At 66.2% G+C, this 57671-nt stretch carries 47 protein-coding genes, 4 tRNA genes and 1 pseudogene (1 of these 52 running past the window's edge); 26 read left to right on the top strand and 26 right to left on the bottom strand.

The features are described 5' to 3' along the window. Positions 1-410: the start of a P-loop ATPase, Sll1717 family gene (locus tag ACT535_RS20245; RefSeq protein ID WP_476365795.1), read on the bottom strand. It extends 1162 nt beyond the left edge of the window; 410 of the gene's 1572 nt are visible here — the first part of the coding sequence; the start codon lies at positions 408-410; its stop codon lies off the left edge, out of view. 188 nt (positions 411-598) lie between these two features. Continuing rightward, complete coding sequence (locus ACT535_RS20240; RefSeq protein WP_476365794.1) at positions 599-808, bottom strand: helix-turn-helix domain-containing protein; 210 nt, start codon at positions 806-808, stop codon at positions 599-601. A gap of 324 nt (positions 809-1132) precedes the next feature. Here ACT535_RS20240 and ACT535_RS20235 point away from each other — a divergent pair, with 324 nt between their 5' ends. Together ACT535_RS20235 and ACT535_RS20230 are read left to right on the top strand one after the other, a co-directional pair. Continuing rightward, positions 1133-1330, top strand: coding sequence for a hypothetical protein (locus ACT535_RS20235; protein ID WP_476365793.1), 198 nt, complete (start codon positions 1133-1135; stop codon positions 1328-1330). A 91-nt stretch (positions 1331-1421) separates the two neighbouring features. Continuing rightward, on the top strand, positions 1422-2720 hold the full coding sequence (locus ACT535_RS20230; protein ID WP_476365792.1) for a tyrosine-type recombinase/integrase: 1299 nt from the start codon (positions 1422-1424) through the stop codon (positions 2718-2720). A gap of 450 nt (positions 2721-3170) precedes the next feature. On the opposite strand, the gene ACT535_RS20225 is transcribed toward ACT535_RS20230, so the two are convergent. Then, positions 3171-3629, bottom strand: coding sequence for a BRO-N domain-containing protein (locus tag ACT535_RS20225; RefSeq protein ID WP_476365791.1), 459 nt, complete (start codon positions 3627-3629; stop codon positions 3171-3173). Positions 3630-3833: 204 nt separating this feature from the next. Here ACT535_RS20225 and ACT535_RS20220 point away from each other — a divergent pair, with 204 nt between their 5' ends. Beyond that, positions 3834-4580, top strand: a complete 747-nt coding sequence (locus ACT535_RS20220; RefSeq protein ID WP_476365790.1) for a DUF3102 domain-containing protein — start codon at positions 3834-3836, stop codon at positions 4578-4580. Between the two features lie 181 nt (positions 4581-4761). On the opposite strand, the gene ACT535_RS20215 is transcribed toward ACT535_RS20220, so the two are convergent. Genes ACT535_RS20215 through ACT535_RS20205 form a run of 3 tightly spaced genes read right to left on the bottom strand, consistent with a single transcriptional unit; the run spans position 4762 to position 5827 of the window. After that, complete coding sequence (locus tag ACT535_RS20215; RefSeq protein ID WP_476365789.1) at positions 4762-4884, bottom strand: hypothetical protein; 123 nt, start codon at positions 4882-4884, stop codon at positions 4762-4764. Next, positions 4884-5582: a Rha family transcriptional regulator gene (locus ACT535_RS20210; protein ID WP_476365788.1), complete on the bottom strand. Its 699-nt coding sequence runs from the start codon at positions 5580-5582 to the stop codon at positions 4884-4886. The genes ACT535_RS20215 and ACT535_RS20210 overlap by 1 nt, the downstream gene beginning before the upstream one ends. A 38-nt stretch (positions 5583-5620) precedes the next feature. Beyond that, positions 5621-5827 carry a hypothetical protein gene (locus ACT535_RS20205; protein ID WP_476365787.1) on the bottom strand — a complete coding sequence of 69 codons (207 nt, stop codon included), beginning with the start codon at positions 5825-5827 and terminating at the stop codon, positions 5621-5623. Between the two features lie 306 nt (positions 5828-6133). Between ACT535_RS20205 and rnhA the strand changes: the two genes are divergently transcribed. The 7 genes from rnhA (at position 6134) to rnk (ending at position 15892) form a co-directional block, all read left to right on the top strand. Further along, a complete protein-coding gene (gene rnhA / locus ACT535_RS20200; protein ID WP_476365786.1) occupies positions 6134-6655 on the top strand; it encodes a ribonuclease HI in 522 nt (173 codons plus the stop codon). Between the two features lie 25 nt (positions 6656-6680). Then, a complete protein-coding gene (locus ACT535_RS20195; protein WP_476365785.1) occupies positions 6681-7235 on the top strand; it encodes a hypothetical protein in 555 nt (184 codons plus the stop codon). Positions 7236-7408: 173 nt separating this feature from the next. Next, complete coding sequence (locus tag ACT535_RS20190; RefSeq protein ID WP_476365784.1) at positions 7409-11485, top strand: hypothetical protein; 4077 nt, start codon at positions 7409-7411, stop codon at positions 11483-11485. 476 nt (positions 11486-11961) lie between these two features. Continuing rightward, entirely contained in the window at positions 11962-12591 is a 630-nt protein-coding gene (locus ACT535_RS20185; protein ID WP_476365783.1) for a hypothetical protein, read from the top strand. A gap of 176 nt (positions 12592-12767) precedes the next feature. Next, positions 12768-13367: a recombinase family protein gene (locus ACT535_RS20180; RefSeq protein WP_476365782.1), complete on the top strand. Its 600-nt coding sequence runs from the start codon at positions 12768-12770 to the stop codon at positions 13365-13367. Between the two features lie 911 nt (positions 13368-14278). After that, complete coding sequence (locus ACT535_RS20175; RefSeq protein WP_476365781.1) at positions 14279-15022, top strand: hypothetical protein; 744 nt, start codon at positions 14279-14281, stop codon at positions 15020-15022. Between the two features lie 465 nt (positions 15023-15487). Beyond that, the gene (rnk, locus tag ACT535_RS20170) at positions 15488-15892 is read left to right on the top strand and encodes a nucleoside diphosphate kinase regulator (RefSeq protein WP_476365780.1); all 405 of its coding nucleotides are present in this window, start codon (positions 15488-15490) and stop codon (positions 15890-15892) included. Between the two features lie 78 nt (positions 15893-15970). Here the strand turns inward: rnk and ACT535_RS20165 are convergent, their stop codons facing one another. After that, positions 15971-16384 (bottom strand): hypothetical protein, encoded by a 414-nt coding sequence (locus ACT535_RS20165; protein ID WP_168456337.1) that lies wholly within the window; start codon positions 16382-16384, stop codon positions 15971-15973. Between the two features lie 267 nt (positions 16385-16651). Here ACT535_RS20165 and ACT535_RS20160 point away from each other — a divergent pair, with 267 nt between their 5' ends. Beyond that, on the top strand, positions 16652-18475 hold the full coding sequence (locus ACT535_RS20160; protein ID WP_476365779.1) for an amidohydrolase: 1824 nt from the start codon (positions 16652-16654) through the stop codon (positions 18473-18475). A gap of 42 nt (positions 18476-18517) precedes the next feature. Further along, positions 18518-18844 carry a hypothetical protein gene (locus ACT535_RS20155; RefSeq protein WP_476365778.1) on the top strand — a complete coding sequence of 109 codons (327 nt, stop codon included), beginning with the start codon at positions 18518-18520 and terminating at the stop codon, positions 18842-18844. A 42-nt stretch (positions 18845-18886) separates the two neighbouring features. Here ACT535_RS20155 and ACT535_RS20150 read toward each other — a convergent pair whose 3' ends face one another. Continuing rightward, positions 18887-19909, bottom strand: a complete 1023-nt coding sequence (locus tag ACT535_RS20150) for an LLM class flavin-dependent oxidoreductase (protein WP_476365777.1) — start codon at positions 19907-19909, stop codon at positions 18887-18889. Positions 19910-20168: 259 nt separating this feature from the next. On the opposite strand from ACT535_RS20150, the gene ACT535_RS20145 reads away from it, so the two are divergent. Continuing rightward, positions 20169-22118 (top strand): YgiQ family radical SAM protein, encoded by a 1950-nt coding sequence (locus tag ACT535_RS20145; protein WP_476365776.1) that lies wholly within the window; start codon positions 20169-20171, stop codon positions 22116-22118. A gap of 6 nt (positions 22119-22124) precedes the next feature. On the opposite strand, the gene ACT535_RS20140 is transcribed toward ACT535_RS20145, so the two are convergent. The 15 genes from ACT535_RS20140 to ACT535_RS20070 form a co-directional block, all read right to left on the bottom strand. Beyond that, entirely contained in the window at positions 22125-23450 is a 1326-nt protein-coding gene (locus ACT535_RS20140; RefSeq protein WP_476365775.1) for an RsmB/NOP family class I SAM-dependent RNA methyltransferase, read from the bottom strand. A 74-nt stretch (positions 23451-23524) separates the two neighbouring features. After that, entirely contained in the window at positions 23525-24013 is a 489-nt protein-coding gene (locus ACT535_RS20135; RefSeq protein WP_476365774.1) for a J domain-containing protein, read from the bottom strand. A 144-nt stretch (positions 24014-24157) separates the two neighbouring features. Next, the gene (locus tag ACT535_RS20130; protein ID WP_476365773.1) at positions 24158-25504 is read right to left on the bottom strand and encodes an APC family permease; all 1347 of its coding nucleotides are present in this window, start codon (positions 25502-25504) and stop codon (positions 24158-24160) included. A gap of 172 nt (positions 25505-25676) precedes the next feature. After that, positions 25677-29861, bottom strand: a complete 4185-nt coding sequence (gene rpoC, locus ACT535_RS20125) for a DNA-directed RNA polymerase subunit beta' (protein ID WP_168456329.1) — start codon at positions 29859-29861, stop codon at positions 25677-25679. 103 nt (positions 29862-29964) lie between these two features. Next, the gene (rpoB, locus tag ACT535_RS20120; protein ID WP_168456328.1) at positions 29965-34041 is read right to left on the bottom strand and encodes a DNA-directed RNA polymerase subunit beta; all 4077 of its coding nucleotides are present in this window, start codon (positions 34039-34041) and stop codon (positions 29965-29967) included. A gap of 274 nt (positions 34042-34315) precedes the next feature. Then, positions 34316-34690 (bottom strand): 50S ribosomal protein L7/L12, encoded by a 375-nt coding sequence (gene rplL, locus ACT535_RS20115; RefSeq protein WP_168456327.1) that lies wholly within the window; start codon positions 34688-34690, stop codon positions 34316-34318. 81 nt (positions 34691-34771) lie between these two features. Further along, the gene (rplJ, locus tag ACT535_RS20110; protein ID WP_168456326.1) at positions 34772-35290 is read right to left on the bottom strand and encodes a 50S ribosomal protein L10; all 519 of its coding nucleotides are present in this window, start codon (positions 35288-35290) and stop codon (positions 34772-34774) included. 735 nt (positions 35291-36025) lie between these two features. Continuing rightward, a complete protein-coding gene (gene rplA / locus ACT535_RS20105; protein ID WP_024279834.1) occupies positions 36026-36724 on the bottom strand; it encodes a 50S ribosomal protein L1 in 699 nt (232 codons plus the stop codon). 5 nt (positions 36725-36729) lie between these two features. Next, positions 36730-37179 (bottom strand): 50S ribosomal protein L11, encoded by a 450-nt coding sequence (rplK, locus tag ACT535_RS20100; protein ID WP_168456325.1) that lies wholly within the window; start codon positions 37177-37179, stop codon positions 36730-36732. A 179-nt stretch (positions 37180-37358) separates the two neighbouring features. Beyond that, positions 37359-37889, bottom strand: coding sequence for a transcription termination/antitermination protein NusG (nusG, locus tag ACT535_RS20095; RefSeq protein WP_029557789.1), 531 nt, complete (start codon positions 37887-37889; stop codon positions 37359-37361). 14 nt (positions 37890-37903) lie between these two features. Then, complete coding sequence (gene secE / locus ACT535_RS20090) at positions 37904-38101, bottom strand: preprotein translocase subunit SecE (RefSeq protein WP_168456324.1); 198 nt, start codon at positions 38099-38101, stop codon at positions 37904-37906. Between the two features lie 276 nt (positions 38102-38377). Continuing rightward, positions 38378-38454, bottom strand: a tRNA-Trp gene (locus ACT535_RS20085). A gap of 178 nt (positions 38455-38632) precedes the next feature. Beyond that, positions 38633-39175, bottom strand: a complete 543-nt coding sequence (locus ACT535_RS20080; protein ID WP_476365772.1) for an AAA family ATPase — start codon at positions 39173-39175, stop codon at positions 38633-38635. A 319-nt stretch (positions 39176-39494) separates the two neighbouring features. Then, positions 39495-40685 (bottom strand): elongation factor Tu, encoded by a 1191-nt coding sequence (gene tuf, locus ACT535_RS20075; RefSeq protein WP_229645841.1) that lies wholly within the window; start codon positions 40683-40685, stop codon positions 39495-39497. A gap of 171 nt (positions 40686-40856) precedes the next feature. Then, positions 40857-41633, bottom strand: a complete 777-nt coding sequence (locus tag ACT535_RS20070; RefSeq protein WP_476365771.1) for a substrate-binding periplasmic protein — start codon at positions 41631-41633, stop codon at positions 40857-40859. 257 nt (positions 41634-41890) lie between these two features. Between ACT535_RS20070 and ACT535_RS20065 the strand changes: the two genes are divergently transcribed. The 6 genes from ACT535_RS20065 (at position 41891) to ACT535_RS20040 (ending at position 49126) form a co-directional block, all read left to right on the top strand. Further along, positions 41891-42727: a helix-turn-helix transcriptional regulator gene (locus tag ACT535_RS20065; RefSeq protein ID WP_476365770.1), complete on the top strand. Its 837-nt coding sequence runs from the start codon at positions 41891-41893 to the stop codon at positions 42725-42727. A 299-nt stretch (positions 42728-43026) separates the two neighbouring features. Beyond that, on the top strand, positions 43027-45798 hold the full coding sequence (locus ACT535_RS20060; RefSeq protein WP_476365769.1) for a xanthine dehydrogenase family protein molybdopterin-binding subunit: 2772 nt from the start codon (positions 43027-43029) through the stop codon (positions 45796-45798). Between the two features lie 13 nt (positions 45799-45811). Further along, entirely contained in the window at positions 45812-46327 is a 516-nt protein-coding gene (locus tag ACT535_RS20055) for a (2Fe-2S)-binding protein (protein ID WP_476365768.1), read from the top strand. Between the two features lie 10 nt (positions 46328-46337). Beyond that, positions 46338-46949, top strand: a complete 612-nt coding sequence (locus ACT535_RS20050) for an Isoquinoline 1-oxidoreductase subunit (protein WP_476365767.1) — start codon at positions 46338-46340, stop codon at positions 46947-46949. Positions 46950-47007: 58 nt separating this feature from the next. Next, positions 47008-48105 carry a hypothetical protein gene (locus ACT535_RS20045; RefSeq protein WP_476365766.1) on the top strand — a complete coding sequence of 366 codons (1098 nt, stop codon included), beginning with the start codon at positions 47008-47010 and terminating at the stop codon, positions 48103-48105. Positions 48106-48163: 58 nt separating this feature from the next. Then, positions 48164-49126 carry a polysaccharide deacetylase family protein gene (locus ACT535_RS20040; protein ID WP_476365765.1) on the top strand — a complete coding sequence of 321 codons (963 nt, stop codon included), beginning with the start codon at positions 48164-48166 and terminating at the stop codon, positions 49124-49126. Between the two features lie 12 nt (positions 49127-49138). Here the strand turns inward: ACT535_RS20040 and ACT535_RS20035 are convergent, their stop codons facing one another. Beyond that, positions 49139-50155 (bottom strand): helix-turn-helix domain-containing protein, encoded by a 1017-nt coding sequence (locus tag ACT535_RS20035; protein ID WP_476365764.1) that lies wholly within the window; start codon positions 50153-50155, stop codon positions 49139-49141. A 120-nt stretch (positions 50156-50275) separates the two neighbouring features. On the opposite strand from ACT535_RS20035, the gene ACT535_RS20030 reads away from it, so the two are divergent. Both ACT535_RS20030 and ACT535_RS20025 read left to right on the top strand, forming a co-directional pair. Next, positions 50276-51706: a DUF1254 domain-containing protein gene (locus ACT535_RS20030; protein ID WP_476365763.1), complete on the top strand. Its 1431-nt coding sequence runs from the start codon at positions 50276-50278 to the stop codon at positions 51704-51706. Between the two features lie 159 nt (positions 51707-51865). Then, a complete protein-coding gene (locus ACT535_RS20025) occupies positions 51866-52465 on the top strand; it encodes a hypothetical protein (RefSeq protein ID WP_476365762.1) in 600 nt (199 codons plus the stop codon). A 280-nt stretch (positions 52466-52745) separates the two neighbouring features. Here ACT535_RS20025 and ACT535_RS20020 read toward each other — a convergent pair. Both ACT535_RS20020 and ACT535_RS20015 read right to left on the bottom strand, forming a co-directional pair. Then, a tRNA-Gly gene (locus ACT535_RS20020) sits at positions 52746-52819 on the bottom strand. A gap of 133 nt (positions 52820-52952) precedes the next feature. After that, positions 52953-53037 (bottom strand) — tRNA-Tyr (locus tag ACT535_RS20015). Positions 53038-53337: 300 nt separating this feature from the next. On the opposite strand from ACT535_RS20015, the gene rlmB reads away from it, so the two are divergent. The 5 genes and pseudogenes from rlmB to ACT535_RS19990 all read left to right on the top strand — a co-directional run bounded on the left by rlmB (position 53338) and on the right by ACT535_RS19990 (position 57332). Further along, positions 53338-54195, top strand: coding sequence for a 23S rRNA (guanosine(2251)-2'-O)-methyltransferase RlmB (gene rlmB, locus ACT535_RS20010; protein ID WP_476365761.1), 858 nt, complete (start codon positions 53338-53340; stop codon positions 54193-54195). A 327-nt stretch (positions 54196-54522) separates the two neighbouring features. Beyond that, complete coding sequence (locus ACT535_RS20005; RefSeq protein ID WP_476365760.1) at positions 54523-56190, top strand: MFS transporter; 1668 nt, start codon at positions 54523-54525, stop codon at positions 56188-56190. Between the two features lie 126 nt (positions 56191-56316). After that, positions 56317-56391: transfer RNA gene (locus ACT535_RS20000), tRNA-Thr, on the top strand. Positions 56392-56553: 162 nt separating this feature from the next. Further along, positions 56554-56757: pseudogene (locus ACT535_RS19995) on the top strand (Arm DNA-binding domain-containing protein); the annotation flags it as partial. Next, positions 56664-57332: a tyrosine-type recombinase/integrase gene (locus tag ACT535_RS19990; protein WP_476365759.1), complete on the top strand. Its 669-nt coding sequence runs from the start codon at positions 56664-56666 to the stop codon at positions 57330-57332. The pseudogene ACT535_RS19995 and the gene ACT535_RS19990, both read left to right, overlap by 94 nt. Positions 57333-57671 lie beyond the last annotated feature (339 nt).

The following is a 57671-nucleotide window of genomic DNA, read 5'->3' as shown; positions in this document are numbered from 1 at the left end:
CCGCAGATCGTCAGCATGTAGAGCTTCCACAGGCTAATGAACTCGAACTCCGTTTCTGGCGGGTCGACCGCGACATCCTTGAACGCGACCGTGCCCTGAGGGTTCTCGCCGCTAGCGACCAGAATTCCTCGGTCGAACAGTTGGTCAACGTTCTTCGTAATCAGACTGTAGATCGCGCTTTTTCCGCTGCCCTTCGGACCATAAACGATATCGATATCGCCGCTAAAAACCCTGCGCCACTGTTCAGTTTCAACGAAGTATGATTGGAGCTGATCGCTCTCCTCTTCAGCGGTTCGTTTTCCAAACGTTGAATTTTGCAAGATTTCTAACTGTGTTGCCAAGGTCTCCTCCGGTGGATCAGAATCCATTGCGGCGAGCATATCGCCAAGATTGGCAACTTGAAAGTGCATGCCTGGTTGCGAGTGACGCACTGCCCCTCGCTAGGGGGCTGCCACGGCTCCGCATAACAGCGACTCTCGTTTGCTTCGCCGAGGCGGGGACCCGAGAACTACCGCGCGTATACCGGCGCCGAGGATGAGCATCCCTAAGCATCAAGCCTTTTTCTACACCGCTGTCCCTGACGGGACCGCGTCGTCGGTCAAGCTGGCGCCTTCCGCAGCCGCACGCCCGGCCCCTCGCCATTCTCCGGGACGAAGATCACCCCGGCGGCTTCAAGGGCGCTGCGCATCTTCTCGACGCTGCTCACCCGTGCGTCTTGACCCGCCTCGAACCGATTGACGGTGTTAAGCCCAACGCCAGCTTTGGCGGCAAGCTCCTGTGTATTCCATCCAAGTGCGGCACGTGCCATACGGCATTGAACTGGCTTCATATGGTGAAAATATCACCACATGTGGTTGACATCAATTGGGTGATGATATCATCCTTAATGGTGCTTTTATCACCACTAGGGGCCGCTATGGTTTCACACGTCCTGGACGTTCATCCCCTTCCGTTCTCCTCCGCGCCCCGCGGATGCCGTGTCGAGGACATCCCCGGCGACCTCCGCACGTGGGATGGATGGTCCCCGGCAGACTGCCTCAACCTCGATCCGCCGCCCCCTCCCGGCTGGTACTCCATCCCGCATTGGGCTGCTCTGACGGAATGGGAGCTGTTCGAGACCGCGGAAGCGCCGATGGAAGAGACTCTCGGCGAGTGGATGGGAGAGCCTTGGCAGGCGGAGGCGCTCCTCTATTGCGAAGAGGAAGGCATATCGCCCATCGAATGGCCGGCGCCGCGACGGATGCAGATTGAATTGGGTATTGCATCGGTGCTGATCTTCCCGGACCCCATTCTGCGAGAGGTGTTCGACCGCCCTTCTTCCGGCAGATGAGGCGTCACTCTCGCAGCGGCCGGGCCGATGCACCCGGCGAGAATGCAGCCTCGCTCGGGTATTTTGCTTCTACGCAGAAGGAAACCTGAAGATGGCTGTACGCCAACGGGGCACCAAATTCCTCGCGGATTTCATGGTCGCGGGGATACGCTACCGGGAGATGTTCACCTCGCCAGCCGAAGCCCAGGCATGGGAGTTCCAGGCCCGTGCCGACCTCGCACTTGGAAAGCCAGTCGAAAAGCGTGAGTTCAATCCGACTGCCGCCGCTGGCGGACTGGACACCCTTCGCGGCCTCTTCAATCACGTGGTGAGGGTCCATTGGTCGGGGGCCAAGTCGGCGGCGGACCAGAAGCGCAACGGACAGCGCTTCGTCGACTTCGTGGGCTCCAAGGTGCCGACGCGCTCGGCCTTCACGCCGGAGAAGCTCGCCGACTTCCTCGCGGAGCTGAAGGCGTCGAGTTGCTCGAACGGGACCATCAACCGCTACTTCTCCAACGTGTCCAAGATGGCCCGCGTCGCACTCAAGGCGGACAGGCTCGACAAGATGCCTGACATCCCCTGGCAGAAGGAGGGGCCGGGGAGGACCATCGCGTTCACCCGTGAGGAGGTCGCGGCCATCATCCGGCTCGCGAAGCGCTGGGGGTACATCCGCGAAGCCGATATGTTCCAGTTCCTGATCGACACCGGCTGCCGCCTTGGCGAGGCCGAGAAGGTCCGCTGGTCCGACTTCTCCGAAGACTTCCGCTCGGTCACGTTCGCGCGGGACATCACCAAGACCGCGTCGGATAGGACGGTCCCGCTCTTCCAGACGTCGATTGATGCCCTGGAGCGCTGCCGACTCGCTACCGGCGACCTCGAAAGGCCGTTTCAGGATGTGAACGGCGCCCGCCTTCGGAAGGCGTGGTACCGGATCAAAGAGCACCTGAAGCTCGCCGACGAAACCACCATCCACACGCTGCGGCACACCCGCTGCACATGGTTCGCCCTGGAGGGGTGGGACTTCTGGCGCATCCAGAAATGGATGGGGCACTCCAGCCTGAGCACGACTCGCCGCTACACGAACCTCGTGTCGAACGACCTGGACGTGATGGTGAAGGGGACACCAAAGGCTGGGGGCTTGGCGATCGGAGACCGGCCAATGCCGGGGATCCATGCTCGGCCGGCGCTTTCAGGCGGTGCGTCTCCACCCGTTCCTGCCGACGCCATAGAGGGCGACTTACTGGCGCAGATCACTACGGCTGGGCAACGCGTTGCCATCCTACAGGCTAGCTATGGCGCCCTTTCCAAAGAGCAGTTGGTTGGTTCATGCGTGGCCCTCACGCTGAAGCGAGAGGCGCTGCTTGGTGCACTGCCTGATGCCCTTTTACCGGCCGAGGCTGCTGAGATGTGACGCACACGTCACGGGCTCGACCGTACCGCATCCTTTTATACGAGCCAACGAACGCAGGACCCGAAACAAGGACACTGAGCCGGGCTGCTATTCAAGGCCTGAACAACATGAAACAGGAGGCAAAGGAACCAAGGCGAGATGGCAAGCTGAATCCGCATAGATTTTTCCTCAAATTGTTTAATTTCAATATGTTAAGGCGCATCACCCATGAGAGGAGATGTAGGGCGGACGGCGAAGTCCTACAAGCCCTTCGGGGCCGTGAAAACCAAAATAAGTGACTGATTTTTCTTGTTAAAAAGGATGGCCGTGGAAATTGATTCGGCGTTTCAGCTAGGGGGGTAGCCGCCTCGCGGAATCAAATCTCTTGGCGTTCCGTTAGGCCTTCTAATTTATCGGGCCGCGAACGGGACTTTTACGTCAGACTGCGAGGCCGGGCGTCGCCGTCAGCCTTCAGCCGGCGGGCGAAGAACTGCGGCTTCTGGTCCTCCAGCGAAAGCCGGCCGCCTCCAGTCGCTTGACGACGTCGCCCATGATCCCCTTGGCGTCGAGGGCGTCGACCACTCGCGCGGCCAGCTCTTCGGCGGCGACTTCGCCCGTCGCGACCTTCTCCTCGCCCATGATGTAGGCGCCGTCCTTGCGGATGGCGGGGAGCACAACGCGCGTCACCCAGTCCTGGAAGGCGCGGGCCTCGGGCTTGTCGGAGCGCAGCACCAGATCGTAGAGCCCGCTCTCGGACACAGCGATCAGGCCCTTGCGGGGGCGAAATCCGCCAACATCCGCTCGGCGGACTTTGGGCTTCTGGTCCTCGCCGAGGCGGGAGTAAGCGTTGCTGGCGTTCTGGATGCCATGGGCATCGCAAACATCGAGCCCGAGGAATCGCGGGGCGAAGGACTCCCCCGGCTGCCGCACAATGCAGCGGCCCGTTATCCAACCGACTCCTGTGCCCGGACGCCATTCTCGCGAAGGTGTTTTGGCTCTGACGGGTCAAGGCGAGAGGGCGCCGTTTGCCCCCACACTAGCTTAAAGCGGACCGCGAAAGCACGGACTACCAGCGTGAAATACTGCGCTCAGGTCCCGTTTCCACTACATCGCCGCAACAAGGGGCACCCGATCATGAACATCGTCAGCACCTTTCCCGTCCCGGTCATCGACCTGCCGTTCCTCGCCCACGAAATTAACGACGCGCATCGTCAGGCGGTCTTCCACGGCAAGTCTATGCTTCTTGAGGCTCGCCGCGCTGGCGAGCACCTCCTCAAGGCCAAGGAGCAGGTTCGGCACGGAGAGTTCAAAGCGTGGGTGGAGCGGAACTGCGATGCGCCCTACAATACCGTCGTGCAGTACATGCGTGTTGCGAAAGCCGCCTCGGCCAAAAATGTGGACCTCCACGCTTTTGAAGGCGGCATCCGAGCCTTCCTCGACGCCTGTGCCACGCCCCGTGCCAAGACCCCCGAGGTTTCCCAAGCCTTCGACCGGGACGACGCAGCCCATGCCCTGAAGCTCCAGGCCCTTGCCGAGCGTGGGTCCACCGAGGCTGAGCGTGATGTGGCCCGGCGGAAGCTCGAAGCCTTTGCCAAGGGGTTCGGCCACACGGCTGAAGCGCTCGTGGGGAAGGCACAGGGCATCCTCCCGGACTGGCATAAGTCATCCGAGCAGATCGAGCTAGCCCGCTACAACGCCGAAGCCCGGGCTGCCAGGGCCGAAGCCTCCGCCCTCCGCGCCCGGCTCAACACCGTCCTCTCGCGCACGAAGGAGCTGGAGACCGAGTTCTCGAAGCTGTCCCGTGGGGAGCTGGTCGACCGTTGCGTCGGCTTTGTGCTGGAGCGCGAAGGCTACGCCGATTTCATGAAGAGGGCCGTCTGACGCTACGTTGCGATAATAGGAGTGCGTCGGCTACAGCCGGCGCCTCCACACTGCGGACAGCGCAGCCTTGCCCATGATCCTGACCTGCACGGCTCCGCGAGGGGACCTATTCAATGCCTGACCTGGACCCTCTCCTCCGACCATACTCTCCCCGGCCCTTGTTCCTCGATCTCGGGGAGATTTAGCCGAAGCGGGCCTGGGCGTCGTAGCCCAGCTCCAGGAGTTCGTAGAAGATGTCGAGGGGGACGGGCTGGCCGTCTGCCCAGTAGAGCCGGGCGACGCGGAGGGCGCGGGGGGCGGGCATCAGTGGCACGTGCCCCAGAGGGCCTTCGCCGCAGCGATGCAGTACTTGTTGCGGCTGCCGTAGACGGCCGGGTCGCGAGGCTCCAAGGGGAATTTGTTGCGGGGATCGTTGGAAAAGATGGTGAGCGCCCGGCCGGCCTCTCCGTTCCCGAGGCGCAGCGGGACCAGTCGCATGTGGCGGAGCGCCGTGATGTCGTACTCGGCCACGAACTCCGCGGCATTAGGAGGCGGGGCGACAGGGGTGGGAGACTGGACCGCCGGCCGGAAGAACCCCTTCAGCTCCTCCAGGTCCCGGTTGATCTTTGCCAGTGCGACGACAATGGGGCCGGTGGTGAAGCGGTCCTCCCCGGCCTTCAGCTCCGCCTCCATAGCGTTGAACTCGGCGATGTAGGCCAGCTTGAACTTGAGCGCCTTGACCCCGGTGAAGCCCATGGCGAGCAGCGTGAAGCCGTCACGGGTCATGTCGTAGCATCGGTGCTGCTGCGGCCCGGTGTTCGGGAGGGTATAAAACCCCTGCTGAAAATTCAGCCGGGCTTCCTGCGCCTCGGAAAGCAAGGCGTCGATGCTTTGCAGCACATTGCGATGCTCCTTCCCGAAGTACGTCGCCACGTCCTTCGAGCTGGCGACCACGCGGTTGCCGGCGATGCGGACGAGGGGGATCAGGGAAGAGGCCGTGCGCGGATCAACATGAGCGTTCATATCGTACACCTCTGCGTACTATCTGGGCGAGCGGAAGATCAGGAGGCGGGCGAGGCAGGCGCCTCGGTGAGGGTCACGGCCTTGTCGCGGGCGATCTGCGCCAGGGCGATCTTGGCCTCGATCCCGTAGAGCTGGACCATCCCCGTCGCGACATCCGTGGGGAACCCGGCGGTGATGAACACCCGGCCGAGGATCACGGCGCCGAGCGCAACGCCAGCCTGGAGGGTGTCCGGCAGGTTCTCCACGGTGAGGGCAGCATCAAAGCGCCCATATCGCCCGCGGAAGGCCCCTAAAACCGGACAAAAATCATTAAAATCAATTACTTAGTTTGCACCCACATTAGCCTCTGGAACGCGGAATCGCGGCCCCTTTTGGCGCGACACCCAAGGCCCTTTGGCGGCCTGTCACAACCATGCCCCTTCCAGAGGGGCCCTCACCTCTCCCATAAAGGACCCGACCTTGCCCGATTGGCTCTTCCGCCTCGCATCACAATCCGCTATCGTCATCCACCTCGCCCTTGCGACCGCGCTCAGCATCGCGGGGATGCCCACTTGACGGCCGTTCCGAACCGACCCGTCATCGTCTATGCGGACGGCTCCGCCATCGACAATCCCGGCCCAGGTGGCTGGGCCGCCGTCATCGTGACGGAGGACGGCAGCGCCCGCCCCCTGACGGGAGGCGAAGACCACACCACCAACAACCGGATGGAATTGACGGCCGCCCTTGAGGCGCTGAAGGCGCTGCCTGCCGACGTTCCTGCCGTGCTGCACCTCGACAGCGACTATGTCGTGAAGGGCGCCACCGTCTGGCGCAAAGGCTGGGAACGAAGGGGCTGGAAAGGCTCCTCCGGCAAGGCAGTCGCCAACCGCGACCTCTGGGAAGCCCTCTACGCAGCCGCCGATGCCCGCCCCCATGCCACTTTCAAGTGGGTGCGGGGCCACGCCGGAAACAAGTTGAACGAGACCGTGGACCGACTGGCACGGGCTGAAGCTGAGAAGCGGAAGCTGGCGGTCCGGGCGCGGTGGTCCCCCGACAATCCCGCACCCTTCGGGCGGACGTGGGAGGCGGTCTGACCGTCCCGGACACGACCACCGTAAAATGGGCGTCCCCTACGTCTTAGAGACGGCCGACCCTGTCACAGGCGAGGCCATCTCCTTCGACCTCGGCGTGTCCATGACCTTGTCCGAGTTCACCGATAGCATGGGCGTCCCCCGTCGCCTCGGTCGGGCCGTCCTGGTGGAGATGGGCCTCCTTCAGTCAGAGGGTGGGCGTCTTCGGATCAAGCTCGAACATCAAGCCGCAGGGCTCGGGATGCGCCTCCATAAAAAGGGCACCCGCTTTCCCTTCGATGTGCTCTTCCCCGCCGGGCAGGCATGGGCCAAGGAGAGGTGGTCTTCAGCGAAGTTCGAGGTCGAGAGCCACCGGGGCTCCGCAGCAGCTCTTGCCCTGCAAGCCTATTGCGATTGGCGCGGTGGGCCAATGACCACGCAGATGGACGTGTGCTGGCTCCTGGATCACTTCCCTGAGCTGACCACCAGGGACATTGCGCGGGTCCTGTCGGTATCCGAAGCGGCGATCTTCAAGTGGTCGTCTCTGAGGACACGGCAACGGGAACATACCGAGAGCCGCAAGAGGCTTCACCTGAAATCCTGAAGCAAGCGCTCCCCCTTCTGTTGTCATACACGGGCGCTTACTCCCCCAAATCACGACCTCATTTCCCGACGCCATGGCCGGTCCAATCCCGTCGCGGCGCCGGCCTCCGCGTGTGTCGCGCCTCGCCAAGGCGGGCACCCCCATCCGCTCCCAAACCATAGAGAGCTACGCGAGTGCCCCAAGACATCGATAGTCTGTTCCTCGACCTCCCAGATACCCAAGGAGCCGCCCCGGCGGCGCCCGAGATGCCCCCGGTGGACAACCTGCCGGACACCCTCGGGGCCGATCAGGTGCTTCCAGCCCCCACCTCCGTGGCCCCTGCCGCTCCTCCCGCCCAGCCCGCCGTCGATCCCGTGCCGCCGCGCCCCGGTGCTGCGGACCAGCGTCCCACCACGCCGCCCGTCGCGGACGACGCGCCGCTCTTCGTCCACAGCAACGCCATCGCCAATCGCGCCTACCAGATGGCGAAGGAGCAGGGGCTGCCGGCGAACCACGTGGTCGCCATCCTCAAGCAGGAGAGCAACTTCGACCCGACCCGGCGGCCCATCGGGAAGGACGGCAAGCCCCTGTCCTCGGCCTTCGGGATCGGCCAGCTCCTCACCGACGAGCGCACCAAGTCCGGGATCGGCGACAGCACGGACCCCGAGGTCCAGCTCCGCGCCGTCATGCCCAAGATGCGGGACGCCTACGACCGCGCCCGGAAGGCCCTCGGCCGTGATCCCACGCCGGGCGAGATGTACGTGGTCTACTACCAGGGCGCGGGGGCTGGGCCCCGCATCCTCGCCAATCCCTCCGCCAGCCTGAAGGACACCCTCGACGGGGTGAAGCCCGGCTGGGGCAATGTCGTCTACGAGGCGAACCCCTGGCTGGCGAAGTCCGGCATCGTCACCAACGCCGACTTCATCGCCTGGACCTCCGGGAAGATGAACTCGGCGCTGGGCGCGAAGAGCGTCCCGACCAATTTCACCACCACCATCCCGCGTTCCGAGACCGCCCCGCCGTTCGCCCCCGCCGGCTCCCAGGCGGATGACGCCATCCTCCAGGACCGCGTCACCTACAAGCCCAGCCCGACCCTCTGGCGCACCGTGGAGGCGGCGGCCGACGAGACCACCACGGCCTACGTCTTCCGCGACAGCCCTGTGTTCGCCCCGGCGCCGGACTACAAGCCCACCATTGAGGAGCTGGAAGCCCGCAAGCAGGGCCTCCCGGAGAAGTTCCACGACCGCCTTATCGGCGTGTCACCCGCCCATTCCGACTACCTCATGGCCCAGGCCCAGCGGCAGGCGGAGAACGAGCGCACCCTCGCCGAGGCGGGATGGACCGGCACGGGCATCCAGCTCGCGGCCGACATCCTCGATCCTGTCAGCCTCGGTGCGGGGATTGCCTCTGGCGGTCTCGGTGCCTTCGCTGGCGGGACCATGAAGGCCGGGCTGCTTGTCCAGCGTGTCGCGGGTGGTCTCGGCGCCGCGGTGGGCAATGTTGCCCTGACAGGCATCGCCGATGCCGCGGGCAAGGAAACAACCAATTCCGACTATGCCTACGCCGCCGCCTGGGGTCTCGGTCTCGGGTTCGCCTTCGGGCCGCTCGCTCGGAACCCGGCCACTCGGGACCTCGCCGACGAGGGCGCCCACGCTGCAAGCCGGGCGATGGCGGACATTGAGCGGGGTCTCCCGCGCTTTTCTGGTGGCGAGGGCACCCTCAGTGCCGCTCCCGCCGCGGTGGACAACGTCAAACTCTCCCAGGGCGACCTCATGTCCATTGTCGACGCGGACGTTCCGCGCACCGCAGTGGAGAGCCTCCGCCCTGATATGGCCGGCCGTGGCGGCACCTCCGACAACCCACTCATGCGGGCGGTCTCCCAGTCGCTCGGTCTCGACGTGGTGGGGAAGGTTGGCCCGAACGGCGAGATGGCGGTCAATCCGTTCTCCGCCGGGGAGGACAAGCTGCGGATCATGAGCGCCGGCAGCAATCGCTTGTACAGCGTGGCCTACCCCCAGTTTGACGAGTGGGCCAAGGCGCGGGGCGTTAACTGGATGAAGCGCGTCTCCCCGCGCCTGACTGACGAGTGGGAGACCTTCGCCGAGCAGATCACGGCCCACCGCCGGGACCTTCGGGCCGACCGGGACGCTCACTATGATCCCCAGGTGGTGAAGGTGTCGAAGGAGCTGGGAACGGCTTTGGAGGAGCACCGGCAGGGCAACATTACGCCCCGCCCGGAGACCCCGGACAACCCCGGCCGCCCCCTCGCCGGGATGGAGAATGTCCCAGCCAATCCGCGCTACATGCCCCGCGTCTATCGCCTCGACAAGATCATGGCGATTGACCCCACGGGCCGGAAGTTCATCGGGTGGCTGGAAGGCTCTCTCCTGTCCGCGCATAAGGAGCTTGGCGACAAAGCCGAGACCCTCGCCCGCGGGCTGTACAGTGGCGTCGTGCGTCGGGGCTTCAACCTCGACGAGTTCGCCATGATGGCACGCGACGGTGCGACGGCGGATATTCTGCGCTCCGGTATGCTGGACATCGGCATGTCGGAAGCGGACATCGCGGACATTCTGGCCCGCCTGCCGAAGGGCTCCAAGCCCGGCTTCACCCACCTTCGCCTGGACCTCGACGAGACCTTCGTCCACCCTAGGACCGGCCTCAAGCTCGGCGACTTCACCGAGACCAATGCCTTCGACCTCTTCGACCACTATAACCACCAGGCCTCGGCATGGCGGGCCGCGGGTCGCATTCAGATCGTCAAGGGCGATGGGGAGGTGTTGCTGGACGGCATCCGCTCCCGGAAGGAAATCAGCGACGTCCTGCAACAGGTCGCCGACAAGGGGTATCAGGCGGGCCTGACGCCCAAGAAGATCGAGGACGACACGGCGCTCCTACGGGAGATGTTCGACCGCCTCTTCGGTGTCCCCCACGAGAAGGCATCGTCGACCGTGGCTAAGGGTGCGGAGATCGTCCGCAACCTCGCGACGATGACCTCGGCAGGCAACTTCGGCCTCTCCGCAATCCCCGACATGGCCCGTATCGCCACTGTCGGAGGGCTCCGGGCGATGCTTCAGCACATGCCGGCATTGCGCACCGAGATTGTGCGGGGTGGTGTCCTGCATCCCCGGAGCGACCTCGCAATGGATATCGCGGCCTTCGGCGCTGTCGACGAGTTCCGGCACCTGTCGGCCCGCCGCCTTCCCGAAGATGGGATGCTCACGACACCGATGCAGGGTGTCCTCGACAAGATCGGGGGCTACACCCGCACCGGGGCCGAGGCCGTCGTCCACCTGTCGGGCATGAACATCATCAACCGGGGGGTGCGGGAAGCAGCTCGCCGGGTGATGGCCTCGCGCTTCTACCGCGATGCAGAGGCGGTCTTCGGCAGCGGCGGGACGGCGGACCTTGCGAAGCTCTCCCCGGCGGAGCTGAACCGGATGAAATGGTTCGGCCTCGGCGACGATATGCTCACTCGCGTCCTCCGGGAGGTGAAGGAGCACGGGGAGACGGTGGACCACTGGACGGGGGCGAAGCTCAACCGGCTGAACCCCGATGCCTGGACCGATGACGAAGCGAAGCACGCGTTCACCATGGCCCTCAACCGGGCCGCCGGCCGGGCCAGTATGGAGCACGACTTCGGCTCCGGCACCGTCTGGGACCGCTCTCCGATCTTTCGGACCTTCTCCCAGCTCCGCCGGTTCGGCTTGAACGCATGGCACATGAACATCCTTCACGGCTACGCCATGCGTGACCCGGAAGTGTTCTGGGACGTGGCTGCCTCCTCCTTCGCCGCGGCGGCCCTCTACGCCGCCCGGACGCGGATCGAAGCGGCGACTCGCTCCGACCCTGAGAAGCATCTCCAGGAGCGCTTTGCTCCCGGCGCCTTCGCTGCGGCGGTCTTCCAGCTCGGCGCCTACTCGTCGCTCATTCCGGCGCTGGTGGACACCGGGATTGGCGTAGCCGGTGCCAATCCGCTCTTCGGCTTCCGCAACTCCGCCCTGCCGTCCGACGCGTGGTTCGGCAACCCCTCGGTCACGTTCCTGAACAACCTCTTCAGGGTCGCGCCGAGCGCCTTTATGCAGCCCATCGTGGCCGTGCGGGAGCGGTCTCAACCCGAGTGGCGGCAGATGCTATCCATCCTGCCGTTCAGCAATAACATCGCGGTCCAGTCGGCCCTCGGTCTCCTCGTTCAGGACGCCCCCAGGTTCGCGCCCAAGAGCCAGACCGGCTATTCCCTACCGGACGCTGTCATCGGCGCGGTACAGTAGCGCTTCCCTTCCACGGTGCCGGGTCCGACCCCCGGCTTCGTCGGAGGAGCACCGGCGATATTTGGCGGAAATTTCTGAAACGGTGTCGATTGAAAAAGGCTCGCGCAATACCCCCCGTGCCCCTCGCGCATTACGCGCATCACGCGCACGGTATCGCGCACGGGCGTGGGCGCGGCCGGCACCTTTCGCGCGGGCGCCGATGCGGCACGAGACGCCCCCGCTCTCCGAATGCCCCGTGCAACTCCCACCGAGTCCGCCAGCAGCCGTTCGAGGGCTGCCGCGTCCCGATCCTACCGGACGGGGCGGGACACCCATCAGCGAGTCCCGCGATCGATCCTGACGGCCGGGCCGGCCTTCTAGTGGTTCGCGACTCCGGGCGCCTCCCGTGTGCCCATCGTGCCGATCTGGGCAGAGGAGAGGCGTTGCAGTTGGATGCCGTCCAATGCACGTTCTCCAGCCGCGGATTGGAGGACAGAGTGGCCCAGCGTGAACCCAATGTTCTCTGCATCGACGTTGGCGGTCCGACCAATATCGGATGGGCCGATAGTCTGGGTGCCATCGGCTCTGCGCTCGACCTTGGCGCCGTCCTCCGATGCCTGGGCGAGCGGCTTCGGCAGGGCGAGCCCTTAGCCCTTGGTTTTGAGGCTCCCATCTGGACGCCGCGACGTACGGACCTCTCGCGGATCACCTCCGCACGTGGCGGCATGGAACGTGAGATGCGGCGGGCATGGTCCGCCGGTGCGGGGTGCGGCGCCTTGGGCGCTGCCCTGGGCCTGATGCCCTGGTGTTTCTCCACGCTGTTTGCCGCGAGCGGATCAATGGCCGCGACTACCAACCCCGACCGCTTTCGGGCCGGAGTAGCCCCGCTCTTGGTGTGGGAGGCATTCGTCACGGCTAAGGCGAAGGGAATGGGGCATCATGAGGATGCCAGCTTTGCCGTGGCCGCGTTCCGGGAGAGGTGGCCGGACCTGCTTTCCGACGTGCCGAGCGAACCCGCCATGAACCATGCAGCCTCCGCCCTGCGAGTCTCGGGCTTTGACATCGCCGACGATGAACTGGGCTCCGCCGCCGTTGTCATTGCCGCCGCTCCCCGTGTTCTCCCGTGACGTCCGGCGGATTCTGCAACAGGCCCGTGATGCGCCCCGAAGGGCCCATACCGAAACCTCTCGCCGAAACCGCCCTTCCTGGACACCGATCCATGCGGGTTTGCGAAGGGGACTTGACCCATTCTGTAAACACTTGTTATCGGTATGGGCATCGCCAGCTTCCCGGAGCCCCTGCCGTGTCCCGCAAGACCGCTCGCCGCGTCGCCCTCTACCTGCGCGTCTCCACCTCCGAACAGACCACCGAGAACCAGCGTCGCGAGCTTCAGGTCGTGGCGGAGAAGGCCGGCTGGGAGGTGGTGGCCGTGTTCGAGGATGCCGGCGTCTCCGGCGCCAAGGGCCGCGACCAGCGCCCCGGCTATGACGCCATGCTGAAGGCCGTCACCCGCCGCGAGGTGGACATGGTGGCTGCGTGGTCGGTGGATCGGCTAGGCCGTTCGATGGCGGACCTCGTGGCCTTCCTCGGCGAGCTTCACGCCCGCGGCGCCGACCTCTACCTCCACCAGCAAGCCCTCGACACCACCACGCCCTCCGGCCGGGCCATGTTCCAGATGATGGGCGTGTTCGCCGAGTACGAACGGGCCATGATCCGGGAGCGGGTGAACGCCGGGCTGGCGCGGGCGAAGGCGGAGGGCAAGAAGCTGGGGCGGCCCACGGTGGGCGCCGAGACGGAGGCCCGGATCAAGGAGCTTCGGGCGCAGGGAATGGGGATGCTGAAGGTGGCGAAGACGCTGGGAGTGGGCGTGTCGGCGGTGCAGCGGGTGGTTGGAGGCGGGTGAAGGAGGGCGCGGGAAGGACCGCTTTTCTCAGCGCCTCCGTCCACCGATCTGTTTCATTCCAGGCGCCGGGCCAAGAGGCGTGAGTGGAAAGCGGGGGCTCCGAAGCATGCGAGCGATCAAGATAGGCGGCATCATCTTTCTGGGAGTACTTGCAGCGTGGCTCTACCTTGCGGCGTTCGGCCTTGGGCTTTTCCCACCTACTCCGCCGCTATTAGAAGGGGCGAGTGGCCGAGGAGGATGGTGGTCAGGCGGCTGCACGGTCACTGACGAGAGAACGAGTTATCCGGGTAACGGCTACAATGTGCCCGAGGCCCTCTCCCCGGAACTCACTAGCCGTCTGCAACAGTTGGCTCCTCCTGGAAGTTCGAGCGTGGCGCTGGAGGAGTTTTTGCGTTCGCAGGGCTTCAGCAAGGGCCAACCCTGCGCAAACGATCCGACGAAGTACACGGCTGCATTTCATCAGGAGGGTGGGGGCTTACTCAGGTTTCCGATCTTGGCTGTGGCTGTATGGAAAGCTGATGACGGCAAGGTGGTTTGGGTGAAGGGGCACATAAGCGCTGGCGGCCTATAGCCAGGGCGCTCGAAAAGAGCGCCTACGCGCTCGGAGGGGATTGAGGAAGGAGGCGCTAGGGATGAGGCGCGTCCAGCGGCCGTGAAGTGCGTTGGACAGTTGCAGGCGTGGCCCAGATAAGAGAGCGGCGGAGGACGGGTTTGTTGCGTCCGCGTTTCTCCCGATCTGTTTATTTTAGTGGAGATTGGCTGTGGCCCCATCAGGCGAAATTCGCGAAGACGACTTTGGTTTCGTTTACGTGGACATTTCGAGGCCGTGGGTCGCTTGGTCAGTCTATAGGGGGGCTCTAATTAGCGCTGACACCGCAGATGCAAATCCCGCCGCCATTTCGTGGTTTTTCGTGGATACGATTTCCCGCGGTATCGTTGGAACGCTGCGCCGGGAGGGGGTCTTGGAAGGCGTTCGCCGCAAGGCTTTTCCCGAAAAGCTTTCGCGGTTGACCTCCCTATATGCGTTCCCGACGCTCGAAGATGCAACGACAGCCCATCAAGGGCAGGGCAAGTTCATTCAAGACAATCTTGTGGCTATCGCCCCATTTGATCCATCATTTCGGCGTGAAGTCTATGACATGCGCTGGATCGACGATTTTGATGCGCTTGGGCCAACGACGGCGGCACGATACTGGTCGGGCGAGTTCTCAAAGACTGCACACCGAGAAATGCTTCTTGCTGGACGTTTCGCGGTGCTGGGAACCTCTGTGAGGAGGAGAGCGTATGAATTAATCGCGCAGCGGGACCCCAAATCTCTTGCGATGCTTGAGTTGTCTCGGCTCGCTTTGGAGTTCGGATCGGACCTCGGCGTCGTCTCGCCGTATATTTTTGCTAGCGGTGATGACCTGGAAGTACGCCACATTCTAAAGTACACGCAGGAGGAAGGTCTGGAAATTTGGGCGCGTGCATTGTCAGAGCGCAAAAATAACCCTGGCTTCCAAATAAATTTTTCAGACCTAAAACCACTGATGGACCCGGCCGCCGATTTTGAAGAGCTTTTCCGGACTCCTGATGAGACAGAATTTTTCAAACCATTCCGGATCGACAAAGCCCAAGTTCTATTCGAAGCGATCATGGAAGGTAGCTCTTCATGAGCCCTTGCCCAACGGCCACCGGACTGGTACACGGAATTTTCACGCCGTCCGAATTTATCGTTTATTTTCAAAGATAAATGGCCGAGGATCACGTTTTCAATCCTCTCTCGCAGCACCAGTTCAAGACGGAATCCAGAAAACAGCGCGCGGCCACGGCCTGTCGCGCAGGTGGGTCCAAGGGGGCGCTCACTGCTGCGCGCCGCGGGCCGACTTGACATTACGTAAGGTGCCGGGCCTGATGACAGGATGACCGGCGCTCCATACCAATTCTGCCGCCCCTGCCCCATCGCAGGAGCGTAGCCCCGCGTCCGGCGTTTGCGCCCCGGGCGCCGGGGTGACGCGACGCCGTTCCCGGATCGCACGCGGCGGCCAGAGAGAGCGCAGACCAGCCTCCATTACGTCTTGAACCCGCGGTCGCTGTACCGACGGCAGCGCCGAAGCGCGCCTTTTAGAAAGTTTATTCAGATGACAAAGCCTTCCCGTCGCGAGCGCCTGCCGGCTCTTGTCCTCAACCGCGCCGACCACGAGCGCCTGACCAGCCTCGCCACCGCCGCCCTCGACAGGATCCCGGACGTGGCAGAGGAATTGCTGTCCGAGTTGGAGCGGGCGCGGCTGGTGTCGCCGGAGCGCGCACCGGTGAACTCTGTCCAGATGGGCGCCACCGTCACCTACCGGTCGGCGGACTCCACCCGTACCGTGCGGCTCGTCTATCCCGAGGATGCGGATATCGCGGACGGCAAGGTGTCCGTGATGACGCCCATCGGCGCGGCGCTCATCGGACTGTCCGAAAACCAGTCCATTTCTTGGACCGCCCGGGATGGACGGCGCCACCAACTGGAAATCCTCGCCGTCGCGCCCGCGCCGCGCTGATATCCTCTCGAGCCGCCGCAACAGAGGACGCCGCGGCGCCGGCACGGCGCAGGTTCGCACCAGCACCGCGCCGACGCATCACGCGTTCACGTCGCTCACCGGCACCAGCCGCAGAGCGGCACCGGCACCGCTGCGCGGGGGTGGGCCGCCCTTCACCCTTCGCCGGGCTTTCCGCCATGGCGGGAAAACGGGCCGCTGGCGCCGCTCGGCAGCGGTCCAGCCGGCGGCCCCGTCCGGCGGGGACGGATCGGCGGGAAGCGCCGCCAAGGCGGCCAGAATGTCGTCGACGGAAACGACAGCGCCGCTGTCGAGACGCCGGAGCGCTGGCGCATTCTCGACCGCATGGCGATCCGACGCCCAGGACGACAGCAGCGCGCGCTTCTCCGCGCAGCTCATGGACGGGTGATCGAGCACCTGATCCGGGTGGACCAGGACGGCTTCCGATTGAAGGGACGGCGGCGCCTGCGGCCGCTCGCCTCGCGTGGGTCTCATAGCCACATCCTCCTTCGAGCAACATGGGTACAAGCACCTCGCACGCATGGTGCGATGTCTTTGCCGGCACGGTGGCCGGCGGTGGTGATTTGGGTGCGTTTTCGCGTCCGTCAAGGGATCGGCGGGGCAGCGGCGACAGGTGGCGCAATTCACGAAAAGAAGTCGTTCTTACCGTCGCGGGATCAGGCTACCCTATCGGAAGGCGGGTGATTTGCGGTGTTCCGGGCATGCGCAATCAGCACATCGCCACTCATGGGAGGGGACGGCATGTGCATCGCGTGTGAATGGGCACCCCATTTCGAGGCGTTCGGCCGGGCGGGCGGGCTCAACCGACGCTCGGTGCTCGGCGCCGGCATGGCCATGACGGCAGCGGCTGCCATGGCGCCGGTCTTCTGCGCGAGCGAGGTGCGCGCGCAGGGGACCCAGACCGCCGCTGCCACGACCGGCCCGGCCGATTTCGTGTTCCGCAACGGGGCGGTCTACACCGTCTCCGGCGCGCAGCCCTGGGCGAAGGCTGTGGCCGTGCGCGGCAAGACCATCGTCCACGTGGGCGACGAGGCTGGGGCCATGGCCCTCGCCGGGCCAAAAACGCAGGTGATCGACCTCAAGGGCCGCCTCCTCATGCCGGGGTTCGTGGAGGGACACACCCATCCCCTGCTGGGTGCCTTCCTCACGTCGGGCATCGATCTTCAATTGCCGACCCTGAAGGATGCGCTGGCGGCCATCGAGCGACATGCTAAGGAGAACCCCACCGGCCCCATTCGCGGCTTCGGCTGGCGGGTAGACATGTTCCCGCCGGAAGGCCCGACCCGCGCCGAGCTCGACCGCATCCTGCCCGACCGGCCCGCCTTCTTCTTCGCCATCGACGGCCACAGCCTGTGGGTGAATTCCAAGGCGCTGGAGATGGCCGGCGTGAACCGCGACACGCCCGACCCCATCCCCCGCTTCAGCTATTACGCCCGCGACGAGAAGGGCGAGCCCACGGGCTATGTGCTGGAAGTGAACGCCGTGCTCGCCCTCGTCAATGCGGTCGAGCCGATCACCGCCGCCAACCTGGGCAAGCTGCTGGACGGCTGGCTGCCCAAGGCCTCCGCCGCCGGCATCACCGCGCTCTTCGATGCCGGCGTGCCGCCCATCGGCTCGGATCAGGGGGCGGTCATCAACCTCTATGTGGACGCGGAAAAGCGCGATGCCCTGCCCTTCCGGGTGTCGGCCTCCTATTCGGTCAAGAGCCTGCCCATCGACGATGTGGTCGAGAAGCTCAAGGACGTCAGCAGCCGGGTGTCGAGCGAGCTGGTCCATGTGGACATCGTGAAGATCGTCGGCGACGGCTCGCAGGGCGGTTACACCGCGTGGCTGATCGAGCCCTATGCCGACATGCCCAGCTCCATCGGCGCCTCGCCCTTCGCGGAAGCGCAGTGGCACCAGTTGATCGGCGCGGTGGATGCGGCGGGCTACGACGTCCACGTCCATGCCTGCGGCGAGCGCACGGCGCGGGTGGCGCTGGACGCCATCGAGAAGGCGATCGCGACCAACCCCAGGCGCGACCGCCGCAACGCCATCGCCCATCTGGTCTATGTGGAGGACGTGGACAACCCGCGCTTCGCCAAGCTGAACGTGACGGCGCAATTCTCCGCCAACTGGTCGTCGGCCGATCCGGACACGATGATCAACATGCTGGCGCGCTACGGCCAGCCCCGCGCCAGCAAGATGTACCGCACCAAGACGATCCTGCGCGAGGGCGGGCGCGTGTCGTTCGGCACCGACTGGCCGGCGGCGGGCTATTTCTCCACCTACAAGCCGCTCGATTCCATCGAGGTGGGTGTCACCCGCCAATTGATCGGGAAGCCGGATGCCGCCGTGCTCGCGCCGGCCGACGAGCGGCTGACGGTTGCCGAGGCGATCCACGCCAACACGCTGGGCGCCGCCTACCAGATCCGCATGGACGACAGGATCGGCTCGCTGGAGACGGGCAAGCTTGCGGACCTCATCGTGCTCGACCGCAACATTCTTGAGGGCGATCCGCGCGACATCCACAAGGCGAAGGTCGAGCTGACCATGATGAACGGGAAAATCCGCCACAAGGCATGATGCCCCGGCCTGAGCCAACAACACCCACGAATGGTGGACACGATGAAACGGCTTATCGGACTTCTGGTGCTTCTCGCGGCGCTGGGCGGGGTTTCCGCCCAGGCTCAGCCGGTCCCGGAGATCTGCTCCAAGAAAAAATCCTGCTTCATGACCTTCGACGGCCCGGACCGTGGCTTCTGCCAGGCCTATGTCGAGGGAAAATCCTGCTTCATGTCGTTCAACGACGCAGCGGATCGCGGCTGGTGCCAGCACCTGCGCGAGGGCAAGTCGTGCTTCATGGCGCTTGATGGCGCCGCCCGGCAGGCCTGCGAGGCCGGCCGCATCCCGCGCGAGCACCGGCACTGGATGCGCCTCTGCGACGGCTGGTAGCCGGCACGGCGGGGGTTCCCCGCCGGCCGTGCGCACTCGCCCTCAGCGCCAGCCGAGGGCCGGAGCCACGTGGGTCAGGATGGCCTCGATGACGTGGGCGTTGTAATCGACGCCCAGCTGGTTCGGCACGGTGAGGAGGAGCGTATCAGCCTCGGCGATGGCCTCGTCTTCGGCGAGCTGCTTGATGAGCTCGTCCGGCTCGGCGGCGTAGCTGCGGCCGAAGATGGCGCGGGTCTTCTCATCGATGAAGCCGATGGAATCCTCCTCCTTGCCGCCCCGGCCGAAATAGGCGCGGTCGCGGTCGTCCACGAGGGCAAAGATGGAGCGGCTCACCGAGACGCGCGGGGTGCGGGTATGGCCCGCCTCGGCCCAGGCGGCGCGGTAGGCGCGGATCTGCGCGGCCTGCTGGACGTGGAAAGGCTCGCCCGTCTCGTCGTCCTTCAGGGTGGAGCTTTGCAGGTTCAGCCCGAGCTTGGCCGCCCACACGGCGGTGGCGTTGGAGCTGGCGCCCCACCAGATGCGATCGCGCAGCCCCTCCGAATGGGGCTCCACCCGCAGCTTGCCGGGCGGGTTGGGGAACATGGGCCGCGGATTGGGCTCAGCGAAGCCCTCGCCCTTCAGCACCTCCAGGAACACCTCCGCATGCCGGCGGGCCATGTCGGCGGCGGTCTGGCCTTCCGGCGGGCCGTAGCCGAAATAGCGCCAGCCATCGATCACCTGCTCCGGCGAGCCGCGGCTGATGCCGAGCTGAAGCCGTCCGCCGGCGATGAGATCGGCCGCGCCGGCATCCTCCGCCATGTAGAGGGGGTTCTCGTAGCGCATGTCGATGACGGCCGTGCCGATCTCGATACGCTTGGTGCGCGCGCCCACCGCCGCCAGCAGCGGGAACGGGGCCGCAAGCTGGCGGGCGAAGTGGTGGACGCGGAAATAGGCGCCGTCCGCGCCGAGTTCCTCGGCCGCCACGGCAAGCTCGAGGGATTGCAGCAGCGCATCCGCCGCCGAGCGGGTCTGCGACTGGGACGAGGGCGTCCAGTGGCCGAACGAGAGAAAGCCGATCTTCTTCAAGGCAGACACTTCTGGGCTGTGAAACGTTGCCGCCAACCTAGCCCGGCCCGCCGCCCCGCGCACCTTTCACCTCCGCAAGCGCGCTTTGCACGCGAAGGGGGCCGCACGAGAAGATGTGTTCCTCCAAGGGCCGGGATCGGTTGAATTTGCCGCTTTTGATCCCTATTCGTCACCCATGGACACACAGGTCTGCCCCACGAAGCCTTTGACTTTCCTGCCCTGGCCCGCCCCGGCCAGACGGCCGGCTCCCTTCCTGCCCATGAGCCGCGCCGAGATGACGGCGCTCGGATGGGATGAGTGCGACATCGTTCTCGTCACGGGCGATGCCTATGTGGATCACCCGAGCTTCGGCATGGCCATCATCGGCCGGCTTCTGGAAGCACAGGGCTTTCGCGTCGGCATCATCTCCCAGCCGGACTGGCAGTCGGCGGAGCCGTTCAAGGCGCTGGGCAAGCCGCGCCTGTTCTTCGGCGTCACGGGCGGCAACCTCGATTCCATGGTCAACCGCTACACGGCGGACCGCCGGCTGCGCCATGACGATGCCTATACCGCCGGCGGCGAGGGCGGGAAGCGGCCGGACCGCTCCACCATCGTCTACACGCAGCGCTGCCGCGAGGCGTACAGGGACGTGCCGATCATCCTCGGCGGCATCGAGGCCTCCCTGCGCCGGATCGCCCACTACGACTATTGGTCCGACAAGGTGCGCCGCTCCATCCTGGCCGACGCCAAGGCGGACCTGCTGATCTACGGCAACGCCGAGCGCGCCGTGGTGGAGGTGGCGAACCGCATCGCGGACGGCGAGGCGCCGCGCGACATCGACGACGTGCGCGGCGTCGCCCTCTTTCGCCGGGTGCCCGAGCACTACACCGAACTCCACGCCGACGACCTCGACGCCTCGGACGAGGGCGCCGCGCGCCACCCGGGCGACGTGGTGATCCGGCTACCCGCCTACGAGCAGGTGGAGGTGGACAAGGAGGCCTATGCCCGCGCTTCCCGCGTGCTGCACCGGGAGAGCAACCCGGGTAACGCCCGCCCCCTCGTCCAGCGCCACGGCGACCGCGACCTGTGGCTGAACCCGCCGCCCATTCCCCTCACCACGCAGGAGATGGACGCGGTCTACGACCTGCCCTACGCCCGCGCGCCGCACCCCTCCTATGGCGACGCGAAAATCCCCGCGTGGGACATGATCCGCTTCTCGGTGACGATCATGCGCGGCTGCTTCGGCGGCTGCACCTTCTGCTCGATCACCGAGCATGAGGGGCGCATCATCCAGAACCGCTCGGAAGGCTCGATCCTGCGCGAGATCGAGCTGATCCGCGACAAGACCCCGGGCTTCACCGGCGTCATTTCCGACATCGGCGGCCCGACCGCCAACATGTACCGGATGGCCTGCAAGGACCCGAAGATCGAGGCCGCCTGCCGGCGCCCGTCCTGCGTCTTTCCCGGCATCTGCCCGAACCTCAACACCTCCCACGACGACCTCATCCGCCTCTATCGCAAGGTGCGCGAGGTGGAGGGGGTGAAGAAGGTGATGGTCGCCTCCGGCGTGCGCTACGACCTCGCCGTGGAGAGCCCGGAATATATCAAGGAGCTGGTGACCCACCATGTGGGCGGCTACCTGAAGATCGCCCCGGAGCACACGGAGCGCGGCCCGCTCGACAAGATGATGAAGCCGGGCATCGGCACCTATGATCGCTTCAAGGAGATGTTCGACGCCGCGGTGAAGCAGGCGGGGAAGAAATACTACCTCATCCCCTATTTCATCGCCGCGCATCCGGGCACGACCGACGAGGACATGATGAACCTCGCGCTCTGGCTCAAGAAGAACCGCTACCGCGCCGACCAGGTGCAGACCTTCCTGCCCTCCCCCATGGCAACCGCCACCGCCATGTACCACACCGGCGTCAATCCGCTCCGGGCGGTGCGGCATGGCGGCAGTGATCGGGTGACGACCGTGACGGGGCTGCGCCAGCGCCGGCTGCACAAGGCCTTCCTGCGCTACCACGATCCGGACAACTGGCCGCTGCTGCGCGAGGCGCTAAAAAGCATGGGCCGCGCCGACCTCATCGGCCCGCGCCCCGACCAGCTCGTGCCGGCCCACCAACCGCCCGGCACCGGCAAGGCCGCCGGCACGCGCCGCCCCGTGCGGCCCGCCCCTGCTGGCGCGCAGCGCTTCACAACCAAGGGCGTGCCGCTGCGCAAGAAGTGAGAAGGTCTATTCGGGGGCTGCGTCCGTCTCGGTCGCAGCCGCCTCGCGCTGAAGCACGGCGGCGAAGAAGCCGTCCGTGTCGTGCCGCGCGGGCGTGAGCGCCAGATAGTCCGGATGCGCGGAGCCGGCGATCTGCGGCGCCACCTCGCTGAGGGGAACGACACGGAAAGCCGGGTGCGCCGCGAGGAAGGCGGCCACCTGATCCTCGTTCTCCTCGGCCAGCAGCGAGCAGGTGGCGTAGACCAGCCGCCCGCCCGGCTTCACCAGCCGCGCCGCGCTGGCAAGAATGCGGGCCTGCAACGGCAGCAGCGCATCAAGCCCAGGCCCCAGCACGCGCCAGCGCGCATCGGGATTGCGCCGCCATGTGCCGGTGCCGCTGCACGGCGCATCCACCAGCACGCGGTCGAAGCTTGCCTTGTGACGCTTCACCCAGCGGTCGGTCTCGCTGGCCAGCGGCCTCGTCTCGATATTGTGGAGCCCTGCCCGCCGGAACCGCTCGGCGGCGCGCTTGAGGCGGCCGTCCAGCACGTCGCAGGCGATGACGTGGCCCTTGTTCTTCATCTGCGCGGCGATGGCCAGCGTCTTGCCGCCGGCACCGGCACAGAAGTCCACCACCCGATCACCGGGCTTGGCATCCACCACGACGGCGACCATCTGGGAGCCCTCGTCCTGGATCTCCACTTCGCCGGTCTTCAGCATGGGCAGGCGGTTGAGCGCCGGGCGCTCGCTGACCCGGATGCCATAGGGCGATAGAGGCGACAGCTCGGCCGGCAGGCCGAGGGCGCGCAGGGCCTCCAGCATCTGGACGCGATCGGCCTTGATGGGATTGACGCGCAGGTCGAGCGGCGCAGGCGTGAGCGTCGCGGCCATCTCATGGGCGAAGGCCTCGCCGAACCGGCGGTGGAGAGGCTCCGCCGCCCAGTCGGGGCATTCGTAGCGTACGTCGTCCGGCATGGAGGCGTGATCTATCCGCGCGCCTTGGAGCTTCACCAGCAGCGCCCGCTCCTTATCGGTGAGGGGGGCGGGGCCGAACTTGACGCCGTTGAACAGGGCCTGCACCTGGTCGCGGGTCTTGCCGCCGCCGAGCATCAGCCAGGCCAGAAGCCGGTTGCGGGGAGTGTCCGCCCTCCCGTGCCGCTTCAGCCACCAGCCGAGGCGGGCGTGGTGGCGCAACAGGATGTAGAGCAGTTCGGAGATCGGCCCCCGCTGCACCGCCGGAATGTCGCGCCGGGTGTGGAAGAAGTCGGAAACGACGGCATCGGCCGGACGCGCGACGGCGTCGACCTCCTCGGTCAAATCGAGGGTTGCTTGGAGGACTGCGGCGAAGCTCACTGAGACACGATCAGGCTGGGAAACGGGGCGGCACCATAGGCGAAGGCTTAAGCCTTGGCCATCGCGGGTGCTCTTCAGACGGTCACCAGCATCTCCAGCAGGGCGTCCCGGGCCTCCGCGATACGACGGTATTCCGCATCGCTGCCGCCGGCGTCAGGATGGGCGGTCTTGGCGCGGCGGCGGAAAGCGGCGTTGATGTCGGTGGCGTCGAGCCGCCCATCCGGCGGCAGGCCGAGGGCTTCGCGGTGCGCGCTGTCGTCCTCGCCGCCCTCGAACATGGACATGAGCGCCCGGCGGGCCTTCTGCGCAGCGATGCGCAGTTCCACCTGATCCTCCTGCCAGCGCCGGCGGGACATGACGAAGCAGGCACCGAAGGCGATGCGGCCCGTCTCCTCCAACTCATCCAGGCTGAAGGGACCGACGATGCCATAGGGCGCATCCAGCCACGCCTGCCGCGCGCCGGCGCCCGTCTCGACACGGCCGATGGTGACCATGTCGAGCACACCCAGCGAGCCGTTCCAGACGACCCATTGCTCCGTCCCGCTCGAACCCATGTCGGTCATGCGACGCGCCTCGTGCCCGCCCGCGCATGTGTCTGACACGAGCCGATCCCGGATGCGCGTCCGCGCCCTCTCCCTGTCGGAAAGGCGCCGCGGCCGCACGTCCGCAGGCTCGACATGCAGGACTGGAGCCAGATCGGGCGAGCCCTACGGTTCCGCGTCGCGGATGCCCGGGCGCAGCATCGCCAGCGCCGCGCCAAGGGCGATCCACGCGCCCACCACGTAGGGCCAGAGGTTCCCGGGGAAGGCGGGGACGGGATAGATCGAATTGTAGAGCGGCCAGAGCATGGCCAGCGTCCCGAGCAGCCCCAGCGCCAGCCACACGAGGCTCTTCGCCTTCACCGCGTGGGTGACGGCCGCCAGCGTGACGCCGAGATAGGCGAAGATCAGCGCCAGCACGCCGATGGTCCCCACATTGTCGTAATAGTCGGCAGGGCCAATGAAGGGCGCCCAGGCGAGGAGCCCGGCAAGCATCAGCAGGCCCACCACCAGTACCGACACCGACGGCGTGCCATGCACCGGGTGCACCCGCGCCGCCGCCTCCGACAGGCCGGCGCGGCCGAGCACGAACAGCATGCGCCCGGCGGCGGAGAGCGTGCCGAGCACGGCGGAGACGGCCGACACCGCGGCGGCGATATCCAGCGCGGTCGCCATGCGCACGGTTCCGTATTTCAGCGCGAGCGTGTTGAGCGGCGCCTCGTCGGCGGCGAGGGCCTTCATGTTGTCGACGCCGAAACCCACCACCTGGATGTAGGAGGCGAAGACGAAGAACAGGCCGGCAAGCACCACCGAGCCGAGCAGCGCGATGGGAATGGCGCGGCCCGGCTGGCCGGTCTCCTCAGCCAGCGTCGCCGCCGCCTCAAAGCCGGCGAAGGACAGCACGGCGAACACCACGGCATAGCCCACCCCCCACCAGCCCATGGCGGGGTCGGGCCGGAACGGCGCGGCGGTGAGGCCGCCAGTGGCCCCGACGGCCGTCAGGATCTTCACGCCGAGATAGACGATGACACAGATGGAGCCCAGCTCCAGCAGCAGCATGAGTCGCGCGGCGACCGCCATGTCCCGGTAGGCGAAGAGCGTGCCGATGAGCAGCGCCGCGACGCCGAGCGCCAGCCACCAGCTGCCGATGTGGATGCCGTGATCAGCGAAGGCCGCCCGCAGGAAGTCCCCCACCAGCGCCGCGCTGCCCGAGCCGCCGGCGATGTAGAGCAGCAGCATGCACCAGCCGGCGATGAAGCCGGCGCGGGGACCAAAGGTCTGGCCGATGTAGGAATAGGCCGAGCCGGCGCGCGTCGTGTTCCGGGCAAAGAAGACGAAGGAGAACCCGACGATAGCCACCAGCAGCGTGCCCACGGCAAAGCCGAGAGGCGCGGCCACCCCGGCGGCGCCGACCGCCAGCGTCACGTTCAGCGCCATGGACATGGTCGGCGCCATCACCGAGACGGAAAGCCCCACCGCCTCCACCGGCCCGAGGTTACGCCTGAGCTTGACCATGATCCGTGCCCCGATTCCCCCAGGAAACCAAGGGCAGTGTCAGCTTGCGACCGTCGCCTCGGCAATGCCGGAGATCGACCCGATCAGCGACGCACGCCGCCGGGCCAACCGGCAAAAGAAAAGGCCGCCCCGGGGGGCGGCCTTTTCGATGGATGCGGGCGTGGCCCCGGGGTCACTCCGCTGCGTCGGCGGGGCCTTCCACGAGGGGCTGGCCCTCGCCCTGCTCGTCGCGGGTCGCGACGATGAGATCGTCACGGTTGGTCGCGATGGTCCGCAGGCGGTTCATCTGGGCGCCGGTGCCGGCCGGGATGAGGCGGCCGACGATGACGTTCTCCTTGAGGCCTTCCAGCGGATCGATCTTGCCGTTGACCGCCGCTTCCGTGAGGACGCGGGTGGTCTCCTGGAACGAGGCCGCCGAGAAGAACGAGCGGGTCTGCAGCGACGCCTTGGTGATGCCGAGCAGCACGGGCCGGCCGGTAGCGGGCTTCTTCGCCTCCTCCGCAGCCTTCTCGTTCGCCTCGATGAACTCGAGACGGTCGACCTGCTCGCCATCGAGGAAGTCGGTCTCGCCGGCGTCGTCGATCTCGATCTTCTGCAGCATGTTCCGAACGATCACCTCAATGTGCTTGTCATTGATGTTCACGCCCTGGAGCCGGTAGACCTCCTGGATCTCGTTCACGAGGAAGGCGGCAAGCTCTTCCACGCCCTTGATCGCCAGGATGTCGTGCGGCGCCGGATTGCCGTCGACGATGAAATCGCCCTTCTCCACCACGTCGCCGTCCTGGAGATGGATGTGCTTGCCCTTCGGGATCAGGTACTCGACCGGATCCCCGCCGTCCGCCGGCTCGATGGAGAGGCGGCGCTTGTTCTTGTAGTCGCGGCCGAACCGGATGGTGCCGGAAATCTCCGCGATGATGGCCGCGTCCTTGGGACGGCGCGCCTCGAACAGCTCCGCCACGCGCGGCAGACCGCCCGTGATGTCGCGCGTCTTGGCGCTCTCCATGGGCACGCGGGCCACCGCGTCGCCGGCCTTCAGGCTCTGGTTCGGATCGACCGAGATGATCGCCTCCACCGGCAGCGGATAGCGGGCATCGCCGCCGCGCGGCAGCTTGGAGACCTTCCCGTCCTTCCCCTTGATGAGGATGGCCGGGCGCAGTTCCGGACCGCGGCCGGAGCGGCTGTCGGTGACGACGCGCTTGGCGATGCCGGTCGACTCGTCGACCGTCTCGTTCATGGACGCGCCTTCCATCAGGTCCTCGAAGGCCACCGTGCCGTCCACCTCGGTGAGGATCGGACGGGTGTAGGGGTCCCACTCGGCAATGCGCTGGCCGCGCTTGATGGTGTCGCCCTCGTCCACCTTGAGGCGAGCGCCGTACTGCACGCGGTTCACCGCGCGCTCGGTGCCGTCATGGTCGACGATGACCACCGCGAGGTTGCGGCCCATGACCACGAGGTCGCCGTCCGAGTTCCGCGCCACGTTGCGGTTGCGGATGCGGACGGAGCCCTCGAAGTTCGATTCCACGAAGGACGAGTCGGCGAGTGTCGCCGCGCCGCCGATGTGGAACGTGCGCATGGTGAGCTGGGTGCCCGGCTCGCCGATGGACTGGGCGGCGATGACGCCGACCGCTTCACCCATGTTGACGGGCGTGCCGCGGGCGAGATCTCGCCCGTAGCAGGTGCCGCACACGCCGTTGCGGGTCTCGCAGGTCAAGACCGAACGGATCTTGATCTCCTGGATGCCGGACTTGTTGATCCGCTCGACGTGCGGCTCCTCGATCATCTGGCCCTTCGGCACGATGATGTCGCCGGTCGCGGGCTCCACGATGTCTTCCGCCGCGGTGCGGCCGAGGACGCGCGAGGCGAGCGAGGCCACGATCTGGCCCGCGTCGATGATGGCGCGCATGTGGATTCCCTTGTCCGAGCCGCAATCGCGCTCGGTGATGATGGAATCCTGCGCGACGTCGACGAGACGACGGGTGAGATAGCCCGAGTTGGCCGTCTTCAGAGCGGTGTCGGCAAGGCCCTTACGCGCGCCGTGGGTGGAGTTGAAGTACTCCATCACGGTCAGGCCTTCCTTGAAGTTCGAGATGATCGGGCTCTCGATGATCTCGCCCGACGGCTTGGCCATGAGGCCGCGCATGCCGGCAAGCTGCTTCATCTGAGCGGGCGACCCACGCGCTCCGGAGTGGCTCATCATGTAGATCGAGTTGATCTGCTTCTCGCGGCCGGTCTTCGGGTCCTTCTTGACCGAAGAGATTTCCTTCATCATCTCCTCGGCGACGCGATCGGAGCACTTGCCCCAGGCGTCAACGACCTTGTTGTACTTCTCACCCTGGGTGATGAGGCCGTCGTTGTACTGCTGCTCATACTCCTTGGTGAGCGCGCGAGTCTCTTCGACCAGATCCCACTTCTTCTTCGGCACCACCATGTCGTCCTTGCCGAACGAGATACCGGCGCGGAACGCGTTGTAGAAGCCGAGCGCCATGATGCGGTCGCAGAAGATCACGCTCTCCTTCTGACCGCAGTGCCGGTACACGGCATCGATCATGTTGGAGATTTCCTTCTTCGTCATCAGCTTGTTGACGACGTCGTAGGAGAGCTTCGGATCCTTGGGCAGCAGCTCGCCGATCTTCATGCGACCGGGGGTGGTCTCATAGATCTTGGAATACTGCTTGCCGTCCGGGCCGATGCCGATGTAGCGGCCCTTGATCTTGGTGGCGAGGGTGATCGCCTTGGCATTCAGCGCGTGGTCGATCTCCGCCATGTTGGCGAACATCATGCCCTCACCCGGCTCCTTCTCCTTCATGATGGAGAGGTAGTAGAGGCCGAGTACGATGTCCTGCGACGGCACGATGATCGGCTGACCGTTCGCCGGGTGCAGGATGTTGTTGGTGGACATCATCAGCACGCGCGCTTCCAGCTGGGCTTCCAGCGAGAGCGGGACGTGGACGGCCATCTGGTCGCCGTCGAAGTCGGCGTTGAACGCCGAGCAGACGAGCGGGTGCAGCTGGATCGCCTTGCCTTCGATGAGCACCGGCTCGAACGCCTGGATGCCGAGGCGGTGGAGCGTCGGCGCGCGGTTCAGCATCACCGGGTGCTCGCGGATCACCTCGTCGAGGATGTCCCAAACCTCGGGACGCTCCTTCTCCACCAGCTTCTTCGCCTGCTTGACGGTCGCCGAATGGCCCTTCGCGTCGAGGCGCGAATAGATGAAGGGCTTGAACAGCTCCAGCGCCATCTTCTTGGGCAGGCCGCACTGGTGCAGCTTCAGCTCCGGACCCACCACGATCACCGAGCGGCCGGAATAGTCCACGCGCTTGCCGAGCAGGTTCTGGCGGAACCGGCCCTGCTTGCCCTTCAGCATGTCGGCGAGCGACTTCAGCGGACGCTTGTTGGCGCCGGTGATGACGCGGCCGCGGCGGCCGTTGTCGAACAGCGCGTCAACCGCTTCCTGAAGCATGCGCTTCTCGTTGCGGATGATGATGTCCGGCGCGCGCAGCTCGATCAGCCGCTTGAGGCGGTTGTTGCGGTTGATGACGCGGCGGTAGAGGTCGTTCAGGTCGGAGGTCGCGAACCGGCCGCCGTCCAGGGGGACCAGCGGACGCAGGTCCGGCGGGATCACCGGGACGTGCGTGAGGATCATCCACTCCGGCTTGTTGCCGGAGAGCTGGAAGGCCTCGACGATCTTCAGGCGCTTGGCGAGCTTCTTGGGCTTCAGCTCGGTGGTGGCCTCGGAGATCTCCACGCGCAGATCGGCGGCGATCTTCTCGAGGTCCATGGAGCGCAGCAGCTCGCGGATGGCCTCGGCGCCGATCATGGCGGTGAAGCTCGACTCGCCGTACTCGTCCTGGGCGCGCAGGTAGTCGTCCTCGGAGAGGAGCTGACGGTACTTGAGCTTGGTGATGCCCGGCTCGATGACGACGAAATACTCGAAGTACAGGATGCGCTCGAGATCCTTGAGCGTCATGTCGAGCAGCAGGCCGATGCGGCTCGGCAGCGACTTCAGGAACCAGATGTGCGCCACCGGGGCGGCGAGCTCGATGTGGCCCATGCGCTCGCGGCGCACGCGCGACAGGGTGACCTCGACGCCGCACTTCTCGCAGATGATGCCCTTGTACTTCATCCGCTTGTACTTGCCGCACAGGCACTCGTAGTCCTTGATGGGACCGAAGATGCGCGCGCAGAACAAGCCGTCACGCTCGGGCTTGAACGTACGGTAGTTGATGGTTTCCGGCTTCTTGATCTCGCCGTAGGACCAGGACTTGATCTTCTCCGGGCTCGCGATCGAGATGCGGATCTGATTGAAGCTCGGGGCCGGAACGGTCGGATTGAAGACGTTCAGGATTTCCTGATTCATGAGCTGGCTCCCAAACGAAGTGGGCCTTTAACTTGAGGCCCGGCCGGCAGAAGCGCCGGTCGGGCAATCCGCTTTGCGCGGGGCGACGGGCTCAAAGCGCCCGTCAGGTGTTCTCGAGATCGACGTTGAGGCCGAGCGAGCGCATTTCCTTCACGAGCACGTTGAAGCTCTCGGGAATGCCGCTCTCGAACGTGTCTTCGCCGCGCACGATGGCCTCGTAGACCTTGGTGCGGCCGGCCACGTCGTCCGACTTCACGGTGAGCATCTCCTGCAGAGTGTAAGCGGCGCCGTAGGCTTCGAGTGCCCACACCTCCATTTCGCCGAAGCGCTGGCCGCCGAACTGCGCCTTGCCGCCCAGCGGCTGCTGGGTCACGAGCGAGTAGGGGCCGATGGACCGGGCGTGGATCTTGTCGTCGACCAGGTGGTGCAACTTCAGCATGTAGATGTAGCCGACCGTCACCTTACGATCGAACGGCTCGCCGGTGCGTCCGTCGAACAGCGTGGACTGGCCGGAGCGGTCGAGGCCCGCCCGTTCCAGTTCGTGCTCGATGTCCGCCTCGTGGGCGCCGTCGAAGACCGGAGTGGCCATCGGCACGCCCTTGCGCAGGTTCTCGCCGAGTTCGGGCAGCTCGGAATCCTTGAGCTGCTCGATCTCTTCCTTGCCGTAGATGGTCTCCAGCCGATCGCGCAGCGGCTTCAGATCCTGCTTGGCGTAATAGGCTTCCGCCGCGGCGGCCACCTGCCGGCCGAGGCCCGCGCAGGCCCAGCCGAGATGCGTCTCGAGGATCTGCCCGACGTTCATGCGCGAAGGCACGCCCAGCGGGTTCAGCACGATGTCCACGTTCGTGCCGTCCTCGAGGAACGGCATGTCCTCCACCGGCACGATGCGCGAGACCACGCCCTTGTTGCCGTGGCGGCCGGCCATCTTGTCGCCGGGCTGGATCTTGCGCTTCACCGCGACGAAGACCTTGACCATCTTCATCACGCCGGGGGGCAGCTCGTCGCCGCGTTGCAGCTTCTCGACCTTGTCGAGGAAGCGCTGCTCGAGCCGCTTCTTCGAGTCGTCGTACTGGGCGCGGATCGCCTCCAGCTCGGCCATGATGGCGTCGTCGGCGACCGCGAACAGCCACCACTGCGAGCGGGGATACTCGCCGAGGATCTCGCGGGTGACGGCGGTCTCCTTCTTGAAGCCCTTCGGCCCCGCGATGGCGACCTTGCCGTCCAGAATCTCGGTCAGGCGGCCGTAGACGTTGCGATCGAGGATCGCCTGCTCGTCGTCACGGTCCTTGGCGAGACGCTCGATCTCCTCGCGCTCGATGGCCAGCGCACGCTCGTCCTTGTCGACGCCGTGACGGTTGAACACGCGCACCTCGACGATGGTGCCCGTGGTGCCCGGCGGCAGGCGAAGCGAGGTATCGCGCACATCGGCGGCCTTCTCGCCGAAGATGGCACGGAGGAGCTTCTCCTCCGGCGTCATCGGGCTCTCGCCCTTCGGCGTGATCTTGCCGACCAGGATATCGCCCGCGCGGACCTCGGCACCGATATAGACGATGCCCGCCTCGTCGAGATTCTTCAGCGCCTCTTCCGAGACGTTGGGAATGTCGCGGGTGATTTCCTCAGGCCCGAGCTTGGTGTCGCGGGCCATGCACTCGAATTCCTCGATGTGGATCGAGGTGAACACGTCTTCCTTGACGATGTTCTCCGAGAGCAGGATCGAGTCCTCGAAGTTGTAGCCGTTCCACGGCATGAAGGCGACGAGCACGTTGCGGCCGAGCGCGAGCTCGCCCAGTTCCGTGGACGGGCCGTCAGCGATGATGTCGCCCTTCTTCACCTGGTCGCCCACGCGCACCAGCGGACGCTGGTTGATGCAGGTCGACTGGTTCGAGCGCTGGAACTTCATCAGCCGGTAGATGTCGACACCCGACTTGGAAGGGTCGGACTCTTCCGTGGCGCGGATAACGATACGGGTGGCGTCCACCTGATCGATCACGCCGGTGCGGCGGGCGGCGATGGCGGCGCCGGAGTCGCGGGCGACCACGGCTTCCATGCCGGTGCCGACCAGCGGCGCCTGCGAGCGCACCAGCGGAACCGCCTGGCGCTGCATGTTGGAGCCCATGAGCGCGCGGTTGGCGTCGTCGTTCTCAAGGAACGGGATGAGCGCCGCGGCCACCGAAACGAGCTGCTTCGGCGACACGTCCATGAAGTCCACGCGGTCGGGGCTGACGAGGAGCACGTCGCCCGCATGGCGGCAGACGATGAGGTCTTCCTCGAAGCGGCCGTCCTTGTCGAGCGGGATGTTGGCCTGCGCGACGTAGTACTTCCCCTCCTCCATGGCGGAGAGATAGACCACCTCGTCGGTGACCTTGGAATCCACCACGCGGCGGTAGGGCGCCTCGATGAAGCCGTACTTGTTCACGCGGGCGAACGTCGCCAGCGAGTTGATGAGGCCGATGTTCGGGCCTTCCGGCGTCTCGATGGGGCAGATGCGGCCGTAGTGGGTCGGGTGCACGTCGCGCACCTCGAAGCCGGCGCGCTCGCGGGTCAGACCGCCCGGGCCAAGCGCCGAGAGACGCCTCTTGTGCGTGATCTCGGAGAGCGGGTTGGTCTGGTCCATGAACTGCGACAGCTGCGAGGAGCCGAAGAACTCGCGCACCGCAGCCGCCACCGGCTTCGCGTTGATGAGGTCCTGCGGCATCACGGTATCGATGTCGACGGACGACATGCGCTCCTTGATGGCGCGTTCCATGCGCAGCAGGCCGACGCGGTACTGGTTCTCCATCAGCTCGCCGACCGAGCGGACGCGGCGGTTGCCGAGGTGGTCGATGTCGTCGATCTCGCCCTTGCCGTCGCGCAGCTCCACCAGCGTCTTGATGACGGACAGGATGTCGTCGCGGCGCAGCACCCGCACGGTGTCGGGGCAGTCGAGGTCGAGGCGCATGTTCATCTTCACGCGGCCGACCGCGGAGAGGTCGTAGCGCTCCGGATCGAAGAACAGCGAGTGGAACATGGCCTGCGCCGAATCGAGCGTCGGCGGCTCGCCCGGGCGCATCACGCGGTAGATGTCGAAGAGCGCGTCCTCGCGGGTCACGTTCTTGTCGGCCGCCAGCGTGTTGCGGATGTAGGCGCCGGTGTTGACGTGGTCGATGTCGAGGATCGGGATCTCGTTGTAGCCCGCTTCCTCAAGCAGCTTCAGCGTCTTCTCGGTGATCTCGTCGCCGGCCTCGGCGTGGATCTCGCCAGACTGGAGGTCCACGAGATCCTCGGCGATGTACTGGCCGACCATCTCCTCGTCGGAGATGCGCAGGGCCTTGAGGCCCTTCTCGGCGAGCTGGCGCGCAGCGCGGACGGTGAGCTTCTTGCCGGCCTCGAGCACGACCTCGCCGGTGTCGGCGTCGATCAGGTCGGCGACGGCCTTGTAGCCCTTCATGCGCTTGGGATCGAACGGCATGCGCCAGCCGCCCTTGGCGCGCTCGTAAGGCACCTTCTCATAGAAGGTCGAGAGGATTTCCTCGTTGTCGAGGCCGAGGGCGTAGAGCAGGCTCGTCACCGGAATCTTGCGGCGACGATCGATGCGCGCATAGACGATGTCCTTGGCGTCGAACTCGATGTCGAGCCAGGACCCGCGATAGGGGATGATGCGCGCCGCGAACAGGAGCTTGCCCGAGGAGTGGGTCTTGCCCTTGTCGTGGTCGAAGAAGACGCCGGGCGAACGGTGCATCTGGGAGACGATGACGCGCTCGGTGCCGTTGACGATGAACGTGCCGTTCATGGTCATCAGCGGGATGTCGCCGGTGTAGACGTCCTGCTCCTTAATGTCCTTGACGGACTTGGCGCCAGTGTCCGGGTCCACATCGAACACGATGAGGCGGAGCGTCACCTTGAGCGGGGCGGCGAACGTCATGCCGCGCTGGCGGCACTCGTCCACGTCATACTTCGGCGGCTCGAACTCGTAGCGCACGAACTCCAGCATGGCCGCGCCGGAGAAGTCGGAGATGGGGAACACCGACTTGAACACCGCCTGCAGGCCGTCGTCGTCGCGTCCGCCCTTGGGCTCCTCGATCTGGAGGAACTGGTCGTAGGACGCCTTCTGAACCTCGATGAGGTTCGGCATCTCGGCCACTTCCTTGATCTTGCCGAAGAACTTGCGGATCCGCTTACGACCGGTGAACGTTTGCGCCATCTCGATCCTCGTCCGTCCTGGTCTCTCGGGCCGGCCCCTGTCCTCCCGAAGGAGGCGGGCTCGCCGCGCCGGCACCGGAACCTCAATCTGCCATCATGCCGTCAAGGGTTGGGGGCGAAACGCCATCCCCTTTCAGCACCATGACGGCTCTCCCGGCAGCCCCCGAACCGCGTCCGGACCGGCTGCCGGGAGAACCGTCTCTCTCCCTCTCCGGCCCGGAGGCCGGCTATGGAACGGGTCCCGGCACGAGGCCGGGACCCGAAACGTCAAAGGCTCACTTGAGCTCGACCTTGGCGCCAGCCTTCTCGAGCTGGGCCTTGAGCTTCTCGGCCTCGTCCTTGGCCACGCCTTCCTTGACGGGCTTCGGAGCGCCTTCCACCAGGTCCTTGGCTTCCTTGAGGCCGAGGCCGGTGATGGCGCGGACTTCCTTGATGACCTCGATCTTCTTGTCGCCGGCGGAAGCCAGGACAACGGTGAACTCGGTCTGCTCTTCCACCGCGGCGGCGGCAGCGCCGGCCGGGGCAGCGGCCACGGCCACGGCGGCGGCGGCGGAAACGCCCCACTTCTCCTCGAGGAGCTTCGCCAGCTCGGCGGCCTCGAGCACGGTGAGGGAGGACAGCTCGTCGACGAGCTTGGTCAGGTCAGCCATGGGATATTCCTTAAGATAGGTTCGGATTTTGGAATTGCGAGATCAGGCCGCCGGGATGCGTGATCCCCCGCGGCCGCGGCCTCACGCTGCTTCGTCCTGCTTGGCATAGGCCCCGAACACGCGGGCGAGCTTGGCCGCCGGTGCCGTGGTGAGCTGCGCAATCTTGGTCGCCGGGGCCTGGATAAGGCCGACGAGCTTGGCACGCAGTTCGTCCAGGGACGGGAGTGTGGCAAGCGCCTTCACACCGTCCACGTTAAGGGCCGTCTTGCCCATCGCGCCGCCGAGGATCACGAACTTGTCGTTGGCCTTGGCGAACTCGACGGCAACCTTCGGCGCCGCCACCGGATCGCTGGAATAGGCGATCACGGTGGGTCCCTTCAGCAGGGACGCCACATGGGCGACGTCGGAGCCTTCCAGAGCGATTTTGGCGAGGCGGTTCTTGGCCACCTTCACGGTCGCACCCTCGGCCTTCATCTGTCGACGGAGCTTCGACATCTGGGCCACGGTGAGGCCGGAATAGTGGGCGACCACGACGACGGAAGTGGTCTTGAACACTTCCGTGAGCGTCGTGACGAGCTCTTGTTTTTCCGCTCGATCCACGTCTGGCTCTCTTTAAGCCTTGGCGGCACCATCCGCCTCCCAAGGGAGGCATCCAGTCCCGCCGGTTGCGCCTTGCCGCGTCCTGCGGCCAACCTGTCTGACGACATGGAAGGCCGCGATCCGCGACGCTCTCATGCCCTGTCCCCTATTGCCCGGGCACGGAAAACCGTGTCGCGAAGCGCAAGGCGCTGGTTCCGAACCGATCTTCATCTCCGCCGACTCAGCGCCGGGCGGAGGGCAAATTCCGGTCTTCCCCGTCTATGCTGGCTCCCCATTAACCACCCGTTAGGGCGGATGTCGGGAATTAAGCCTTGATCCTCGGCCGGATTGAGCGAACATCCCTTGCGGGGCGCATCTCCATCAGGCCGGCACCTCGGCACCGGCAGTCTCGGACAGGACTTTGCCTGCTGGCTCGCCCGAAAGCTCCCGAGGGAGCCACCCGAACGCCTGACAGACGACAAGGCCGGGCGGGCGAACCCTCCCAGCCCTTCCACCCGGTCAAGGGCGAAAGCCACAATACCTGATCCGGGCGGCGAGCCACCCGGAAAGAGCCCATATAAAGGCTGGTGCCAGCCTTGTCACGCCCCGATCATCATCGTTGCGCACTTTTTGCATACGGCAGCCGCCCGTCTGCCATGCAGCATGGGAAGGTCAAGGCCTCACACGAATGCGTGATCAAAACGGAAAAGGCCGGACCCTGTGGCCCGGCCTTTCCTGAAGCTTGATCTCTGCCGATCAGGCGGTGAGCACGGTGGACGGCTCCACCTTGATGCCCGGGCCCATGGTGGAGGAAACCGCCACGCGCTGCAGGTAGGTGCCCTTGGCGCCCGCGGGCTTGGCCTTCACCACCGCATCCACGAAGGCGCGGATGTTCTCGGCCAGCTTGTCGGCCGGGAACGAGGCCTTGCCGATGCCGCCGTGGATGATGCCGGCCTTCTCGACGCGGAACTCCACCGCGCCGCCCTTGGCGGCGGCGACGGCGCCCTTTACGTCCATGGTCACGGTGCCAACCTTCGGGTTCGGCATCAGGCCGCGCGGGCCGAGCACCTTGCCGAGACGACCGACGAGAGGCATCAGGTCCGGGGTCGCGATGCAGCGATCGAACTCGATGGTGCCGCCCTGGATGGTCTCCAGGAGGTCCTCGGCGCCCACGATGTCGGCGCCCGCCGCCTTGGCCTCGTCGGCCTTGGCGCCACGGGCGAACACCGCCACGCGCACGGTACGGCCCGAGCCGTTGGGCAGGTTGCACACGCCACGGACCATCTGGTCGGCATGACGGGGATCCACGCCGAGGTTCAGCGCGACCTCGATGGTCTCGTCGAACTTGGCGGTGGTGCGCTCCTTGAGGAGCTTGAGGGCGTCGTCGAGGCCGTACAGCTTGTTACGGTCGATGCCCTCGTTGATGGCGCGGATGCGCTTGCCTTCCTTCGCCATGGCGCTCACCCCTGAACCTGCAGGCCCATGGACCGGGCCGAACCTTCGATCATCTGGACGGCGGCCTCAACGGTATCGCAGTTCAGATCCTTCATCTTCTTCTCGGCGATCTCCGCGAGCTGGGCGCGCGTGACCTTGCCGACGAAGGCGCCCTTGCCGGGCGTCTTCGAGCCCGAGCCGGGCTTCTTCTTCGTCTCGAGGCCGGCGGCCTTCTTGAGGAAGTAGGAGACCGGGGGGGTCTTCAGCTCGAAGGTGAAGGAGCGGTCCTGATAGGCCGTGATCACCACCGGGATCGGCATGCCCTTTTCGAGCTGCGCGGTCTGGGCGTTGAACGCCTTGCAGAATTCCATGATGTTCAGGCCGCGCTGACCGAGCGCGGGACCAATCGGCGGGGCCGGATTGGCGCTGCCGGCGGGCACCTGCAGCTTGACGTAACCGGTAATTTTCTTCGCCATTTCAACAACTCCCAAAAATCGCCGCCGTCCGGTAAGGGAGCGGCGGGCGGGATTGCGTGGTGCGGGTCAAAAGGGCGCTTGGCGAGACGCCCCCTCCCCTCCCACGCCGGCGCGCGACCCTCGGGCGGCGCGCCGGACTTCGAACCATTGCCCCACGAGGGAGAAACGGCCCGCTCCGGTCAGACCTTCTCGACCTGACCGAATTCGAGTTCCACCGGCGTCGCGCGGCCGAAGATGGACACCGCCACCTTCAGGCGCGAGCGGCTGTCGTCGACCTCTTCCACGATGCCGTTGAAGGAGGCGAACGGGCCGTCCGACACCTTCACCGTCTCGCCGACCTCGTAGGAGATCGACGGCTTCGGACGCTCGATGCCCTCCTGCACCTGCTGCAGGATGCGCATGGCCTCCGATTCGGAGATCGGCATGGGCTTGTTGTCGGCGCCCAGGAAGCCGGTGACCTTCGGCGTGTTCTTGATGAGATGGAAAGCCTCGTCGGTGAGGTCCATCTTCACCAGCACGTAGCCGGGAAAAAACTTGCGCTCGGTGTCGACTTTCCGGCCGCGGCGCACCTCGACCACCTTCTCGGTGGGGACGAGGATCTGCTCGAACAGGTCGGTCAGGCCACGCTGGTCAGCCTGCTCGCGGATCGAGTCGGCCACCTTCTTCTCGAAGTTGGAATAAGCGTGAACGATGTACCAGCGCTTCGCCATGTGGGCCTCCCGCCTCAGTGCCCGAGGGTCAGCAGCGTGGAGACGCCGAACCGGATGACCTGGTCGGAGACGAGGAAAAAGATAGAGGCCAGGAAGACCATCACGAACACCATGGCGGTGGTGATCAGCGTCTCGCGGCGGGTGGGCCAGGTGACCTTGGCCGTTTCCGCGCGGACCTGCTGATAGAACTCCATCGGGCTGTTCTTCGCCATGGCGTCTCGCCGTCCGTTCCTGTTGCCGCCCGTTCCCGCGCCGCCGGTTGCCACGCACCGGACCTTCCGATGACGCGGATGCGGCACATGCCGCTCAAATCCTCTTCCCGCCGGCTTCGGCTCTCGCGAGACGTTGCTGCGGGCATGCCTTCGGCGGGGCCGGACCGCGCCTCATATGGGCCGTCCGAAACGCGCCTTCAAGCCGTGCCATTCCGGCGTCGTCGTCTCGCCTGACCTGCCATCCCGCATCAGCCCGGATCGAGGGCATCCCGAAGATGGCAGGAGTGGAGGGACTCGAACCCCCAACCCCCGGTTTTGGAGACCGGTGCTCTAACCAGTTGAGCTACACTCCTAAGGCCTGCGCCCCGAAGCCCGGCAGAATCAGCTTTTCAGCGATTGTCCTGCCTCGAGGGTAGACTCCGCCGCGCCGGGAAGTGACCCAGCGCATCGGCCGGGTGTGTTTAGTGGGATGCCGCGCGGCTGTAAAGGGGGACGGGGACGCGAACCAGCCTGTCCACCGCAAAGGCGCGGCTAGAGGTGATCGAGGATGAAGGCCGCTCGTGCCGCAACGTCGGTCCGTGGCAGCTCCACCGTCTCGTAGCCCAGGCTGCGATAGGTGTCGACCATGACCGCATGGGTGCGCACGGCTTCGTCCCAGTCCTGCCGACGCTCTGCATCGTTTGCGTAGATCTCGCGCCATGGCGGAGCAACGAACACGAGGGAATCGTATCTGAACACCGCGCAAGCCCGGCTGATGTGCGGAGGAATGGGCAGGCCGCAAAGCGAAAGGTATCCAGCCACGTCTGGAATGCCGCGGTCAAAGAAGACCGGGCCGGCCCGCCCTGCCTGCTCCTCGTAGGAACGCAGGTCCCAGGCGAGCATCGCCTCCGCGAACGCCGTCCGGTCCCGCCACGGGAGGGCTGGACCATCGATCGCCATTTGCTGGCGAATGATTGCTCGGCCGGCCTCCGGCGCGATGAAACGTACGGCGATCGCAAGAGCATCCAAAAGGGTGCTCTTGCCTGCCCCCGGACCGCCCGTGAGCACGATCAAGCGTGTAGAGCCGCGCGCCATGGCCGCCTGCCTCTGCATTATCGAGTTTTGGGGATGCACCCGGAAGCGCCGCGCATGGCCGCGTCAAAAGGGGAGCCCAAGCAGGATGCCCGGCGCGAACAGGGAGCGCAAGCCACCGGGACCGTGGGAGGCATCATCGATCTGCGGGGGGGACGCGGGATGCGGGACTGGCCAAAAGAAAAAGGCGGCGCCCCGAGGCGCCGCCCTATTCCGTCACGCTGCGGACGCGAGGTCCGAAAGCGCGATCACTCGATGATGGCGGCGACGACGCCGGCGCCGGACCCGACCGCGCTTGTCGCGGACGGGCTACTGGCTGCGATCACTCGATGATCGCAGCCACCACCCCTGCTCCAACCGTGCGGCCGCCTTCACGGATGGCGAAGCGCAGCTTCTCCTCCATGGCGATCGGAACGATCAGGTGCACGTCCATCGACACGTTGTCGCCCGGCATCACCATTTCGGTGCCTTCGGGCAGCGTGCACACGCCGGTCACGTCCGTCGTGCGGAAGTAGAACTGCGGGCGGTAGTTGGTGAAGAAGGGGGTGTGACGACCACCCTCTTCCTTCGTCAGGATGTAGGCCTCGGCCTTGAATTTGGTGTGCGGCTTCACCGAACCCGGCTTGCACACGACCTGGCCACGCTCCACGTCCTCGCGCTTGGTGCCGCGCAGCAGGATGCCGACGTTGTCGCCAGCCTGGCCCTGGTCGAGCAGCTTGCGGAACATCTCGACGCCGGTCACGGTCGTCTTCACGGTCGGGCGGATGCCGACGATCTCGACTTCCTCGCCCACCTTGATGATGCCGCGCTCGACACGGCCGGTCACCACGGTGCCGCGGCCGGAGATCGAGAACACGTCCTCGATGGGCATCAGGAACGGCAGGTCGATGGGACGCTCGGGCTGCGGGATGTAGGCGTCGACCGCCTCCATCAGCTTCAGCACCGCGTCACGGCCGAGCGCCGGATCGCCGTTCTCGAGCGCAACCAGCGCCGAGCCGCGGATGATCGGGATGTCGTCGCCGGGGAAGTCGTACTTCGAGAGGAGCTCGCGCACCTCCATCTCCACGAGCTCCAGGAGCTCCGGATCGTCGACCATGTCGCACTTGTTCAGGAACACCACCAGCGCCGGCACGCCGACCTGACGGGCGAGCAGGATGTGCTCGCGGGTCTGCGGCATCGGGCCGTCGGCCGCCGACACCACCAGGATCGCGCCGTCCATCTGCGCCGCGCCGGTGATCATGTTCTTCACGTAGTCGGCGTGCCCGGGGCAGTCGACGTGCGCGTAGTGGCGGTTGTTGGTCTCGTACTCAACGTGAGCGGTCGAGATCGTGATGCCGCGCGCCTTCTCTTCCGGCGCCTTGTCGATCTGGTCGTACGCCGTGAACGTCGCGCCGCCAGACTCCGCAAGGATCTTCGTGATCGCAGCCGTCAGAGACGTCTTGCCGTGATCAACGTGACCGATCGTGCCGATGTTGCAGTGCGGCTTCGAGCGGTTGAACTTCTCTTTGGCCATTTCTCTCTCTCACTCTCGGTCAGCGCCCCGCGCGGGCCGCCAAAAAATCCGCCGTGGGATAGGGGGTTTCAGAAGCGGATGCAAGAGGCGGGACAATCGCGCGCAAACCGTTCGCCCCCGCGCGCACGCGCGTAGGCGGGTCCGGCAAGGCCGAGGTGCGCCTCCCTCCCCCTATCCGCCTTCGCCGAGACAAGCCTCAGAGCCTCGGCCGGCGCCATAAGGCGTCGCGGCGATGAACGCGTTCAGCGCGTCCGCAACGCCCGTCGATTTCGCGCGGATGATGAAGGAGAATGGCTCGTTCCGCACCTTTCCGTCCGGCGTCATCATGCAGTGCGGCCATACCGGGACGAGGCCCATCTTCTGCGACAGGTACTGAACTGTGCCGAGCCCCGAGCCGAAGGCGAACGGGCCTTCTCCTTCCCCAGCGTCACGGACCCGCCGGGCATTTTCCACATCGTCCGAGGTGCCGATGATGGTCACGTTGGCGATTTGATCGTGCGCGATGCGGCTGCGGGCGTCGACATCGGCCGTCGAGCCGGCGATGACCATGATGGTCCGGCCCTCCAAATCGGCCGCGCGCGCCAGCTTCCCGGCGTCGGCCTTGCGCACGCCGAAGGCGCGCAGCACGAAATAATAGTGATCGGACCACACGCCTGCCGCGCCCGTCTCCTGCCGGCGCGTAGCGAGGTCGGCGATGCCCGAGGCGGCGATGTCGCAGGCGTCGGCGCCGGGGCGTGTCCACAGCCCGTCGAAATCCGCCACCTCCACCGGCTGGAACCGCAGCCCCTGTTTCGCGGCGAAGGCCTTCAGATAGTCAACGTCCCATCCCTCCCAGACGCCGGCGTCGGACTTGCCGACGAAGGGCGGGAAGGTGGCGAACATGCAGACCGAGAGCGTGCCGGGCGCAAGCGTTTCGACCGGCGCGGCTCCGAGCGGCGGCACGGCCATAGCCGCCAGAATCATCCCGGCCGCGAAACCGACGGCCCCACGTCGAACTGCCCGCACGCACGTCTCCCCAAAGCTGTGCCGGGACAATAGTCGAGCCGGTCGAACGCGCAATGCGGCGGTATCGACAGTCGCAAGAGATCGCCGCCACGGTGGCGCCTTGCCCCCACGTCCGCGAACCGTCACAGTGCGACGGTCTTTGCTGACCTCAAGGAAATGCAGGGGCCCACCGCCAGCACGGGTGCGACATGAGCCCTGACATGTCCCCTCTATCCAATTCTCCTCTTTCCTGCGCGCCGGACGACCTGCTGTCCGCGTCCGACGTGCGCGATATTGTGAGGCTGCTGGGCGATGTCATCGTCTCGCGCGCGGACTTCTCCTGCGTGAAGCGGCAACTCATCGACGGCATCTCGACGCTGGTGGGCGCCGACGCATGGACCTGGAGCCTGGGCTGCTTCGCGGAGCCGGGCGCGCAGCCGGTCTATCTGGGAATGGCCCATGGCGGCTTCGACGAGGCGCGCTATGGCCGCCTCCTGCTCGCAGCCGCCCATCCGGACATGGCCTGGACGTCGGCGAAACTGCTCGGCGAGATGCGCGCGTGCAACGCCCATGTCACGCGGACGCGCCAGCAGATCGTGGAGGAAGCCACCTTCGTGGCATCGGGCGTCGGCAACCACCTGGCTGACGCGGACATCGGCCCCTTCATCTTCTCGCTGCGGCCCATCGACGAACGCGCCGTGAGCACCATCTCGCTCTTCCGGCGCCGGGATGCTGCCCCGTTCACCGAGCGGGAGGCGCGGATCGCCCACATCCTCCTCAGCGAGCTGCCCTGGCTGCACGAGCAGGGATGGCCGAGCGACCGTGGCGCCAGCGTGCCGCGCCTCTCCCCCCGGCTGCGGCTGGTGCTCAACCTCCTGCTCGACGGCCGCACGCGCAAGGAAATCGCCGTCGGCCTCAACCTGTCCGAATACACCGTCGCGCAATACCAGAGGGCGGTCTATCGCCACTTCGGCGTCCGCTCGCACGCCACCTTGCTGCGGCGGTTCCAGATGGGCGATGGCGGCGACCGCCGGCCACCCGCGCAGGAAGCGGGCTGACGACCGCAGTTCCTGCCCCATCCCTCAAATGAGGGAATAGGAAGAGGTCCGGCGTGTTTGGTATGCAGGGATTCAAGCTTCAGCGTCGGCGAGCCGCCGGCGCGGAGCGCAGACCGCTTCGCGCACCAGCACGTGCCCCCAGCGGGATCACGCAGCCTTGCACGTTCAATCCAAATTGAACGCCTGTTTTTATAGTTACATCATACCGTCATCGTCGAATTATCATTATTTATGCAGCGTAGCAGCAGCGATAAATCGCTGATACGTTGCTTATTTACTTGTCCCGGGGAAGAAAAGACATGCGTCCATCGCGGCGTGAGTTCGTGACCTGGGTGGCCGCCAGCGGGATCACGCTGGCCATGATCCGCATCGGTACGGGGCGGGCCGCGGGCTTCAACGCAAGCCAGACGCTCCCCGGCACGCTCGCGTCCCGCCTCTCCGGCTCCGCGGCCGGGCGCATCGACGCCTTCGCCAAGGTGACGGGCGCCAAGCTCTACGCATCGGATTTCCGCGCGGCGGACATGGAGGGCTGGCCGGCGACGACCGCCCATGCCCTGTTGCTGCGTGCCGCCGACGCCACCCATGTCTTCACGGGGCTCGACCTCTCCGCTCTGGAGACGGGCGCCCGGCCGACGCAGATCGTGACGGCGCAGGATCTGGAGCGCGCCGGGGTCCGCGTGCCGCCCTTCTATGCCGGCGACCTGCTCTGCCCGGCGGGCAAGACGCCGCTCTATCTCGGCCAGCCGCTGGCGCTGCTCTTGTTCGAGAGCTTCGATGCCTATGATCGGGCGCGGGCGATCCTGCGCGAGAAGGATCCCGCCCGCTTGGGCACCGAGACCGGCCCCGTGGCGCAACCGAACTACGCGGCCCTGCGCTTTACCCGTGTGGCCGGGGACACGCCCGGCGCGCCGGATGTCTATTCGCCGCTGATCGAGGGCTGGATCAGCCCCGGTGTCTTCGAGCCCGGCGGCCGGCCCATCTGGCGCCCGCTGCCCACCGAGGACGGCGGGCAGTACAAGAAGGGCGCCATCCACGGCGAGGCCATCCGTGCCTTCATCGCCGCCGGCAGGCCGGGCATGCTGGTGCTGGACCAGCGCTTCCGCACTCAGTCCGTGGACCCCATGTTCCTCGAGCCGGAAGGCGGCCTCGCCTGGTACGATCCGCAGGCGAAGGCGCTCAGGCTGGTGATCGGCGTCCAGTCACCGCTGGAGGCGAACGAGGAGCTGGCCCACCTTCTGGGGGAGGCGACCACGGGGTTCCGCCCCGAGCGGATCGAGAGCCATTTCGCCCATTTGGGTGGCGGGTTCGGCGGCCGTGACCATACTCCGTTCCCGCTCTACGTGGCGCTGGCCGCCTTGTTCCTTCCGGGACGGCCCATCCGCCTCGCCCATGACCGGTTCCAGCAGTTCCAGGGCGGCATCAAGCGCCACGCCTTCGACATGCACACGCAGGTGGCCTTCGACCGCGCGACCGGGCGGATGCAGGCGTTTGCAGCCGACCACGTTCTCGATGGTGGCGGCCTCGCCAATTACTCGGCGAGCGTGGCCGCCGTTTCGGCCACCTCCGCCATTGGCATCTACGACATTCCGAAGGTGGATGTGACCACCCTCGCCGAACACACCCGCGGCGTCACGGCCGGGTCCATGCGCGGCTACGGTGTGCTCCAGACCACCACCGCGCTTGAGACGCTGGTGGACGAGGCGGCACAAGCGCTGTCGATGGACCCGATCGCCCTGCGGCGGCGAAACCTGCTGAAGGCCGGCGATCTCACTATGACCGGCAATCCGTGGACCGTCTCGATCCGCACGCCGGAGATCCTCGACAAGCTCGAAGGCCATGCCCTGTGGCGGGGCCGTGATTCCGCGCGGAAGGCGGCACCGGGCGGAACGCTGGTCGGCACCGGCGTCGCGGTCTGCGCGAAGGACTACGGGACCGGGGCGGACTGCTCCCTCGGCCGGGTGGAGATCGATCCGCAGGGGCGCATCCACATCTATTGCGACGCGGTGGAGATGGGAAACGGCGTCGGCACGGCGGTGGCGAACCGCGTGGCGGGGCTGCTGGGGCGGCGGGCGGACGCGGTCTCCGTCGCCCGCATCGATGCGTTCGATGAACTCGGGCTCGTGACCTCCGGCGATCCCTACACCATCTCGCAGAAAGAGCAGGATGAGGCCGCCCGCAATCCGCGCTGGGTTCCGGCCATCAGTTCGGCCACCAGCGCCTCCATCGGCGCCCATGTGGGCACCCAGGCGGCGGCCGAGGCGGCGCGCCTCATCTTTCGCTTCGGCCTGTGGCCAGCAGCGCTCAGCCTGTGGGGCATCGGCCAGGACGATCCGCGCCGCTTCCTCTGGCAGGAAGCGTTCTGGTTCGACGGCGCGCTCATCCTGTCCGGCCTGCCGCCGCTGAAGCAGGAGAAGGTGGCCGCCCGTGCCCACGAGATGGGTGGCCTCACCGGCGCCATGGCCCACGCCTTTTCCCGCTGGGCATGGGCACAGGCGGCTTTTCCGCTGGACGGGTTCGACTGGGTGGTCGACCTTGATGCTTTGGCGGTGCGGCGCGGCGGTGGCGCATTCAAGGTGCTGGACCGCAGCTTCATCGCCTTCCCGCCGGCGAGCTACAACCGCATCGGCACCTCCTTCACATCGAGCTGCGGCACGCTGGTCAAGGTCGAGATCCAGAAGGCGACCGGCGCCGTGCGGGTGTCGCAGGCCTATAGCGTGCTGGAATGCGGCGAGGTGCTCACGCCTGAGGTGGTGGTCGGCCAGGCGCAGGGCGGCTTCGCCATGGGCCTCGGCTACGCCTTGCTCGAAACCCTGCCGCCGTTCGAGGACGGACCCGGCAATGGCCGCTGGAACCTCGGCGACTATGTGGTCGCCCGCGGCTCCGATCTGCCCCTCCGCGCGCTGGAGGTGGAAGTCTTGCCACGCGTTGCGCCGAACGAGCCGCCCAAGGGCATGGCTGAGGTGGTCATGATCCCGGTGGTGCCCGCCATCCTCAACGCCATCCACGATGCCACCGGCCATCGTTTCCGTGCCTTGCCCGTCACGCCGGACGATGTCCGGCGTGTTCTGTGAAGGGAGACGCCCGTTGCCCCCGGTCTCGCTCACCATCAACGGTCGCAGCCACGGACCCGTCGAAGTCCGCGAGGGCCTGAGCATGAACGACTTCCTGCGGGAAGTGCTGGGCATGACCGGCACCAAGTTCGGCTGCGGCGCCGCCCAGTGCCTCAGTTGCGCGGTCATCGTGGATCATGCCGACGGCACCAGCTCCACCACCCCCACCTGCATCGCGCCCGCCACCGACTTCGACAAGCTTGCCATCCGCACAGTGGAAGGCCACGCGAAGAATGGCGAGCTGACGCCCCTGCAGAAGAGCTTCGTCGCCCATTTCGCCTTCCAGTGCGGCTATTGCACCCCCGGCTTCCTCAACGAGGGGCAGGTGTTGCTGGAGCGGCTGGAACGGGCACCGATCCCCCGGGCTGATCTGGAGCGCACCATCGCCGAGGCCCTCGACGGCCATCTGTGCCGCTGCTCCGGCTACGTCAAATACCACCAGGCGGTGCGCGATGTCGTGCTCGCCGACCCCAAACGCTTCCTGACCTGAGGGGCTTGCGATGCTGGACAGCCGCCTCGCAATGACCCTGCCCGCGGCGGCCCTCGCCGGGCTGCTGGCGGCGGCCGGGATCGCGGTATCGGCCCCTGCCGAAACGCTCGCGCCCCCGGAAGCCTTCGCCGCCATCGCCGACCCGGCACAGCGCTCGGCGGCCTATTTCAGCGAGTTGAGCAAGGTGCTCACCCACCCGCGCTGCACCAATTGCCACCCCGCCACCGATCGGCCACGGCAGGGGAATGCCGCGCGCCTTCACCAGCCGCCGGTGACACGCGGCGCCGACGGGTTCGGCACCGCGAGCCTGCGATGCGGCATCTGCCATCGCGGCGAGAATTACGCACCGGCCGGCGTCCCCGGCCATCCCGAATGGCATCTCGCGCCCGCCGAAATGGCCTGGGAGGGCAAGAGCCCGGCGGAAATCTGCAACCAGATCAAGGACCCGCGCCGCAACGGCGGCCGGTCTCTCGCCGATCTCATCGCGCATATCGGCGACGACACGCTGGTCGGCTGGGCCTGGCATCCGGGCGGCACGCGGACACCAGCGCCGGGATCGCAACAAGAGGCGAAAGCCCTGGTCAAGGCGTGGGTCGAGAGCGGCGCCGCCTGCCCCGAATGATCTGCCCCGGACGGTCTGCCAAAGCGGCCCGCGCAAAGAGCATATGGAGGAGGAAACGATGAAATACCTTCCAGTCGGATTGGCCGTGGCGGCCGCGCTCGCCGCAATGCCGCTGCCCGGCGCCCTCGCGGCCGAGCCACCGGCCTATCTCAAGCCCATTGCCGGACCGCCGCAGCCACCCTCCGCCCAGGATCTTGCCACCCGCAACGTCCTCCAGCTCAACACCACCATGTTCTCGCTCTACGAGAACGCTGGCGCCGCCTTCCGCCGCAACATCCTCGCCAACCATCCGGTCATCCTGGCGCTTTTCTCGGGCGCAGGCGGGCGCATGATCCTCTACCGGCCCGGCCAGCCGCCGCTGGAGGCGCCGTCCGTGCCGAAGGCCTATCAGGTGATGAAATCGCTCGGCCACAGCGCCATGGCCATTTCCGAGGTCGTGCTGCCCTACGTGGACACGCCGGCCGACACCTCCTGGGTCGCGCCCATGCGGGCCTATCTGAGCGAGATGAAGAGCGCGCTGGAGACGATCGGCGCGGCGGAGATGCCCGATGCCTGGCGCGCCAATTCCCGCGCCATCCTCGAGAACAACATCGCCTTCATGGAGGACAGCCTCGCCAAGGGTGTCGTCACCCTCGATGCCGTGCAGGCCTATGCCAAGACGCAGGCGCCGGTCCTGCGCAACGCCATCGCCTGGGCGGCCCAAACGCAGGTGAAGCACTGGATGGGCGTGCTGGACGGCTGGAAGAAGGAGCTGGGCGGCAGCTTCGATCAGGCCTTCGGCGCCAGCAATACCATCTACGTGGCGCGCCAGAACAACGTGCTCTACAGCGTGCTCGCGCAATATTTCGGCGAGAAGGCCATCAACGACCGCCTGTTCCTGATCGAGACCGTCTCCTTCACCACCACGCCGGAGGACATGCTCACCGCCGTCGTGCGCATCATCTCCGACCGCTCGGTGGGTGGGCTGTTCTTCAACAACGACCGGCTGATGGACTACGAACTGATGGGGGGCGACGCCCGCAAGGCCATTATCGCGGAGATGAAGGCGCGCGGACAGGAGCCGTTCCTGCCGCCGCAGGTTCCGTTCGGCTCGAAGCAGTGGCCGGCGCTGATCTCCGGTGGTTCGGGCGCCGCGTCCCTCGACGATCTCCATTGAACGGCGCCCCGGGCACGGAATGCCCGTGCCCGGGACCATGCACAGAGGCAGGTGGGACATGCGCGCACCGATCTTCGCCTTTCTCCTCGCCGCCGTCGCGGCGCTCACACCCGCCCGCGGGTCGGCGGGCGAGGCGGGAGGCACGGACTGGATCACCGGCCTGCCACGGCAGGACATTCCCGTCGCCGCGTGGCCCGGTGGCAGGAAGGTCGCCGTGTTGTTCGTCCTTTACGTGGAGACGTGGGGGCACGGACAGGGCCCGAACTTCCGCCCGGACATGACCGGCCGCACGCCGGATCTGGTGGATGAGGGCTTTCGGCAATATGCGATCAATTTCGGCCTGCCCCGCACCGGCCGGCTATTCAAGGAGATGGGCGTCCCCCTGAGCCTCGCGCTCAACGCCCAGTTCCCGAAAGCTCAGCCGCAGGTGTGGTCGACACTTCGGGCGCTTGTTCCATCTGCGCCGATCATCGCCCACGGGTTGAACAATTCCACCGATCTTCTGCCCCTGTCTGAGGGGCCTGCGGCGCAGCGGGCCTATATCCGCAAGACGCTCGACATGATCGAGGCGGACACGGGCGTGCGCTCCACCGGCTGGTCGAGCCCGAGCGTCTATCCCGATGCCGAAACCTTCCAGGCCACCGCCGCCGAAGGCATCCGCTACACCCTCGACGGCATGGATTCCGACGTGCTGGCGCGGCTCGACACGAAGCCCGCCCCGCTGGTGCTGGTGCCCTACCCGCCGAGCGTGGTGGACATGGGCCAGTATCTCTCGCGCTTCAAGGAAGCCGACGACCTCGCGCGGCTCTGGATCGATTACGTGCGCGAGCTGGCGCGCGAGGCGAAGGCCGAGCCGGCCCGGCCGGCGACCGTGGTCGCCATCGGCATCCACCCCTTCGTCGTCGGCACGCCGGCCGGTGCTGCGGCGCTGCGGCGGGTGCTGGAGGCGCTCAAGGCCGAAGACCAGGTCTGGCTGGCCGACACGGACGCCCTGATGCGGGCCGCGGGCCAGCCCTTCTGAGCCGCCCTCCCCTCAGACGGCAGCCCGGCTCGTCAATCCGGTGCGCCACTGGGTCGGTGTCATCCCAGCCCAGCGACCGAAGGCACGCACGAAATTGCTGTGCGCGGAGAAGGACAGGGCGAGCGCGATGTCGCCCACCGGCAGGTCGGTCAGCGCGAGCAACTCCTGCGCGGCGCGGAAACGCACCTCGGCGCGGATGGCGACGAAGGATGATCCCGTCTCCCGCAGGCGCCGGTTCAGCGTGCGGGGATGGAGGTCCAAGCGCCGCGCCACGGCCTCAAGGGAAAAGGCGTCCTGCATCAGAAGCGGCTTCATCTGATGCAGCAGCGTCGCCGCCGAATCCGCCGTATCGATGTGCATCATGGAGGCGAGCTGCGCCAGGAAAGCCTCGTAGCGGGCGGCGTCGGCGCCGGGATTGGGGAGCCGGAGGTCGGCGCGGGGAAAGACCACGCACGACTGGTACTGATCGAAGCGCACGCGTGCGCCGAGAAGGGTCTCGAAGAGGCTCGGGTCGGCCGGCGCGCGATGGCAGAGCAGCACTTCGACGATGCGCCCCCGGCTTCCGGTCAGCGCCCGGACGATGTTGACGCCACAGCCCATCGCATAGCCATAGGCCTGACGCGCGCCGGGATCATGCCGGGCGTAGATGCCGTAGCCGAGCACAACGTCCTCTCCCAGCGGATAGAAATAGACAGAAGCGCCGCGCGACAGGCCGATCTGGACTTGAACATAACTGCGCAGCGCGTCGCCCAGCGTCGGGCTCGCATCCATCAGCCGCCCGATCCGGCCCAAGGAAAGATGGTCGTAGCGCGTCCCGAGCAAAAGGCCGAAGTGCTCAAGCCCGGTCACGCGCGCACAATTGGCGAGGAACTGCAGGCCTTCGCTGTAAGGAATGAGGGTATCCGGCTCCAGCTCTTCCGCATTGAAGGACAGACCGGTGCAGGTATCCTGGGGATCGGCGCCAAGTTCGCGCAGTAGGTCCGCCGCGCCCGATAGCCCCCCAACCCTCTGCATCGGCACATGCGTCATGCCATCACCTGATTGTGTGCTGTCGCGAAAAGATAAACGTCACGCTTTCGCTTCGTATAGCGTCCGGCCGCGCCGCGCGAGGGGTGATTTGCGACGGCTGTTCGACACGGGGGATTCGCCATGACGGTTTCGAGGCGTTCAGTTTCTTTGGGCCTTGGCGTTCTCGGCGCTGGCGCCGCCTTGGGGCCTGCCGCAGCCGAGGGCTTGGTCCACGAATTGACTGCAGACGTCGAAGATCTGCGTGCCGCATCGGAAGCCTATATCTACGGTTACCCGCTGGTGACCATGGAAATTACGCGCCGGGTCATGACGAATATCGCCGCGCCGGAGGGCACCCGAGCCCCCATGGGGCAGCTGGTGCGCATGCGGTCCTATCCCGATGCGAGCTTTCGCGACGTCACCGCCCCCAACGCCGATACCCTCTACACCACCGCCTGGCTCGACGTGGGCAAGGAGCCGTGGATCGTCAGCATCCCCGACATGAAGGGACGCTACTTCCTCTTCCCCATGCTCGACGGCTGGACCGACGTGTTCCAGGTGCCCGGCACGCGCACCACCGGCACCGGCGCGCAGACCTATGCCATCACCGGCCCGGGCTGGAAGGGCACGCTGCCGGCCGGCGTCGTCCAGTACAAGTCGCCGACGTCCATCGTCTGGCTGCTCGGCCGCATCTACTGCACCGGCACGCCCGAGGATTACGCGGCGGTGCATGCGCTTCAGGACGCCTGCAAGATCTATCCCCTCAGCGCCTGGGGCAAGGACTACACGCCGCCGGCTGGTACAGTGAACCCGGCCATCGACATGAAGACGGCGGTGCGCGACCAGGTGAACGGCCTGAGCGGCGTTGAATATTTCAAGCTGCTGGCGGACCTGCTCAAGACCAACCCGCCCGCCGCCGCCGACGCGCCCATCCTGCCTCGGCTCGCCGCCATCGGCATCGTGCCCGGCAAGGATTTCGATCCCAAGGCGGCCGACCCCGCGGTGCTCAACCGGGTGCCGAAGTTCAGCTTCGACCGCATCATGCTGCACTTCGTGACTGGGCCCGAAATCAAGAACGTGAACGGCTGGCGCTTCACCACCGCCACCGGTATCTATGGCACGGACTACATCCAGCGCGCCCTCATCGCCGCCATCGGCCTCGGCGCCAACCGGCCGGAGGACGCAGTCTATCCGACCTCCCTGAAGTCGGGCGGCGGCCTGCTGGCGCGCAAGTATGACGGCTCGAAGACGTATGTCATGCACTTCCCCAAGGGACAGTTGCCGCCCGTCAAGGGTTTCTGGTCACTGACCATGTATGACGAGAACTACTTCTTCGTCGCCAATCCGCTCAACCGCTATTCGATCAGCGCTCGGCAGAATCTCAAGACGAATGCCGACGGCTCGGTCGATCTCTACATCCAGCACGACTCGCCCGGCGCGGACAAGGAATCCAACTGGCTTCCGGCGCCCTCCGGCGCGTTTGTCCTCATGCTGCGCATGTATTGGCCGAACCCGAAAAAGCCTTCGATCCTCGACGGAAGCTGGAAAATTCCCGCCGTCACGGCGTCCTGATGTCGCCGCCGCATCAAGCGGCAGCGGTCAAACGCAAGCGATGCGCGAGGACGACCGGTGGCCGCAGCGTCACCTGTCGTCTCGCGCGCATCATTGAGCAATCGTGAGCAGTTCCCATCGGCCCCGGCTGGGTGCCGGATCTACCAGAAGGAAGACGATATGACGTTTCGCACCCTGAAGCTGGCCATCGTTGCCGCCAGCCTCGCCGCCCTGCCGGCCACCGCCCAGACGCCCGACGGGCCGAAGCCCGAGGCGATTGACGTCGTGACCTTGCCGGGCCTCGGCAGCGCCACCATTCTCTCCTACAAGGTCCGCTTCGTCTCAGCCGACCCCGCGACCCGCAATGTCGTGCTCGAGACCCCGGCCGGCAAGCGCTGGGCCGTCGTCGCCCCGCCGCTGGTCGGCGACCTGCGCGCCTTCCGCAATGGTCAGAGCCTGCTGATCCGCAAGCTGCCCGGCGTGGTCACGGCCATCGCCAAGGCCGGCAAGGAGCAGCCCGCGGTGATCAACGAAGTCGTGGTCAATGACGGCCTGCCGGGCCTGCCCGAGGGCTTCGGCCTGCGCGAGGTGACCATCGTCGCGCCCGTCGTCGCCACCGATCCGGCCGCCGGCACCGTGAGCTTCCCGGGCCCCGACGGCTACCTGCGCACCCTGAAGGCCGCCAACGGCAAGGTCCTCAGCGACCTCCAGACGCTGCAGCAGGGCACCAATGCGAAGTTCACCTTCGTGGAAGGCCTCGCGATCAACGCGCTGCAGTGATCGTCCGCGATCGTTTGACCGATTGAGACCTCGACCTCGGTGGGGTGTGCGATGACGGCCCCCGGCCGGAGCGCAGCGAGGCGAGGTCTCAGGCCGTCAGGGGCTCCGAACGCCCCTGACGGCCGCTTTCGTTTTGGAGCCCGCGCATGGCCCGGCGCTCACTGGCGAACTGCGCTCGCCAGGCGAATCACGCATCCATCGGTCACAGCCCCCGGCAACGGGAAGGCCGCGGCCGCTGTGGTGCGAACCGGAAGTCTGCAGGCGCATTCGGAAAGAAGGCTGGAGCGGGTGAAGGGAATCGAACCCTCGTATTCAGCTTGGAAGGCTGCTGCTCTACCATTGAGCTACACCCGCATTCCGGCTGGCTTACCATGCCGGTCCATAGGGCGGAAGAGGTGGCGGGTGGCCGGCGCGGCCGGCCCCGTCCTGCTTCCGCGGACCGGCTGACACCGGCCCCGCGCCCTTTCGAGCGCATTGCGACGACGGGTGGTGGAGGGGGTTGGATTTGAACCAACGTAGGCAGAGCCAACGGATTTACAGTCCGTCCCCTTTAACCACTCGGGCACCCCTCCATGACGACGCCCGTCATCGCGGACCTTCATGCCAGAGCAGGAAGGCTTCGAGCCGGACTGGTGATGCAGGAAAGCCCCAGCGGCCCAAGGTGACGCAGAGCGCAAGCTCAAATCGCCATCCGAGGCCGGGTTTATGTGAAAACGCCGTGCCGAAGTCAACCGGAAATCGCCCCACCATGCGCCGCAATCCGCGCACCTGTGGACGGCTTGGCCGTGCGTGCTGCAACATGGCGCACCGAAACGCCTCTGCGAACCCCGTCGCCCCTTGCGCCCGGCTGCGGGGTCTGACAAAGCCACGGCATGTCTGATCGTCCGCCCCGCGAACCGCGCCGCCCCGGCGCCCGCCCGCCCTTCGCCGGCCGCGGCGGCCCGCGCCCCTCCGGCGCGCCCTTTCCCCCGCGCAAGGGCAAGGGCGGCGGCAAGCCGCCACCGTGGGCCGGCGCCGATGACGTCGCCCTGCTCTATGGCTGGCACACGGTCGCCGAGGCCATCGGCAATCCCAAGCGGCGTTTCCGCAAGCTGATGGCGACGGAAAACGCGATCAACCGTCTGACCGAGGAGGGACTCGTGCCCCCGGTCACGCCCGAGGTGGTGCGCCCCGGCGACATCGACAAGCTGCTGGGGCCGGACGCCGTGCATCAGGGCCTCCTCGCGGAGGTCGATCACCTGCGCTCGCCGCCCCTGAAGGACCTCGCGCAGAGCGAACTGCTCCTGGTGCTCGACCAGATCACCGACCCCCACAATGTCGGCGCCATCGTGCGCTCGGCGGCGGCCTTCGGGGTCAGCGCCATCGTCACCACCGCCCGCCACAGCCCGGCCGCCACCGGCGTGCTGGCGAAGAGCGCCTCGGGCGGGCTGGAGCATGTGCCGTTCTGCCTCGTACAGAATCTCTCCCGGGCCCTCACCGAGCTGAAGGACAACGGCATGCTGGTGGTCGGCCTCGACAGCGAGGGGCCGGCGGACATCGAGGATACGCGGTTGCGGGCCCCCCTCGCCCTGGTTCTGGGTGCCGAGGGCAAGGGCCTGCGCCAGCTCACCCGCGAAACGTGCGACGTGCTCGCCCGCATCGACCTGCCCGGCGCGATCAAGAGCCTCAACGTCTCGAACGCGGCCGCCCTGGCGCTCGGCATCGCCCGCCGCGCGATGAAGAGAAGCTGAAGCGGGGCGGGCCGTCGGCGGTGCTGCGATGCTGCGGCGCACGCATTTTTCGCCCTGCACCTAAGACCAATGACCAATCGTAAGGCGGCCACACCTTCGCCATGATACCGCTCGGCGCGCCGTGCGCGCCCAGCCCTGCGGGATATCCGCGCGCCAACAATGACGCGGAACCCAGAGGGTCTACCGGAGGAACGCCCTGAGAACCGTCGCACACCCGCGTGCGCACGGCGCTGTGGGCTGGCGCCGAAAAGACCCTCTCTCGCAGGACCTGTTGGGTCCGACATCCGCCGGCGGCGGAGCCCCGAAGCGATGGGAGGGAGTGGTTCCATGAGCGTGACAACAGCGGGGGCGGCAGCAAAGCCTCGTCCCATGAGCCGGGAGGAGAAGAAGGTTATCTTCGCCTCGTCCCTCGGCACCGTGTTCGAGTGGTACGACTTCTATCTGTACGGCTCGCTGGCCGCGATCATCGGCGCGCAGTTCTTTTCGGCCTATCCGCCGGCCACCCGAGACATCTTCGCCCTGCTGGCCTTCGCCGCCGGCTTCCTGGTGCGCCCCTTCGGCGCCATCGTGTTCGGCCGCATCGGCGATCTCGTCGGGCGCAAGTACACCTTCCTCGTCACCATCCTCATCATGGGCCTGTCGACCTTCATCGTCGGCATCCTGCCCAACGCGGCGTCCATCGGCATCGCCGCTCCGATCATCCTGATCGGCCTGCGCCTGCTGCAGGGCCTTGCGCTCGGCGGTGAGTATGGCGGCGCCGCAACCTACGTGGCGGAGCACGCCCCGCATGGCCGCCGCGGCTTCTACACCTCGTGGATCCAGACCACGGCGACCCTCGGCCTGTTCCTGTCGCTGATCGTGATCCTGTTCACCCGCACCATCGTGGGCGAGCAGAATTTCGCGGCCTGGGGCTGGCGCGTGCCGTTCCTCGTCTCCATCGCGCTGCTCGGCGTCTCGGTCTGGATTCGTCTCCAGCTCTCCGAATCGCCGACCTTCCAGAAGATGAAGGAGGAGGGCACCACCTCGAAGGCGCCGCTCTCGGAGGCCTTCGGCCAGTGGGGCAACCTCAAGGTCGTGCTGATCGCGCTGTTCGGCCTCGTCGCCGGCCAGGGCGTGGTCTGGTACACGGGCCAGTTCTATGCCCTGTTCTTCCTGCAATCGATCCTCAAGGTCGACGGCTACACCTCGAACCTGCTGATCGCGTGGTCGCTGGTGTTCGGCACGATGTTCTTCGTGTTCTTCGGCTGGCTGTCCGACAAGATCGGCCGCAAGCCGATCATCCTCGCCGGCTGCCTCATCGCAGCAGCGAGCTATTTCCCGCTGTTCAACATGATCACCACCTACGCGAACCCGGCGCTGGAAAAGGCGATCCAGAACATCCGGGTCACGGTGGTGTCCGATCCGGCGAACTGCGGAAGCCTGTTCAACCCGGTGGGAACCCGCATCTACACCCAGCCCTGCGACCTTGCCCGCGACTTCCTCGCGAAGTCCTCGGTGAAGTACTCGACCGAGGCCGGGCCCGCCGGCTCTCCGGTGCAGCTGAAGATCAACGATACGGTCGTGCCCTACTCGCCGGATTTCAACAAGACGGCCCTCGCGGCGCTCCAGACGGCGGGCTACCCGTCGGCGGCGACCAACAAGGACGTGGTGAAGATGGCGCATCCGTTCGACATCTTCCGCCCGCAGGTGGCGGCGGTGATCGGGCTGCTGTTCATCCTCGTGCTGTTCGTGACCATGGTGTACGGCCCGATCGCGGCAGCTCTGGTGGAGCTGTTCCCGGCCCGGATCCGCTACACCTCCATGTCGCTGCCCTACCATATCGGCAACGGCTGGTTCGGCGGCCTGCTGCCGGCCACCGCCTTCGCCATGGTGGCCGCCACCGGCGACATCTATTACGGCCTCTGGTATCCGATCGTGATCGCGCTGATGACCTTCGTCCTGGGCCTTCTGTTCGTGCCCGAGACCAAGGATCGCAATATCGATCACTGGCACTGAGGACACGCGCGGCCCGCCGCGCGTCGCTCACCGATCGAACGGCTCCGCCCCCGGGCGGGGCCGTTTTCATTTCTCCCGGCCTCCGGCTTGTTCAGCCATCGAGGCGCTGGTAGATCATGGGCCGGAGCCGGGTTAGCACAGCGGTAGTGCAGCGGTTTTGTAAACCGAAGGTCGGGGGTTCGATCCCCTCACCCGGCACCATTTCCCCCTTCGCCGACATTGATCGACATAAAGAAAATGGCGCCAATACAGGATTTTCAGCGGGATCGGCGTTAGTGGGCGTAAGCCTACAGGTGTTGGCATTCAGTGGATTTGTTGGCATGATTGTTGGCATCGTCAGGTGCCAACAATCATGCCAACAATATGGCGCTTTCTGATGTCGCCGTTCGTTCCGCCAAGCCCCAGCCGCATCCCGTGAAGTTGTCTGACGGAGGCGGCCTCCACCTGCTGGTCACCCCCACGGGCGGCCGTCTTTGGCGCCTGGCTTACCGATTCGAAGGGAAACAGAAGCAGCTCGCGCTCGGCGCCTATCCGGCAGTTGGCCTCGCCGACGCCCGAAAGGCACGGGACGCGGCAAAGGCGGCTTTGGCGGGGGCGTCGATCCAGCCGCGAAGGCAAAGGCGGAGAAAGCTGCGCGTCAGACGGCGGCAGCGAACACGTTCAATCTCATCGCCGACGAGCTTCTGGAAAAGCTGGCTCAGGAAAACCGGTCCGCCACAACGCTGGACAAGGTCGCCTGGCTGTTGGGATTCGCCAGGGAGGAACTTGGAAATCGCCCAATCTCAGAGATCACCGCGGCGGAGGTGCTCTCGGTGTTGAAAAAGATGGAGGCCCGGGGCCGCCATGAAAGTGCCGGTCGGCTACGATCAACCATTGGACGCGTTTTCCGATATGCGGCTGCGACAGCTCGCACGGATCAAGATCCAACCCTCGCCTTGAAAGGGTCTCTCGTCACCCCGACGGTCGTGCATCGTCCGGCAGTGACCGACCCGAAAGCTTTTGGCGCGCTGCTTCGGGCCATTGCCGGCTTCGACGGGCAACCCACGACAAGAGCTGCGCTGCAGCACATGCCGATCCTCTTTCCGAGGCCTGGCGAACTCGGGATGGCGGAATGGAGCGAGTTCGACCTCGAAAAGGCCTAATGGACCATTCCGGCGGCGCGCATGAAGATGCGACGTCCGCATCGGAGCCCCCTGCCCCGACAGGCAGTATCGATCCTCAAGCGGCTGCACCAGATCACAGGACAGGGAAGGCTCGCCTTCCCCTCGATCCGCACCGTGCTCCGCCCGATCAGCGAAAACACGATGAACGCGGCCCTGCGACGGCTAGGCTAACCTACGTCGCCGTGGATCAAACGTCGTTCTATGTCGAGACCGGGAACTTGGTCCAATATCGGTCGTCTCGGCAAGCGGTACGCACGCATTGCGGCACCTGTGGCAGCCCATTGACTTTCACATTCGATTCGGACCCCGGAACCATCT

The sequence above is a fragment of the Xanthobacter sp. DMC12 genome (assembly GCF_056314105.1).
Note: the sequence above shows the minus strand (reverse complement) of the source record. Positions and strands in the feature narration are given on the sequence as shown.

What these genes read in the sequence shown, in the direction of transcription:
- ACT535_RS20240 (WP_476365794.1), bottom strand. Translation starts at nt 808, where the DNA reads ATGGCACGTGCCGCACTTGGATGGAATACACAGGAGCTTGCCGCCAAA.
- ACT535_RS20235 (WP_476365793.1), top strand. Translation starts at nt 1,133, where the DNA reads ATGGAAGAGACTCTCGGCGAGTGGATGGGAGAGCCTTGGCAGGCGGAG.
- ACT535_RS20230 (WP_476365792.1), top strand. Translation starts at nt 1,422, where the DNA reads ATGGCTGTACGCCAACGGGGCACCAAATTCCTCGCGGATTTCATGGTC.
- ACT535_RS20220 (WP_476365790.1), top strand. Translation starts at nt 3,834, where the DNA reads ATGAACATCGTCAGCACCTTTCCCGTCCCGGTCATCGACCTGCCGTTC.
- ACT535_RS20215 (WP_476365789.1), bottom strand. Translation starts at nt 4,884, where the DNA reads ATGCCCGCCCCCCGCGCCCTCCGCGTCGCCCGGCTCTACTGGGCAGAC.
- ACT535_RS20210 (WP_476365788.1), bottom strand. Translation starts at nt 5,582, where the DNA reads ATGAACGCTCATGTTGATCCGCGCACGGCCTCTTCCCTGATCCCCCTC.
- ACT535_RS20195 (WP_476365785.1), top strand. Translation starts at nt 6,681, where the DNA reads ATGGGCGTCCCCTACGTCTTAGAGACGGCCGACCCTGTCACAGGCGAG.
- rnk (WP_476365780.1), top strand. Translation starts at nt 15,488, where the DNA reads ATGACAAAGCCTTCCCGTCGCGAGCGCCTGCCGGCTCTTGTCCTCAAC.
- ACT535_RS20165 (WP_168456337.1), bottom strand. Translation starts at nt 16,384, where the DNA reads ATGAGACCCACGCGAGGCGAGCGGCCGCAGGCGCCGCCGTCCCTTCAA.
- ACT535_RS20160 (WP_476365779.1), top strand. Translation starts at nt 16,652, where the DNA reads ATGTGCATCGCGTGTGAATGGGCACCCCATTTCGAGGCGTTCGGCCGG.
- ACT535_RS20155 (WP_476365778.1), top strand. Translation starts at nt 18,518, where the DNA reads ATGAAACGGCTTATCGGACTTCTGGTGCTTCTCGCGGCGCTGGGCGGG.
- ACT535_RS20145 (WP_476365776.1), top strand. Translation starts at nt 20,169, where the DNA reads ATGAGCCGCGCCGAGATGACGGCGCTCGGATGGGATGAGTGCGACATC.
- ACT535_RS20135 (WP_476365774.1), bottom strand. Translation starts at nt 24,013, where the DNA reads ATGACCGACATGGGTTCGAGCGGGACGGAGCAATGGGTCGTCTGGAAC.
- ACT535_RS20130 (WP_476365773.1), bottom strand. Translation starts at nt 25,504, where the DNA reads ATGGTCAAGCTCAGGCGTAACCTCGGGCCGGTGGAGGCGGTGGGGCTT.
- rpoC (WP_168456329.1), bottom strand. Translation starts at nt 29,861, where the DNA reads ATGAATCAGGAAATCCTGAACGTCTTCAATCCGACCGTTCCGGCCCCG.
- rpoB (WP_168456328.1), bottom strand. Translation starts at nt 34,041, where the DNA reads ATGGCGCAAACGTTCACCGGTCGTAAGCGGATCCGCAAGTTCTTCGGC.
- rplL (WP_168456327.1), bottom strand. Translation starts at nt 34,690, where the DNA reads ATGGCTGACCTGACCAAGCTCGTCGACGAGCTGTCCTCCCTCACCGTG.
- rplA (WP_024279834.1), bottom strand. Translation starts at nt 36,724, where the DNA reads ATGGCGAAGGAAGGCAAGCGCATCCGCGCCATCAACGAGGGCATCGAC.
- rplK (WP_168456325.1), bottom strand. Translation starts at nt 37,179, where the DNA reads ATGGCGAAGAAAATTACCGGTTACGTCAAGCTGCAGGTGCCCGCCGGC.
- nusG (WP_029557789.1), bottom strand. Translation starts at nt 37,889, where the DNA reads ATGGCGAAGCGCTGGTACATCGTTCACGCTTATTCCAACTTCGAGAAG.
- secE (WP_168456324.1), bottom strand. Translation starts at nt 38,101, where the DNA reads ATGGCGAAGAACAGCCCGATGGAGTTCTATCAGCAGGTCCGCGCGGAA.
- ACT535_RS20080 (WP_476365772.1), bottom strand. Translation starts at nt 39,175, where the DNA reads ATGGCGCGCGGCTCTACACGCTTGATCGTGCTCACGGGCGGTCCGGGG.
- tuf (WP_229645841.1), bottom strand. Translation starts at nt 40,685, where the DNA reads ATGGCCAAAGAGAAGTTCAACCGCTCGAAGCCGCACTGCAACATCGGC.
- ACT535_RS20070 (WP_476365771.1), bottom strand. Translation starts at nt 41,633, where the DNA reads ATGGCCGTGCCGCCGCTCGGAGCCGCGCCGGTCGAAACGCTTGCGCCC.
- ACT535_RS20065 (WP_476365770.1), top strand. Translation starts at nt 41,891, where the DNA reads ATGTCCCCTCTATCCAATTCTCCTCTTTCCTGCGCGCCGGACGACCTG.
- ACT535_RS20060 (WP_476365769.1), top strand. Translation starts at nt 43,027, where the DNA reads ATGCGTCCATCGCGGCGTGAGTTCGTGACCTGGGTGGCCGCCAGCGGG.
- ACT535_RS20050 (WP_476365767.1), top strand. Translation starts at nt 46,338, where the DNA reads ATGCTGGACAGCCGCCTCGCAATGACCCTGCCCGCGGCGGCCCTCGCC.
- ACT535_RS20045 (WP_476365766.1), top strand. Translation starts at nt 47,008, where the DNA reads ATGAAATACCTTCCAGTCGGATTGGCCGTGGCGGCCGCGCTCGCCGCA.
- ACT535_RS20040 (WP_476365765.1), top strand. Translation starts at nt 48,164, where the DNA reads ATGCGCGCACCGATCTTCGCCTTTCTCCTCGCCGCCGTCGCGGCGCTC.
- ACT535_RS20035 (WP_476365764.1), bottom strand. Translation starts at nt 50,155, where the DNA reads ATGACGCATGTGCCGATGCAGAGGGTTGGGGGGCTATCGGGCGCGGCG.
- ACT535_RS20030 (WP_476365763.1), top strand. Translation starts at nt 50,276, where the DNA reads ATGACGGTTTCGAGGCGTTCAGTTTCTTTGGGCCTTGGCGTTCTCGGC.
- ACT535_RS20025 (WP_476365762.1), top strand. Translation starts at nt 51,866, where the DNA reads ATGACGTTTCGCACCCTGAAGCTGGCCATCGTTGCCGCCAGCCTCGCC.
- rlmB (WP_476365761.1), top strand. Translation starts at nt 53,338, where the DNA reads ATGTCTGATCGTCCGCCCCGCGAACCGCGCCGCCCCGGCGCCCGCCCG.
- ACT535_RS20005 (WP_476365760.1), top strand. Translation starts at nt 54,523, where the DNA reads ATGAGCGTGACAACAGCGGGGGCGGCAGCAAAGCCTCGTCCCATGAGC.